Raw genomic sequence first — 56,832 nt, 5'->3', positions numbered from 1 at the left:
AACTGGCTGCCGTCCCGGGCAAAACCCGGCTCGGCATTGAACAGCGCGCCGAAGACTTTTTGCACCTGGGTGATGTGCGCACCGATGGCGGTGTGGCCGCCAAGTTTTTCCTTCAGGTAGGCGGCTGCCGAAAGGTGATCGGCGTGAACATGGGTTTCCAGAATCCACTGCACCTGGCCACCCAGCGCCTCAACCTGGGCGATCAAGCGGTCTGCCGATGCGGTGCAGGTACGCCCGGACTTGGGGTCGTAGTCCAGCACACTGTCGATCAACGCGCACTTGCGCGTCTCGCTGTCCATGAGCAGGTAGCTGATGGTCGAGGTCGCCTCGTCGAAGAAGGCTTCCACGTGAAGGTTGTTACCGATGATCATCACGTTCTCCAAAGTTTCCTGCACCCTTTGTAGAGGCGTAGGCAGTAACCGGAGGTTTATCAAGATACATGCCAGGGTTTTTCATGGGCATGGGCCAATGAATGCGGCCCTGCCTGGCACGAGCCAGGCAACATGGCAGCCACATTGACATGTCGACTGTCAGCCAATGGCAGTGTTTGGCAGTCCTTGCTACCCTCCGCCGGGTTATCACATCGGTGCCCCCATGCCTGAAGCCCATCACATCATCCTAGCGCTGGTTTCCTACCTCGAACACGATGCGCTGCCCACCATCGTGCTGGATACCGACTACAACATCCTCGCCGCCAACGCCGCCTACCGCCGCCAGTTCGGCCGAGACGAGCAGGCGCCGTTGGGTGAAAAGTGCCACAAGGTCTCGCACCACTACGCGGTACCTTGCGACCAGGCAGGTGAACATTGCCCGATGCGCAAGGCGTGGCACAGCAAGGTGCCGGAGCGCGTGCTGCACATTCATCACACCCCGCGAGGCCCTGAGCATGTGGATGTCGAACTGCGGCCGATCCTGGACGAGCAGGGCAGGGTGGTCGCCTTTGTCGAGCGGCTCACCACGATCACCCTAGCCTCGGCGCAGCCCCAGCAACAGGGCTTGGTCGGGCGGGCGCCAGCGTTCAAGGCGGCGCTGGCCAGCCTGCAGCGCGCCGCCCCCGCGCAAATTCCGGTGTTGCTGCAGGGTGAATCGGGTACCGGTAAAGAGCTGTTCGCCCGCGCCATCCACATGGGCAGCCCGCGCGCCAGTGGGCCGTTGGTGGTGGTCGACTGCACCGGTTTGACCGAATCACTGTTCGAGAGCGAATTGTTCGGCTACGAGAAGGGCGCGTTCACCGGCGCCAACCAGCGCAAGATCGGCCTGGCCGAAGCGGCCCATGGCGGCACGTTGTTCCTCGATGAAATTGGCGAGGTGCCGATGGCGATGCAGGTGAAGTTGCTGCGCCTGATCGAATCCGGAAGCTTCCGCCCGCTGGGCAGCCTGCGGACCGTGCACGCGGATTTCCGCCTGGTGTCGGCAACACACAAACCGCTCAAGAAGATGGTCGCTGAGGGTACTTTCCGTGAGGATCTGTATTACCGCATCAGTGGCTTTCCGATCCGGCTGCCCGCACTGCGCGAGCGTGTGGAAGACCTGCCATTGCTTGCCGAGAGCCTCCTTCAGCGTATGGCTGGCAAGCCGACGCCGAGCCTGACCGATGGCGCGCTGAAACAGCTAGGCCTGCATCCATTCCCAGGCAACATCCGCGAGCTGCGTAATATCCTGGAAAGGGCAAGGCTGTTTGCCGATGACGGGCTTATCCGCCCCGAGCATCTACCCGAAGATATCGGCCCGCAGAGCGCGCCAGGTTTCACCAAGGGCAGGGGGCATGGCGACTTGAGTGAGCTGGCGCAGGCGCTGGATCAGTTTCAGGGGCCACGCAGTGAACTGGCCCGGCATCTTGGCATGAGCGAGCGCACGCTCTATCGGCGGTTGAAGGCGCTGGGCCTGGGCACGATGTGATCGCCTGGTTCACCTTTACCCGACCTTTACCTCTGGCCAAGGATTAGGCTGGCAAAACCGCTGTCTGAACAGTTAACCGCACCAGGCGCTCAGTGAGTTGCGCCGGGCCTTAGGCTCTGTACGAAAAGTTTTGTGGGAGCGGCGGTGCGGCGATCCGACTTGTCCCGCGATGGAGTGCGAAGCGCTCCTGTACCCGATATCAAATGGTGTCAAAGAAGCCGCGAACTCAGGCTTTGCTGCCGCGTTGCGGCAGATCGCGGGGCAAGTCGGATCGCCGCACCGCCGCTCCCACAACGATGAATGACCATACTTTTCGTACAGAACCTAACATGCAGAGGATCAGCATCACATGAAGAAAACCCTGACCGTGCTTTGCGCCGCGCTGATGTTCAGCGTACCGCTGGCCAGTTTTGCTCAACCTGGCCCGCCCCCGGGGCATGACAACGGTCCCGCCCATCAGGGCAACCCTCAGCATGGCGGCCCCCAACATGGAAAGCAGCCGCAACAAGGGCGCCCGGGCAACGGCCACGCGCCGGCCTACAAAAATCCAAACTACCGCCCTCAAGCGGGGATGCCGGTACCGCATCAGCAATGGCAACGCGGTCATGCCGTTGCCCCCCGTTACCGCGGCGACCGCTATTGGGTGACTGACTGGCGCGCACGTCACCTCTATGCACCGCCGCGTGACCACCGTTGGTTGTCGGTGAACGGCGATTACGTGCTGGTGGCCATCGCCAGCGGGGTGATTGTAAATATTCTCAGTGGGTACTGAGGTCGCCAAAATCGAGGTAAAAAAAAGCCCGCTTGCGCGGGCTTTCTTATGGCGGTTGTCTGAACCTGATCAGAAGTCCAGGTTCGACACCGACAACGCATTGCTTTCGATGAACTCGCGGCGAGGCTCCACCGCGTCACCCATCAGGGTGTTGAAGATCTGATCGGCAGCGATCGCGTCTTCGATAGTGACCTTGAGCATGCGGCGCACGGTTGGGTCCATGGTGGTTTCCCACAGCTGGTCCGGGTTCATCTCACCCAGCCCTTTGTATCGCTGGATGGTGTGGCGCTTGGTGCTCTCGTTCATCAGCCAGTCCAGGCCTTCCTTGAACTCGACAATCGCCTTGCGACGCTCACCGCGCTTAACATAGGCACCTTCACCCAGAAGGCTGGACAGCTTGGCACCGATGTTGACCACGGTACGGTAGTCGTTGCTGCCGAAGAAATCGCGGTTGAACGTGATGTAGCTGGCCAGACCGTGCGAGGTGATTTCCACTTCCGGCAGCCAGACATTGCGCTCTTTGTCTTCGCGAAGGCTGGCATTGTAAGCCAGGCCCGACTTCTGGGTATTGCTCAGACGCTCCTGGAACTTGGCCAGCCAGGCCTGCATCACAGCGTGGTCGCCCAACTGCTCCAGGGTGACTTCCGGCAGGTAGATGAAGTGCTCGGTCAGCTCCTGTGGGTACAGGCGCGACAAACGCTTGAGGGTCTTCATCACACCACGGAACTCGTTCACCAGGCTTTCCAGTTGTACACCGGAAACCGCTGGCGCCGACTCGTCCAGGTGCAGGCTGGCATCTTCCAGGGCCGATTGGGTCATGTATTCTTCCATGGCCTCGTCGTCCTTGATGTACTGCTCCTGCTTGCCTTTCTTCACCTTGTACAACGGTGGCTGGGCAATATAGATATAGCCACGCTCGACCAGCTCAGGCAACTGACGGAAGAAGAAGGTCAGCAACAAGGTACGGATGTGCGAACCGTCAACGTCAGCATCGGTCATGATGATGATGTTGTGATAACGCAGCTTGTCGATGTTGTACTCTTCGCGACCGATACCACAGCCCAGCGCAGTGATCAGCGTGCCGACCTCCTGGGACGAGATCATCTTGTCGAAGCGAGCCTTCTCGACGTTGAGGATCTTGCCCTTCAGCGGCAGGATAGCCTGGGTGCGACGGTTGCGACCTTGCTTGGCCGAGCCACCTGCGGAGTCACCCTCCACCAGGTACAGTTCGGAAAGGGCAGGGTCCTTTTCCTGGCAGTCAGCCAACTTGCCAGGCAGGCCAGCGATGTCCAGTGCGCCTTTACGGCGAGTCATCTCACGCGCCTTGCGCGCCGCTTCACGCGCTCGGGCAGCGTCGATCATCTTGCCGACAACAGCTTTGGCTTCGTTCGGGTTTTCCAGCAGGAAGTCCGAGAAGTACTTGTTCATCTCCTGTTCCACGGCAGTCTTCACTTCCGAGGAGACCAGCTTGTCCTTGGTCTGGGAGCTGAACTTGGGGTCCGGGACTTTGACCGAGATGATCGCGGTCAAGCCTTCACGGGCGTCGTCGCCGGTGGTTGCGACCTTGTTCTTCTTGGCCAGGCCTTCCTGCTCGATGTAGCTGTTCAGGCTACGGGTCAGCGAAGAACGGAAGCCCACCAGGTGAGTTCCGCCATCACGCTGCGGAATGTTGTTGGTGAAGCACAACAGGTTCTCGTTGAAGCTGTCGTTCCACTGCAGGGCGACTTCAACGCCCACGCCATCTTCACGCTGAACACTGAAGTGGAACACCTGGGTGTTAACCGGCGTCTTGTTGGTGTTCAGGTACTCGACGAAAGCCCGCAGGCCACCTTCGTACTTGAAGAACTCTTCCTTACCGCTGCGTTCGTCCTTGAGCAGAATGCCGACGCCCGAGTTGAGGAACGACAGCTCACGGATCCGCTTGGCCAGGATATCCCAGCTGAAGTGGATGTTTTTGAACGTCTCAGCCGAAGGCTTGAAATGGATGTGGGTACCGGTCGTTTCGCTGTCACCGACAATCGCCATCGGCGCCTGGGGGACACCGTGAACGTAGGTCTGCTCCCAGATCTTGCCGCTGCGACGTACTGTCAGTACCAGCTTTTCGGACAGAGCGTTCACTACAGAAACACCCACGCCGTGCAGGCCGCCGGAAACTTTGTACGAGTTGTCGTCGAACTTACCGCCGGCGTGCAGCACGGTCATGATGACCTCCGCTGCGGAAACGCCTTCTTCTTTGTGCACATCAACCGGAATGCCGCGACCGTTGTCGCGCACGCTGATGGATTCATCCGTGTGGATGATGACGGTGATGTCATCGCAATGACCGGCGAGGGCTTCGTCGATCGAGTTGTCGACCACTTCGAAGACCATGTGGTGCAGGCCGCTACCATCATCGGTGTCGCCAATGTACATGCCGGGACGCTTGCGTACGGCATCCAAACCTTTCAGCACCTTGATGCTGGAGGAGTCGTACGTTTGATTTTCGCTCATGCCTTCACTCCCGATGGTCGTGGGTCTGGGTGATACAGCCTTGTTCCACGTGGAACAAAGCAACTGGCGTTTCCGTCTGCCAGCCTTCCCTCAGTAATTCGTGATCTACACAGGTGATGAACACCTGGCAGCGTAATTCTTCAAGCAAGCGGCACAATGCGCGGCGATGTTGCTCGTCCAGTTCTGACGGCAAATCATCCACGAGATAAATACAGTGACCACGGCGAGCCTGACTGACGAGGTGCCCTTGGGCAATGCGTAGCGCACACACCACAAGTTTCTGCTGCCCTCGCGACAGAATGTCGGCTGCGTTGTTGGCAGCCAATCGAAGTCGTAGATCAGCACGCTGCGGACCAGCCTGGGTATGGCCCATCTGCTGATCACGAAGGAGAGAGGAGGCGAGTACTTCGTTGAGTTCCCGGTCCTTGTCCCAGCCTCGGTAATAGCTCAGGGTCAACCCGTCAAGCTCGACCAGTTCGCTCAGGGTTCGCTCGAAGACGGGCTTCAAGGCCATGATGTAGTTGCGACGGTATTCATCTATTTCCGCGCTGGCCAGGCACAATTCCCGGTCCCAGGCGGCTTGCGAAGCTGGGTCAAGTGTACCATGCCGCAACCACGAGTTTCGCTGCCTGAGCGCCTTCTGCAGACGCTGCCAGGCAGGCAAAAACCGAGGTTCCACGTGGAACACTCCCCAATCCAGGAACTGGCGGCGAATTTTCGGGGCGCCCTCCAGCAACCTGAAACTGTCTGGGTTGATCAGCTGCAATGGCAACAGTTCGGCCAGCTGCGCAGCACTTTTGGCATTCTGCCCGTCGATGCGAATTGTGAACTCGCCTTGCCGTTCACGAGATACCCCCAGGTTGCTGGTGCCTCCCGACGTCAACTCGACCTCGCCAAACACGGTGCACGCTGGCTGCTCGTATTGGATGACGGGGTTAAGACGCGTACTGCGGAAGGACCGCGCCAGCCCAAGCAGGTGCACAGCTTCAAGCACACTGGTCTTGCCGCTGCCATTAGCACCGTAGAGGATGTTGATGCGGGGAGAAGGTGAGAGGGTCACCGGGTGCAGGTTGCGCACCGCGGTGACCATGATACGTCGAAGGGACATTCGCTCTGCTACAGGTTACAGACGCATTGGCATGACAACGTAGGACGAATCATCATTGCCAGCCTCCTGCAGCAGCGCACTGCTGTTGGAGTCGGACAGAATCAGACGCACCTGCTCGGTTGTCATGACGCCCAGCACGTCCAGCAGGTAGCTGACGTTGAAGCCGATTTCCAGCGCGCTGCCGTTATAGTCGACGCTGATTTCTTCTTCAGCTTCTTCCTGTTCCGGGTTATTGGCCTGAATCTTCAATTGGCCAGCGGCCAGTTGCAGGCGAATACCGCGGTACTTCTCGTTGGACAGGATGGCAGTACGGCTGAAGGCCTCACGCAGTGCCTGACGATCACCCACCACCAGTTTGTCGCCGCCCTTGGGCAATACGCGCTCGTAGTCAGGGAACTTGCCGTCCACCAGCTTGGAGGTGAAGGTGAATTCGCCGGTGGTCGCGCGGATATGGTGCTGCCCCAGGACGATACTGACCATGCCTTCAGGGTCGGTCAGCAGACGCGCCAGCTCAAGGATACCTTTGCGCGGCACGATGACCTGATGGCGATCATCCTGCTCGATGGGTGCACTCATCGAGCACAGTGCCAGGCGGTGACCATCGGTAGACACCGCACGCAGGGTGTTACGCGATACCTCCAGCAGCATGCCGTTGAGGTAGTAGCGAACATCTTGCTGGGCCATGGCGAAGCTGGTGCGCTCGATCAGGCGGCGCAGCTTGCTCTGCTCCAGGTTGCAGGTCAGCGAGCCCGGGCCTTCTTCCACAGTCGGGAAGTCATTGGCAGGCAGGGTCGACAGGGTAAAGCGGCTGCGGCCGGCCTTGACCAACAGTTTTTGCTCGTCGACCTTGATATCGATCAGGACGTCGTTCGGCAGGCTTTTGCAGATGTCCATCAGCTTGCGCGCCGGGACAGTGATTTCGCCAGGCTCGGCTGGCTCTTCGAGTTGCACGCGGCCTACCAGTTCGACTTCCAGGTCGGTACCGGTCAACGACAGCTGCTGGCCTTGCACAACCAGCAATACGTTAGACAGGACCGGCAAGGTCTGACGGCGCTCGACGACACCGGCGACCAGTTGCAGGGGTTTCAACAGGGCTTCGCGTTGAATGGTGAAATGCATGGTCTAGTCCCTTGCCTTCAATTAGCTGCGCAGACGGCCATCAGGTCGTCAGCGTCCGCAGCAGGTTCTTGTAGTCCTCGCGGATGTCCGCGTCGGATTCCTTCAGTTCGTTGATCTTGCGGCAGGCGTGCAGCACGGTCGTGTGGTCGCGACCACCAAACATGTCGCCGATCTCCGGCAGACTGTGGTTGGTCAGCTCCTTCGACAGGGCCATGGCCACCTGGCGCGGGCGCGCGACAGAGCGCGAGCGCCGTTTGGACAACAGATCGGAGATCTTGATCTTGTAGTACTCGGCCACGGTGCGCTGGATGTTATCCACACTGACCAATTTGTCCTGCAGTGCCAGCAGATCCTTCAGCGATTCGCGAATCAGTTCGATGGTGATGTCGCGGCCCATGAAGTGCGAGTGAGCAATTACCCGCTTCAGTGCACCTTCAAGTTCACGGACGTTGGACCGGATGCGCTGGGCAATGAAGAAGGCTGCGTCATGCGGCAGCTCGACTTTGGCCTGGTCGGCCTTCTTCATCAGGATCGCCACACGGGTTTCCAGCTCTGGCGGCTCGACTGCAACGGTCAGGCCCCAGCCGAAGCGGGACTTCAGGCGTTCTTCCAGGCCTTCGATTTCTTTCGGGTAGCGGTCGGAGGTGAGGATCACCTGCTGGCCGCCCTCGAGCAGGGCGTTGAAGGTGTGGAAAAACTCTTCCTGCGAGCGCTCCTTGCGGGCGAAGAACTGGATATCGTCGATCAGCAGCGCATCGACCGAGCGATAGAAGCGCTTGAATTCGTTGATGGCATTGAGCTGCAGCGCCTTGACCATGTCGGCGACGAAACGCTCCGAGTGCAGGTAGACCACCTTGGCATTCGGGTTTTTCTTCAGCAGGTGGTTACCCACAGCATGCATCAAGTGGGTTTTGCCCAGGCCGACGCCGCCATAAAGGAAGAGCGGGTTGTAGCCATGCTTGGGGTTGTCGGCGACCTGCCAGGCAGCCGCACGCGCCAGCTGGTTCGACTTACCTTCGACGAACGTGTCGAAGGTGAACGTACGGTTCAGGTAACTGGTGTGCTTGAGCGCGCCTTCAACCTGAACGGTGCGCTGTTCGGTACGGGTGCTGGTAGCCGGCACCGGCGCAGGCTCGGCCATGGCATCGAAGCTGTCGCGCGACGACGGCTCAGCCACCTCGTTGACCAGCACAGGCTCTACCGGTGCAGCGGCAGGTTCTGCCGACACAACAGCGGGCGCAGCCTTGTGTACCTGGGTCTGTGCCAGCGAAGCAGCCACAGCGGCACTGACAGGCGCATTGGGGGCGGCACGCGGCGCCGAACTGCGACGGCTGCCTATTAATAAGGAAAGGGCAGGTGCAATGCCGCTGCCGTTTTCACCCAACAGTTCGAGCAGACGACCCAGGTACTTTTCATTGACCCAATCGAGAACGAAACGGTTAGGCGCATAGACGCGCAACTCGTCGCCTTCGGCTTCGACCTGTAGCGGACGGATCCAGGTGTTGAATTGCTGGGCAGGCAGTTCATCGCGCAGAAGCTCCACGCACTGCTGCCAAAGTTCCACTGACACGGATATCCCCTGAGTTTGAAAGCCGGATGAGGCAAAAGCAAACCGCCATTGTACCGGTCGAGCGATCAGTTATCCACATGTGGATACGTTAGGAGTCATGGCAAAACAGCCATTTATCGACCAAAACGTCCTTATACAGCTGTGCATAAACCCTGTGGATAACAGTACCTGAGGGCTATGCACAACCCTGGGTCGAAATCTGTGGATAATTCGACTGTGGATAAAGCGCGTTTTTATACACAGATTCTACGCAGGCGCAGCACAAGCGCGGCACCGGATACCGACAGGGTTTCAAAACTCTGTACAGCCCGATTTTTCTGGGCTGTAGGATGTTATCCACAGAAAGTTATCCACTTAAGATTTATAAGTTCTTTAAGAAAGCTTTTTAAATGTCTCTTCTTTTTTATCATGTTATCCACGGTGGGGGGATCCCGAATGGCTCGTGTCTGGGCAACCGCTGGCCGAGCAAACGCATCACGCCGTCTATAAGGAATGACTGGTTGGAAATTGACCTATTGCCTTGCTTTCTCTAGAATCGCCGGTCTCTTAAAAAGGGGGCCATCCCGGCCGTCGTCGACAAACCCAGGTAACACGCCATGAAACGTACTTTCCAACCAAGCACCATCAAGCGCGCGCGCACTCACGGTTTCCGTGCTCGTATGGCTACCAAGAACGGCCGCGCTGTTCTGTCGCGTCGTCGTGCCAAAGGCCGTAAGCGTCTGGCCATTTGATTTTTCGGCACAGGTGGTGAGTCAGGACTTCAGTCGGGAAAAGCGACTGCTTACACCCCGACATTTCAAAGCGGTCTTCGACTCCCCAACCGGCAAGGTTCCAGGGAAAAACCTGCTGATCCTTGCTCGCGAGAACGGCCTCGATCATCCACGCCTTGGCCTGGTGATTGGCAAGAAGAGCGTCAAGCTCGCCGTTCAACGCAATCGCCTCAAGCGCTTGATGCGCGATTCCTTTCGTCTGAACCAGCAGATACTCGCTGGCCTGGACATCGTGATCGTCGCGCGCAAGGGATTGGGTGAGGTAGAAAACCCGGAATTGCATCAACACTTTGGCAAGCTCTGGAAACGCCTGGCGCGCAGCCGGCCATCTCCAGCGGTTAGCGCCGATTCCGCAGGGGTAGACAGCCAAGATGCGTAAACTGGCACTCGTTCCGATCCAGTTTTACCGTTATGCCATCAGTCCACTGATGGCCAATCACTGTCGTTTCTTCCCCAGCTGCTCCTGTTACGCTTACGAAGCCATCGAAAACCATGGCCTCTGGCGTGGTGGGTGGCTGGCCGTTCGTCGCCTGGGGCGTTGTCATCCGTGGAACGACGGCGGTTTCGACCCCGTTCCACCCGCTCCTTCCTCCCGAACTTCTTCGATAGCCGAGTAATCATGGATATTAAACGCACGATCCTGATCGCCGCGCTGGCAGTCGTGTCCTACGTCATGGTCCTGAAGTGGAACGATGACTACGGCCAAGCTGCCCTGCCGACTCAGAATACTGCTGCCAGCACTGTTGCTCCGGGCTTGCCCGATGGCGTGCCGGCCGGTAACAACGGTGCCAGCGCCGATGTACCGAGCGCCAACGCCGAATCGAGCCCTGCCGAACTGGCACCGGTCGCACTCAGCAAGGATCTGGTCCGGGTCAAGACCGATGTTCTGGAACTGGCTATCGACCCGGTCGGTGGTGACATCGTCCAGCTGAACCTGCCGAAGTACCCACGCCGTCAGGACCACCCGAACATTCCGTTCCAGCTGTTCGACAATGGCGGCGAGCGTGTGTACCTGGCCCAGAGCGGCCTGACCGGCGCCAACGGCCCGGACGCCCGTTCCACTGGTCGCCCGCTGTACGCGGCCGAGCAGCGCAGCTACCAGCTGGCCGATGGCCAGGAACAACTGGTGGTCGACCTGAAGTTCAGCGACAACGGTGTGAACTACATCAAGCGCTTCAGCTTCAAGCGCGGTGAGTACGACCTGACTGTCAGCTACCTGATCGACAACCAGAGCGCACAGCCCTGGAGCGGCAACATGTTTGCCCAGCTCAAGCGTGACGCCAGTGGCGATCCGTCTTCGAGCACGGCAACCGGCACCGCCACCTACCTGGGCGCCGCCCTGTGGACAGCTGCCGAGCCGTACAAGAAAGTGTCGATGAAAGACATCGACAAAGGTAGTTTGAAAGAAAATGTGTCCGGCGGCTGGGTCGCCTGGCTGCAGCACTACTTCGTAACCGCCTGGATCCCGGCCAAGTCTGACAACAACGTTGTCCAGACCCGCAAGGACAGCCAAGGCAACTACATCATCGGTTACACCGGCCCGGCCATCAGCGTCCCTGCTGGCGGCAAGGTCGAAACCAGCGCCATGCTGTACGCCGGCCCGAAGATCCAATCCAAGCTCAAGGAGTTGTCCCCAGGCCTGGAACTGACCGTCGACTACGGCTTCCTGTGGTTCATTGCCCAGCCGATCTTCTGGCTGCTGCAACATATCCACAGCCTGCTGGGTAACTGGGGCTGGTCGATCATCGTGCTGACCATGCTCATCAAAGGCCTGTTCTTCCCGCTGTCGGCTGCCAGCTACCGCTCGATGGCGCGCATGCGTGCCGTGGCGCCAAAGCTTGCCGCGCTGAAGGAACGCTTCGGCGATGATCGCCAGAAGATGTCCCAGGCGATGATGGAGCTGTACAAGAAAGAGAAGATCAACCCGCTGGGTGGCTGCTTGCCGATCCTGGTTCAGATGCCGGTATTCCTGGCCCTGTACTGGGTACTGCTGGAAAGCGTCGAGATGCGCCAGGCCCCATGGATGCTGTGGATCACTGACCTGTCGATCAAGGATCCGTTCTTCATCCTGCCTATCATCATGGGCGCCACCATGTTCATTCAGCAGCGTCTGAACCCGACGCCGCCGGACCCGATGCAGGCGAAGGTCATGAAAATGATGCCAATCATCTTCACCTTCTTCTTCCTGTGGTTCCCGGCTGGTCTGGTGCTGTACTGGGTTGTGAACAACTGCTTGTCGATTTCCCAGCAGTGGTACATCACCCGCCGTATCGAAGCAGCGAGCAAGAAAGCTGCTGCTTGACGGGCTGCTAGTCTGTGAATAAAAACGCCCCCTAGTGGGGCGTTTTTGCTATCTGTCGTTTTTTGTCGTAGAGGCTTTCGAGCATGAACACTGTGCGTGAGACCATCGCCGCCATCGCTACCGCCCAGGGCCGCGGAGGCGTGGGCATTGTCAGGTTGTCCGGCCCGTTGGCTGCCCAGGCAGGCCAGCTCATCACCGGCCGTACCCTGACGCCTCGCCACGCCCATTACGGGCCGTTTCGCGATGACCAGGGCCTGGTGCTGGACGAAGGCATCGCCTTGTACTTCCCAGGGCCCAACTCGTTCACCGGTGAAGATGTGCTCGAGCTCCAGGGGCATGGCGGGCCTGTGGTCCTGGACATGCTGCTGCAGCGCTGTGTACAACTCGGTTGCCGGCTGGCCCGCCCGGGTGAGTTCAGCGAGCGTGCGTTTCTCAACGACAAGCTCGACCTGGCACAAGCCGAGGCGATCGCCGACCTTATCGAGGCCAGCTCCAGCCAGGCGGCGCGCAATGCCTTGCGCTCGCTGCAGGGGGAGTTCTCCAAGCGTGTGCACAGCCTCACCGAGGCGCTGATCGCCTTGCGCATCTACGTGGAGGCGGCGATCGACTTCCCGGAGGAGGAGATCGACTTCCTCGCCGATGGCCACGTGCTGTCGATGCTGGATACCGTGCGCAGCGAGTTGTCCACAGTACAACGCGAAGCCGGGCAGGGCGCGCTGCTGCGCGATGGTATGACGGTGGTGATCGCCGGCCGCCCGAATGCGGGTAAATCCAGCCTGCTGAACCGCCTTGCCGGTCGCGAAGCGGCCATCGTCACCGACATCGCCGGCACCACCCGGGATATCCTGCGTGAACATATCCACATCGACGGCATGCCGTTGCACGTGGTGGACACCGCAGGCCTGCGTGATACCGATGACCATGTGGAAAAGATAGGTGTCGAGCGGGCGCTCAAGGCCATTGGCGAAGCTGATCGTGTATTGCTGGTGGTCGACTCCACGGCACCCGAAGCCAGCGATCCCTTCGCCCTCTGGCCGGAGTTCCTCGATCAGCGCCCGGACCCTGGCAACGTCACGTTGATCCGTAACAAGGCCGACCTCAGCGGTGAACCCGTGGGCCTGGAGCAGTGTGACGACGGCCATGTGACTATCACCCTCAGCGCCAAGGATGACGATAGCGGCTTGCAGCTGCTGCGTGACCACCTCAAGGCCTGCATGGGCTACGAACAGACTGCAGAGAGCGGTTTCAGTGCCCGCCGGCGCCACTTGGATGCCCTGCGCCAGGCCAGCGATCACCTGGAGCATGGCCGTGCGCAGCTGACCCTGGCTGGCGCCGGTGAACTGCTGGCAGAGGACCTGCGCCAGGCTCAGCACGCCCTGGGAGAGATCACAGGGGCGTTCAGCTCGGATGACCTGCTGGGGCGTATCTTCTCCAGTTTCTGCATCGGCAAGTAATCCACAGGCCTTCACAAGGCCATTGGCGACACCAGGCCGCTCCTTCGGGAGCGGTTTTTTTTTGCTCGTCAGTCACCTCACTGGCTGTGCGTTGGCCAAGAAGGCCGTCCAGATCCTGGTTTTTTTCATCCACAGGTGAAAATAGGTGCGCCTGTACCCTGGGGATAACCCAACTTCAGGTCTCTTGATAACCCACTCTTTTTCTTGAGGAAAAACCGGCCTGTGGGTAAATAGGCATTTAATCCACAGGTTAAATGACGTTGTCCATAGCCCTCATGGCACTTGAATAACAGGGTTTAATTTCTCTGTACACAGCGCCAGATAAGGCCTGTGTAACCTTATCCACAGAAAGGTGTGTGCATAAGAATAAACATAAAAACAAAGCTTTTTAAATTCTTATTCTTTGATTTCTGTTGTTTGCCACTCATCCACAGCCTGATCAAATTTTGCGCAAACGGTTCCTTTGCAAGGGGGTAAGTCCCTATACTTGTCGGCTTACCTTCTCTATTCGCAAAAACAGGCACGAGGTGCGTGGTGGATTTCCCTTCCCGTTTTGAAGTGATCGTCATCGGCGGCGGCCATGCCGGTACCGAGGCTGCGCTTGCGTCTGCACGCATGGGTGTCAAAACCCTGCTGCTGACCCACAACGTGGAAACCCTCGGTCACATGAGCTGCAACCCCGCGATTGGCGGTATTGGCAAAAGCCATCTGGTCAAAGAGATCGATGCGCTCGGCGGCGCCATGGCGCTGGCCACCGACAAGAGCGGCATTCAGTTCCGCGTGTTGAACAACCGCAAAGGCCCGGCCGTACGCGCCACCCGAGCGCAAGCTGACCGCGCCATCTACAAGGCAGTGGTTCGCGAAATCCTGGAAAACCAGCCAAACCTGTGGATATTCCAGCAGTCCTGCGACGACCTGATCGTCGAACAGGACCAGGTCAAAGGCGTGGTAACCCAGATGGGCCTGCGGTTCTTCGCCGAATCCGTGGTGCTGACTACCGGTACCTTCCTCGGTGGGCTTATCCACATCGGGTTGCAAAACCATTCCGGCGGCCGCGCCGGCGATCCGCCCTCGATCGCGCTGGCACACCGCATGCGTGAACTGCCGCTGCGCGTCGGCCGACTGAAAACCGGTACCCCGCCACGTATCGATGGGCGCTCGGTGGACTTCTCGGTGATGACCGAACAACCGGGCGACACACCGATCCCGGTCATGTCGTTCATGGGCAATGCCCAGATGCACCCGCGCCAGGTGAGCTGCTGGATCACCCACACCAACGCACGTACCCACGAGATCATCGCCTCGAACCTCGACCGTTCGCCGATGTACTCTGGTGTGATCGAAGGCGTCGGCCCGCGCTACTGCCCGTCGATCGAAGACAAGATCCATCGCTTCGCCGACAAGGAAAGCCACCAGGTGTTCATCGAGCCGGAAGGCCTGACCACCCATGAGCTGTACCCCAACGGTATTTCGACTTCGCTGCCGTTCGATGTGCAGCTGGAGCTGGTGCGTTCGATCCGCGGCATGGAAAACGCCCACATCGTGCGCCCGGGTTATGCCATCGAGTACGACTACTTCGACCCGCGTGACCTGAAGTACAGCCTCGAGACCAAAGTCATCGGCGGCCTGTTCTTCGCCGGCCAGATCAACGGCACCACCGGTTACGAAGAAGCCGGTGCGCAAGGCCTGCTGGCCGGTACCAACGCTGCGCTGCGCGCGCAAGGCCGCGAAAGCTGGTGCCCGCGCCGCGACGAGGCGTACATCGGCGTACTGGTCGACGACCTGATCACCCTGGGTACCCAGGAGCCGTACCGCATGTTCACCTCGCGCGCCGAATACCGGCTGATCCTGCGCGAGGACAACGCCGACCTGCGTCTGACCGAGAAAGGCCGAGAACTGGGCCTGATCGATGACCAGCGTTGGGCGGCGTTCTGCACCAAGCGTGATGGCATCGAGCGTGAGGAACAGCGCCTCAAGTCGACCTGGGTTCGCCCTAATACCCCGCAGGGGCAAGCGGTTGTGGATAAGTTCGGTACGCCGTTGAGCCACGAATACAGCCTGCTCAACCTGTTGGCACGGCCGGAAGTGGATTACGCCGGCCTGATCGAGGCTACCGGGGGTGATGCCATCGACCCACAGGTTGCCGAACAGGTCGAGATCAAGACCAAGTACGCGGGCTACATCGACCGACAGCAGGATGAGATCGCCCGTCTGCGCGCCAGTGAAGATACTCGCCTGCCTGTGGATATCGACTACACCACGATTTCCGGCCTGTCCAAGGAGATCCAGGGCAAGCTCGGCCAGACCCGTCCCGAGACGCTGGGCCAGGCTTCGCGTATTCCTGGTGTGACGCCAGCGGCCATTTCGCTGCTGCTGATTCATCTGAAAAAACGCGGCGCAGGCCGCGAATTGGAGCAAAGCGCTTGAGTTCCCTGGTCACCCCGCAACACGCCGAAGAATTGTCCACAGGCGCGCGCCAGCTCGGTATCGAGCTGAGCGCGCAGCAGCACACGATGCTACTGGGCTACCTGGCCCTGTTGATCAAATGGAACAAGGCCTACAACCTCACTGCCGTGCGCGATCCGGACGAGATGGTTTCCCGGCACCTGCTCGACAGCCTCAGCGTCATGTCGTTTATCCACAGCGAGCGCGATAACTGGCTGGATGTCGGCAGCGGGGGTGGCATGCCGGGCATTCCCTTGGCTATCCTGCACCCGCACAAGCGGGTGACGGTGCTGGACAGCAACGGCAAGAAGACCCGCTTCCTGACCCAGGTGAAAATGGAGCTCAAGCTGGACAACCTGCAGGTTATCCACAGCCGGGTTGAAGCCTTCAAACCGGCGCAACCGTTCAGCGGAATCATCTCGCGTGCCTTCAGCAGCATGGAGAACTTCACCAACTGGACCCGCCATCTGGGCGACACCGGGACGCAATGGCTTGCAATGAAGGGGCTGCATCCTGCCGATGAACTGGTAGCATTGCCCGCAGACTTCACAGTGGAAAGCGAGCAGGCCCTGACCGTTCCAGGTTGCCAGGGCCAGCGCCATCTGCTGATACTGCGCCGCAAGGCATGACTGGGAACACGCGCATCAATGGCTAAGGTATTCGCAATCGCGAACCAGAAAGGTGGTGTGGGCAAGACCACCACCTGTATCAATCTCGCGGCATCGCTGGCCGCGACCAAACGTCGTGTGCTGCTGATCGACCTCGATCCGCAAGGCAACGCCACCATGGGCAGCGGTGTCGACAAGCACGAGCTCGAGCACTCGGTATACGACTTGCTGATCGGGGAATGTGACCTGGCTCAGGCCATGCATTACTCCGAGCACGGTGGTTTCCAGCTGTTGCCGGCCAACCGTGACCTGACCGCCGCCGAAGTGGTGCTGCTGGAAATGCAGGTCAAGGAAAGCCGCCTGCGCAACGCCCTGGCGCCGATCCGCGAGAACTACGACTTCATTCTCATCGACTGCCCGCCGTCGTTGTCGATGCTGACCCTCAACGCGTTGGTGGCTTCCGATGGGGTGATCATCCCCATGCAGTGCGAGTACTACGCACTGGAAGGCCTCAGCGACCTTGTGGATAACATCAAGCGCATTGCCGCCCGGCTGAACCCGGAGCTGAAGATCGAAGGCCTGCTGCGGACCATGTTCGATCCGCGCCTGAGCCTGAACAACGATGTTTCGGCCCAGCTCAAGGAGCACTTCGGCGAGCAGCTGTACGACACGGTCATCCCGCGCAACATTCGCCTGGCCGAGGCCCCGAGCTTCGGCATGCCGGCCCTGGCCTACGACAAGCAGTCGCGTGGTGCGCTGGCTTATCTGGCCCTGGCCGGGGAACTGGTGCGCCGTCAGCGCCGTCCATCACGCACTGCACAAACAACTTAAGGAATCCGTATGGCCGTTAAGAAACGAGGTCTCGGACGTGGGTTGGATGCTCTGCTCAGTGGTCCTTCCGTCAGCGCGCTCGAAGAGCAGGCTGTCAAGATCGACCAGAAGGAACTGCAACACCTGCCGGTCGAGCTGATCCAGCGTGGCAAGTACCAGCCGCGTCGCGACATGGACCCGGTGGCGCTGGAAGAACTCGCGCACTCGATTCGCACCCATGGCGTGATGCAGCCGATCGTGGTTCGCCCGGTGGGCGACAACCGCTACGAGATCATCGCCGGTGAGCGCCGCTGGCGCGCTACCCAGCAGGCTGGCCTGGACACCGTGCCGGCCATGGTCCGCGAAGTGGCGGACGAGGCGGCCATCGCCATGGCGCTGATCGAGAACATCCAGCGCGAAGACCTCAACCCGCTGGAAGAGGCCCTCGCCCTGCAGCGCCTGCAGCAGGAGTTCGAACTGACCCAGCAGCAGGTGGCCGATGCCATTGGCAAGTCGCGGGTTACCGTGGCCAACCTGTTGCGCCTGATCACGCTGCCTGAAGCGATCAAGACCATGCTCGCCCATGGCGACCTGGAGATGGGTCATGCTCGCGCTTTGCTCGGCCTTGAAGAGAATCGTCAGGAGGAGGGGGCGCGTCATGTTGTCGCACGTGGCCTCACCGTGCGCCAAACCGAGGCACTGGTACGTCAGTGGCTCAGTGACAAGCCTGATCCGGTCGAACCGAGCAAACCTGATCCGGATATCGCACGCCTTGAACAGCGGCTCGCAGAGCGCCTGGGCTCGGCCGTGCAGATCCGTCATGGGAACAAGGGCAAAGGGCAGTTGGTTATTCGCTACAACTCGCTTGACGAGTTGCAAGGCGTCCTTGCTCACATCCGCTGAAACAATTCCTGTTGTAGCGCGCAGTCGGAAATCACTACCGAAGAGTTGAATAGGGGTTAATCCACCCCTATACTCTGCGCGCATTTTGTCGGCACAAATTATGCCAAGTCATAGCTGACTTGTTGGTCGACTTCCGAGGAGCAGTTGTGATGGAAATCCGCACGCCAAACCGCTTGCCTTTCCATCGCTGGGCGGTTTTTCCGGTACTGTTGACTCAATGTGTAGTACTTCTGCTGGCAACCTTGGTGGTGTGGCAGTGGAAAGGGGCGGTCAGTGGATATTCAGGTCTCTGCGGAGGTTTGATTGCCTGGCTACCCAATGTGTATTTCGCCTGGAAGGCGTTTCGCTTTAGCGGAGCCCGGGCAGCGCAGGCCATCGTCAAGTCGTTCTACGCTGGCGAGGCAGGCAAAATGATTTTGACGGCAGTGCTGTTTGCATTGACCTTCGCAGGAGTGAAGCCATTGGCGCCGTTAGCAGTATTCGGCGTCTTCCTGCTGACCCTAATGGTCAGCTGGTTCGCGCCACTGCTAATGAATAAAAGACTTTCGAGACCTTAGGGCGTTTGAGGCAACCATGGCAGCAGAAACCGCTTCGGGCTATATCCAGCACCACTTGCAGAACCTGACCTACGGTCAACTACCAGACGGCAGCTGGGGCTTTGCCCATTCGGCTGCAGAAGCCAAGGCAATGGGCTTCTGGGCGTTCCACCTGGACACCCTGGGTTGGTCCGTTGCGCTGGGTCTGATCTTCCTGTTCATCTTCCGCATGGCGGCGAAGAAGGCGACCTCCGGCCAACCCGGCGGCCTGCAGAACTTCGTCGAAGTGATGGTCGACTTCGTCAACGGCAGCGTGAAGGACTCCTTCCACGGCCGTAGCCCGGTGATCGCTCCGCTGGCACTGACCATCTTCGTCTGGGTATTCCTGATGAACGCCGTCGACCTGGTACCGGTCGACTGGATTCCTCAGCTGGCCATCCTGATCTCCGGTGATCCGCACATTCCGTTCCGCGCCGTGTCGACTACCGACCCGAACGCGACCCTGGCCATGGCCTTCAGCGTGTTTGCCCTGATCATCTTCTACAGCATCAAGGTCAAGGGCCTGGGCGGCTTCATCGGTGAGCTGACCCTGCACCCGTTCGGCAGCAAGAACATCTTCGTTCAAGCCCTGCTGATCCCGGTGAACTTCCTGCTGGAATTCGTCACCCTGATCGCCAAGCCGATCTCGCTGGCACTGCGTCTGTTCGGCAACATGTACGCCGGTGAGCTGGTGTTCATCCTGATCGCCGTCATGTTCGGCTCGGGCCTGCTGTGGCTGAGCGGCCTGGGTGTGGTGCTGCAATGGGCGTGGGCTGTGTTCCACATCCTGATCATCACCCTGCAAGCTTTCATCTTCATGATGCTGACCATCGTCTACCTGTCGATGGCGCACGAAGATAACCATTAAGACCGCCTGGCGTGTCTGATAGCCTTCCCCGCCGGTACGGGGGGAGGGCTTAAAAAGTCCGCAAGGGCAGCTGTACTCACGATTTGTTTTACCGCTTCAAACTAAAAACCTAACCAATACGACGTAAAAGTCGGGAGGAAAGATGGAAACTGTAGTTGGTCTGACCGCTATCGCTGTTGCTCTGCTGATCGGCCTGGGTGCTCTGGGTACCGCCATTGGTTTCGGCCTGCTGGGCGGCAAATTCCTGGAAGGCGCTGCTCGTCAACCAGAAATGGTTCCGATGCTGCAGGTCAAAATGTTCATCGTTGCCGGTCTGCTCGACGCCGTAACCATGATCGGTGTTGGTATTGCTCTGTTCTTCACCTTCGCGAACCCCTTCGTTGGTCAGATCGCCGGCTAATCACTCGTCACAACGAGTTGATGTGCTGTGATGAATTAAGACCGAGCGAGGTGTTGGCGTGAACATTAATGCAACCCTGATTGGCCAATCCGTTGCTTTCCTGATTTTTGTACTCTTCTGCATGAAGTACGTATGGCCTCCGGTCATCACTGCTCTGCAAGAGCGTCAAAAGAAGATTGCCGACGGCTTGGACGCTGCCAACCGCGCAGCTCGCGACCTGGAGCTGGCCCAAGAGAAAGCGGGTCAGCAACTGCGTGAAGCTAAAGCACAGGCAGCCGAAATCATTGAGCAAAGCAAGAAACGCGCTGCTCAGCTTGTCGAGGAAGCCCGTGATCAGGCCCGCGTCGAAGCTGACCGTGTGAAGGCTCAGGCTCTGGCCGAGATCGAACAGGAACTGAACAGCGCTAAAGACGCCCTGCGTGCCCAAGTGGGTGCCCTGGCCGTTGGCGGTGCTGAAAAGATCCTTGGCGCCACAATCGATCAAAACGCGCATGCGGAGCTGGTTAACAAACTGGCCGCTGAAATTTAAGCGAGGGCGATCATGGCAGAACTGACCACGTTGGCCCGACCTTACGCTAAGGCTGCCTTTGAGCATGCCCAGGCCCATCAGCAACTGGCCAATTGGTCAGCCATGCTCGGCCTGGCTGCTGCGGTGTCGCAAGACGACACCATGCAGCGCCTGCTCAAGGCCCCGCGACTGACGAGCGCAGAAAAGGCCGCCACGTTCATTGACGTGTGCGGTGACAAGTTCAATGCACAGGCACAGAATTTCATTCATGTTGCCGCGGAAAACGACCGTCTCCTGCTTCTGCCGGAGATTGCCGCTCTGTTCGACCTGTACAAGGCCGAGCAAGAGAAATCCGTGGACGTGGAAGTCACCAGTGCCTTCGCGTTGAACCAAGAACAGCAAGACAAACTCGCCAAGGTTCTCAGTGCACGGTTAGGCCAGGAAGTGCGCCTGCACGCGTCGGAGGATGCCAGCCTGATTGGCGGCGTCGTCATCCGCGCTGGTGACCTGGTAATCGATGGCTCTGTTCGCGGCAAAATCGCGAAACTGGCCGAAGCATTGAAATCTTGAGTTTGAAGGGGCAGCAGAGCAATGCAGCAACTCAATCCTTCCGAAATTAGTGAAATCATCAAGGGCCGCATCGACAACCTCGATGTGAGCTCCCAAGCCCGTAACGAAGGTACCGTCGTTTCGGTTTCCGACGGTATCGTGCGGATCCACGGTCTGGCCGACGTCATGTACGGCGAAATGATCGAGTTCCCTGGCGGCGTCTACGGCATGGCCCTGAACCTGGAGCAAGACTCCGTAGGTGCAGTGATCCTGGGTGCCTACGACACCCTCGCCGAAGGCATGAGCGCCAAGTGCACCGGCCGCATCCTGGAAGTTCCAGTTGGTAAGGAACTGCTGGGTCGCGTCGTCGACGCACTGGGCAACCCGATCGACGGCAAAGGTCCTCTGGGCAACACCCAGACCGACGCGGTCGAGAAAGTTGCTCCAGGCGTGATCTGGCGTAAGTCGGTAGACCAGCCTGTACAGACTGGCTACAAATCTGTCGACGCCATGATCCCTGTCGGCCGTGGCCAGCGTGAGCTGATCATCGGTGACCGTCAGATCGGCAAGACCGCCATGGCCATCGACGCCATCATCAACCAGAAAGACTCCGGTATTTTCTGTGTTTATGTTGCTGTCGGCCAGAAGCGTTCCACCGTCGCCAACATCGTTCGCAAGCTGGAAGAAAACGGCGCCCTGGCCAACACCATCGTGGTTGTTGCCAGTGCTTCGGAATCCGCCGCACTGCAATTCCTGGCGCCATACGCCGGTTGCACCATGGGCGAGTTCTTCCGTGACCGCGGTGAAGACGCACTGATCGTTTACGATGACCTGTCCAAGCAGGCTGTTGCCTACCGTCAGATCTCCCTGCTGCTGCGCCGTCCACCAGGACGCGAAGCATACCCAGGCGACGTGTTCTATCTCCACTCCCGTCTGCTGGAGCGTGCATCGCGCGTTTCGGAAGAGTACGTCGAGAAGTTCACCAACGGTGCTGTGACTGGTAAAACCGGTTCCCTGACCGCGCTGCCGATCATCGAAACCCAGGCTGGCGACGTTTCCGCGTTCGTTCCGACCAACGTGATCTCGATCACCGACGGTCAGATCTTCCTGGAATCGGCCATGTTCAACTCGGGCATCCGCCCTGCAGTGAACGCCGGTGTTTCGGTATCCCGCGTAGGTGGTGCCGCTCAGACCAAGATCATCAAGAAGCTGTCCGGTGGTATTCGTACCGCGCTGGCTCAGTACCGTGAACTGGCTGCATTCGCCCAGTTCGCGTCCGATCTGGACGAAGCGACCCGCAAGCAGCTGGAGCATGGTCAGCGCGTTACCGAGCTGATGAAGCAGAAGCAGTACGCGCCGATGTCCATCGCGGACATGGCCCTGTCGCTGTACGCCGCTGAGCGTGGCTTCCTGACCGACGTAGAAGTCTCCAAGATCGGCAGCTTCGAGCAAGCACTGATCGCCTTCTTCAACCGTGATCACGCTGAACTGATGGCGAAGATCAACGTGAAGGGTGACTTCAACGACGAAATCGACGCAGGCCTGAAAGCCGGTATCGAGAAGTTCAAGGCCACCCAGACCTGGTAAGCCGCAGCGGGGGCCCTGGCCCCCGCTTGCTAACCTGATAGGTGATACATGGCAGGCGCAAAAGAGATTCGCAGTAAGATTGCGAGCATCAAAAGCACGCAAAAAATTACCAGCGCCATGGAGAAAGTGGCGGTCAGCAAGATGCGCAGGGCACAAATGCGCATGGCTGCTAGCCGTCCTTACGCGGAGCGTATCCGCCAGGTGATCGGTCATCTGGCCAACGCCAACCCGGAATACCGCCACCCGTTCATGATCGAGCGCCCTGTAAAGCGCGCCGGTTATATCGTGGTGAGCAGTGACCGTGGTCTGTGCGGTGGCTTGAATACCAACCTGTTCAAGGCCCTGGTCAAGGACATGAGCGCAAACCGCGAACAGGGCGTGGAAATCGACCTGTGCGTGATTGGCAGCAAGGGTGCGACTTTCTTCCGCATCTTTGGCGGCAACGTCGTAGCAGCGATCAGCCACTTGGGCGAAGAGCCATCGATCAACGATCTGATCGGCTCCGTCAAAGTGATGCTGGACGCCTACATGGACGGCCGTATCGATCGCCTCTCGGTGGTTTCGAACAAGTTCATCAACACCATGACCCAGAAGCCAACGGTCGAGCAATTGGTACCGTTGGTGGCAACCCCGGATCAGGAACTCAAGCACCACTGGGACTACCTGTACGAACCCGACGCAAAAGAGCTGCTGGACGGCTTGATGGTGCGTTACGTGGAGTCGCAGGTATACCAGGCGGTGGTCGAGAACAACGCTGCTGAACAAGCGGCCCGGATGATCGCCATGAAAAACGCCACAGACAACGCCGGTGATTTGATCAAAGAGCTGCAATTGATCTACAACAAGGCGCGTCAGGCTGCGATCACCCAGGAGATCTCGGAAATCGTCGGCGGCGCTGCCGCGGTTTAACGGTTCACATATTCAGAGGATCCAGCTATGAGTAGCGGACGTATCGTTCAAATCATCGGCGCCGTCATCGACGTGGAATTCCCACGTGACGTCGTGCCGAGTGTATACAACGCGCTGAAAGTACAAGGCGCGGAAACCACCCTCGAAGTTCAGCAGCAGCTGGGCGACGGCGTGGTTCGTACCATTGCGATGGGCTCCACCGAAGGCTTGAAGCGCGGTCTGGATGTCGTCGACACCGGTGCTGCCATTTCCGTTCCTGTTGGTAAGGCCACTCTCGGCCGTATCATGGACGTACTGGGCAACCCGATCGACGAAGCCGGCCCGATCGGTGAAGAAGAGCGTCGCGGTATCCACCAGCCAGCGCCTTCGTTCGCTGACCAGGCAGGCGGCAACGACCTGCTGGAAACCGGCATCAAGGTTATCGACCTGGTTTGCCCGTTCGCCAAGGGTGGTAAGGTTGGTCTGTTCGGTGGTGCCGGTGTCGGCAAGACCGTAAACATGATGGAACTGATCCGTAACATCGCCATGGAACACAGCGGTTACTCCGTGTTCGCTGGTGTGGGTGAGCGTACTCGTGAGGGTAACGACTTCTACCACGAGATGAAGGACTCCAACGTTCTCGACAAAGTAGCGCTGGTCTACGGTCAGATGAACGAGCCACCAGGAAACCGTCTGCGCGTAGCGCTGACCGGCCTGACCATGGCTGAGAAGTTCCGTGACGAAGGTAACGACGTTCTGCTGTTCGTCGACAACATCTATCGTTACACCCTGGCCGGTACCGAAGTATCCGCACTGCTGGGCCGTATGCCTTCGGCAGTAGGTTACCAGCCGACCCTGGCTGAAGAGATGGGCGTTCTGCAAGAGCGCATCACCTCCACCAAGGAAGGTTCGATCACCTCCGTCCAGGCCGTATACGTACCTGCGGACGACTTGACCGACCCGTCGCCAGCGACCACCTTCGCCCACTTGGACGCCACCGTCGTTCTGTCCCGTGACATCGCCTCCCTGGGTATCTACCCAGCGGTCGATCCACTGGACTCGACTTCGCGCCAGCTGGACCCGAACGTGATCGGCAACGAGCACTACGACACCGCTCGTGGCGTTCAGTATGTTCTGCAGCGCTACAAAGAGCTGAAGGACATCATTGCGATCCTGGGTATGGACGAACTGTCCGAGACCGACAAGCAACTGGTAGCCCGCGCTCGTAAGATCCAGCGCTTCCTGTCGCAGCCGTTCTTCGTGGCCGAAGTCTTCACCGGTTCGCCAGGCAAGTACGTTTCCCTGAAAGACACCATCGCTGGCTTCAGCGGCATCCTCAAAGGTGACTACGACCACCTGCCAGAACAAGCGTTCTACATGGTCGGCAGCATCGACGAAGCGATCGAGAAAGCCAAGAAACTGTAATTCCTGCGCCCCGCAAGGGGCGCTATCAGGTTGAGGCAAGCAGATGGCTATGACAGTCCATTGCGATATCGTCAGCGCGGAAGGAGAAATTTTCTCCGGTCTGGTCGAGATGGTGGTTGCGCACGGTAACCTGGGTGATCTTGGTATCGCTCCAGGCCACGCGCCGCTGATCACCAATCTGAAGCCAGGTCCGATCACGCTGACCAAGCAGGGTGGCGCACAAGAGGTGTTCTACATCTCTGGTGGTTTCCTCGAGGTTCAGCCGAACATGGTCAAGGTGCTTGCCGATACCGTGCAACGTGCTGCAGACCTGGATGAAGCGCAGGCTCAGGAAGCCCTCAAGGCTGCCGAGAACGCCCTGAATACGAAAGGCGCGGACTTCGACTACGGCGCCGCCGCCGCACGTCTGGCCGAGGCCGCAGCTCAGCTGCGTACCGTCCAGCAAATGCGCAAAGGCAAGTAATCGGCCACGGCTGATGACTTCTGTTGCGATTGAGTAAAAGGGTAGCCTCGGCTACCCTTTTTCTTTTTTTGATTTCCCCCCCGGTCATTTCACTGACCGCCCAGGATTGGTAGCCAGTAATGTCACTCGATATCGTTATTCTCGCCGCCGGCCAAGGTACCCGCATGCGCTCGGCGCTGCCCAAGGTACTACACCCGGTTGCCGGCAACTCCATGCTCGGCCATGTTATCCACAGCGCGCGCCAGCTTCAGCCGCAAGGTATCCACGTGGTCATTGGCCACGGTGCCGAGCAGGTACGTGAGCGCCTGGCAGCTGACGACCTGAACTTCGTCATGCAGGACAAGCAGCTGGGTACAGGCCATGCCGTGGCTCAGGCGCTGCCGGCGTTGACCGCAGATACCGTGCTGGTGCTGTACGGCGATGTGCCGTTGATCGAAGTGGAGACCTTGCAGCGTCTGTTGGCCAAGGCCAACGACGAGCAACTGGGGCTGCTCACGGTCACCCTCGAAGACCCGACCGGCTATGGTCGTATCGTGCGTGACGAGCAGGGCAAGGTAACGGCGATCGTTGAGCACAAGGATGCCAACGACGCGCAGAAAGCGATCAAGGAAGGCAACACCGGTATTCTGGCCCTGCCTGCCGCGCGCCTGGCGGACTGGATGAGCCGTTTGTCGAACAACAATGCCCAGGGCGAGTACTACCTGACCGATGTCATCGCCATGGCGGTGTCCGACGGCCTGGTGGTGGCGACCGAGCAGCCCCATGACCCGATGGAAGTGCAGGGCGCCAACGATCGTCGCCAGCTGTCCGAGCTGGAGCGCCACTATCAGTTGCGCGCAGGCCGCCGCCTGATGGCCCAGGGTGTCACCCTGCGCGACCCGGCGCGGTTCGATGTGCGCGGTGAAGTGACCGTAGGCCGTGATGTGCTGATCGACATCAACGTGATCCTCGAAGGCCAGGTAGTGATCGAGGACGATGTAGAAATCGGCCCCAACTGCGTGATCAAGAACAGCACCCTGCGCAAGGGTGCGGTGGTCAAGGCCAACAGCCACATCGAAGGTGCGGTGATGGGCGAGGGTAGCGATGCTGGCCCGTTCGCGCGCCTGCGCCCGGGCAGCGTGCTGGATGCCAAGGCCCATGTGGGTAACTTTGTCGAACTGAAAAATGCTCACCTGGGTGAGGGCGCCAAGGCCGGCCACCTGAGCTACCTGGGCGATGCCGAAATCGGTGCGCGCACCAACATCGGCGCTGGCACCATCACCTGCAACTACGATGGCGCCAACAAGTTCAAGACGGTGATGGGCGAAGACGTGTTCATCGGCTCGAACAACTCGTTGGTGGCGCCTGTGGATATCCAGGCTGGTGCTACTACTGCGGCAGGCTCGACCATCACCCAGACTGTTGAAGCAGGGCAGCTTGCTGTGGGCCGTGCGCGCCAGCGCAACATCGACGGCTGGAAGCGGCCGGAGAAGATCAAGAAGAGCTGAGTTATACACAGTTGTTTCGATCGAAAGCCGACCTGTGTGAATGGGTCGGTTTTTTTTGGGCTGTTGGAAAGCTGGGAGTGCTTTGCCCTCCTTTCGCGACGCGAGGCCGCTCCTACAGGGATACGCGCCACCTGGAGGGTAGCGAAAGGGCCGCGTCAGCGGACGACAACAGACTTATCCACAGTTCATGGCGCTTGACGAAAAGAGCGTCTTAGGTTTTGATTGCAACCATTATCTTTCGAATCGAAACTTAAGCGCTCATGTCGAAACGTAACACCCCCCAACGCCGGCACAACATCCTGGCCATGCTCAGCGAGCAGGGCGAGGTGAGTGTGGACGCGTTGGCCAAGCGCTTCGAAACGTCAGAAGTCACCATTCGCAAGGACCTTGCAGCCCTGGAAACCAATGGCCTGCTATTGCGACGCTACGGCGGTGCGGTGCCGGTGCCGCAAGAGTTGCTCGGCGAACCTACCCAGCCCGTGTCCGCCTACAAGAAGGCCATTGCCCGCGCTGCTGTAGGGCGTATCCGCGAACATGCGCGGATCATCATCGACAGCGGCAGCACCACTGCTGCGATGATCCCTGAATTGGGCCGCCAACCGGGCCTGGTGGTAATGACCAACTCATTGAACGTGGCCCGCGCCATCAGCGACCTGGAGCATGAGCCGGTGTTGCTGATGACCGGCGGCACCTGGGACCCGCACTCCGAGTCGTTCCAGGGGCAGGTGGCCGAGCAGGTGTTGCGTTCCTACGATTTCGACCAGCTGTTCATCGGTGCCGATGGCATCGACCTCAACCGGGGTACCACCACCTTCAACGAGCTGCTTGGCCTGAGCCGAGTCATGGCCGAGGTGGCCCGGGAAGTGATCGTGATGGTCGAGTCCGACAAGGTGGGGCGCAAGATCCCTAACCTCGAGCTGCCCTGGGGCAGCGTGAATACCCTTATTACAGACGAACGCCTGCCCGCAGCGGCACGCGAACACATTCAAGCCCGCGGCATCAACCTGATTTGCGCCGCGATCAGCCAGGAGCAATAACCATGTGTGGAATCGTTGGTGCCGTAGCCGAGCGTAATATTACCGCCATTCTGATCGAAGGCCTCAAGCGCCTCGAATACCGCGGGTACGACAGTGCCGGCCTGGCTGTCTTCAGCCAGCAAGGTGAGCTGGAGCGTCGCCGCCGTATCGGTAAAGTCAGCGAGCTGGAAGCCGCCGTCGCCGCCGACCCTCTCACCGGCCAGCTGGGCATCGCCCACACCCGTTGGGCCACCCATGGTGCGCCCACCGAAGGCAACGCCCACCCACACTTTTCGGCCAGTGAAGTGGCGGTCGTGCACAACGGCATCATCGAAAACCACGAAGAGCTGCGTGAAGAGCTGAAAGAGCTCGGCTACGTATTCACTTCGCAGACCGATACCGAAGTCATCGTTCACCTGATCCACCACACGCTCAAGACTGTCCCGGACCTGACCGATGCGCTGAAGGCCGCTGTGAAGCGCCTGCACGGTGCCTATGGCCTGGCCGTGATCAGTGCCAAACAGCCAGACCGCCTGGTAGCCGCTCGCAGCGGTAGCCCGCTGGTGATCGGCCTCGGCCTTGGTGAGAACTTCCTGGCTTCGGACCAGTTGGCCCTGCGCCAGGTCACCGACCGTTTCATGTACCTGGAAGAAGGCGACATCGCCGAGATCCGCCGTGACCAAGTCAGCATCTGGGACCAGGCCGGCACCAAGGTCCAGCGTGAAACCGTGCAGTACCACGAAGGCGCTGAGGCGGCCGACAAAGGTACCTACCGTCACTTCATGCTCAAGGAAATCCACGAGCAGCCAAGCGTGGTCCAGCGCACGCTGGAAGGCCGCCTGGGCAAGGACAATGTGCTGGTCCAGGCCTTCGGCCCGAATGCCGCCGAACTGTTTGCCAAGGTTCGCAATGTGCAGATCGTCGCTTGCGGTACCAGCTACCACGCCGGCATGGTTGCCCGTTACTGGCTCGAAAGCCTGGCCGGCATCCCTTGCCAGGTCGAAGTGGCCAGCGAGTTCCGCTACCGCAAGGTCGTGGTCCAGCCAGACACCCTGTTCGTCTCGATCTCGCAATCCGGTGAGACCGCCGACACCCTGGCCGCCCTGCGCAATGCCAAGGAGCTGGGCTTCCTCGGCAGCCTGGCCATCTGCAACGTCGGCATCAGCTCGCTGGTGCGCGAATCCGACCTGACCCTGCTGACCCTGGCCGGCCCGGAGATCGGTGTTGCCTCGACCAAGGCATTCACCACCCAGCTGGTTTCGCTGATGCTGCTGACCCTGGCCCTGGGCCAGGTGCGCGGTACCCTCGAAGCCGGTGTGGAAGCCGAGCTGGTTGAAGAGTTGCGCCGCCTGCCGACCCGCCTGGGCGAGGCATTGGCCATGGACGCGACTGTCGAGAAGATCGCCGAACTGTTCGCCGACAAGCACCACACCCTGTTCCTGGGCCGTGGCGCCCAGTACCCGGTGGCGATGGAAGGTGCCCTCAAGCTCAAGGAGATCTCCTACATCCACGCCGAAGCCTACCCGGCGGGCGAGCTGAAGCACGGCCCGCTGGCGCTTGTGGATAACGACATGCCGGTGGTCACCGTGGCGCCGAACAACGAACTGCTGGAGAAGCTCAAGTCCAACCTGCAGGAAGTACGTGCCCGTGGCGGTGAGCTGGTGGTGTTCGCCGACGAGCACGCTGGCATGACCAACGGTGAAGGCACCCACGTGATCAAGGTGCCGCACATCGCGGACGCCCTGGCGCCGATCCTGTACACCATTCCGCTGCAGCTGCTGTCGTACTACGTCGCCGTGCTCAAGGGTACCGACGTTGACCAGCCGCGTAACCTGGCGAAATCGGTGACAGTCGAGTAAGCCGCAGCGTTTAATGGCGATGGTGGTTTCGTTGCATTAGAACTGTTGTCGAACAATTGAAACTGTTGCCGGTAGAGGGAAGCGCTCGCTTCCCTTCATCGGGCGCTTCACCCTCCTCCCCGCTTCACCCCTCCCTACCTAGATCTGGCGTTCTCTGATGCCCCTTGCCGTTCAGGGTCATGAATCTCTGGGCTCCGTCAGCTTCCGCTATTCGCTCAAGTGCTCTGAGCAGCAGGGTACCGATCCCTGACTTTCGCTGGGCCGGTCCGACAACCCGTGAGCGAATCAGACGAGTCCGACCACTTCCTTAGGGCCCAGAGCGCGGGCTATTTCCTGTTTTATGACGTCCCGTAAGGCGCGGCGATTGTGAATATCTAGTTTACCACATATTCGAATAGGCATATATTCGGATTTCCAGATATTAGTCGTACACGCATTCCCCAGGAGGTCACATGCGAGAAACACTGACTCCCCCCATCGTTTTCAAATGCCTGGCTGATGACACTCGGGCCCGGATGACCCTGCTGATCGCCCGCGAAGGCGAACTCTGTGTCTGCGAACTTACCCACGCGCTGGAGCTGAGCCAGCCGAAGATCTCGCGGCATTTGGCCCAGTTGCGCGAGGCTGGACTCCTGATGGATCGCCGCAAGGGTCAATGGGTGTACTACCGACTGCACCCCGAACTGCCGCAGTGGGTGGACGCGATGCTGAAGGGAGTGGTCGATGCGAACCAGCAATGGTTGAGCCCCGATGCGTTGCGCCTTGCCGAAATGGGCGAGCGGCCGCAGAGCCCTGTTGCTTGTGCTTGATACTTCCCTTCGCTGATTGAGTTGTCGTCATGCTGATCGCATTTCTGATTTTTCTGGTGACGATCGTTCTCGTCATCTGGCAGCCAAAGGGCTTAGGCGTGGGCTGGAGTGCAGCTCTAGGAGCTGTCGTGGCGCTGCTGGCTGGCGTCGTGAGCCTGTCCGATATTCCAGTGGTCTGGCAGATCGTGTGGAACGCCACCGCAACTTTTATCGCCGTCATCATCATCAGCCTGCTGCTGGATGAGGCGGGGTTCTTCGAGTGGGCGGCATTGCACGTGGCCCGCTGGGGCAACGGCAGCAGCCGCAAGCTGTTCGCCTTCATCATCCTGCTGGGCGCCGCCGTCTCGGCGCTGTTCGCTAACGACGGTGCGGCACTGATCCTGACCCCGATCGTCATCGCCATGCTGCTGGCCCTGCGCTTCTCCCCGGCGGCGACGCTGGCATTCGTCATGGCGGCGGGCTTCATCGCCGATACCGCGAGCCTTCCGCTGGTGGTTTCCAACCTGGTGAACATCGTCTCCGCCGACTACTTTGGCATTGGCTTCAGCGAATACGCCTCGGTCATGGTGCCGGTGAACCTGGTCAGCATCGCCGCCACCCTGGGAATGCTGCTGTGGTTCTTCCGCAAGGACCTGCCGCGTACCTATGAACTCGACCAACTCAAGGCTCCCGAAGCCGCTATCCGCGACAAGGCGACGTTCGTTGCCGGCTGGTGGGTGCTTGCGCTGTTGCTGGTCAGCTTTTTCGCCATCGAGCCGTTGGGCGTTCCGATCAGCGCCATCGCTGCTGCCTGTGCGCTGATCCTCTACCTGATCGCCGCCCGCGGGCACGTGATTTCTACCCGCAAGGTGCTCAAGGACGCGCCTTGGCAGGTCGTGGTGTTCTCGCTTGGCATGTACCTCGTGGTTTATGGCCTGCGTAACGCCGGCCTCACCGACTACCTGACGCAGATCCTCAATGTCTTCGCCGGCTACGGGATCTGGGGCGCATCCCTCGGCACGGGGCTGCTCGCCGCTGGCCTGTCGTCGGTCATGAATAACATGCCCACTGTGCTGGTAGGCGCTTTGTCGATCCATTCCGCTGAGGCCACCGGCATCGTGCGCGAGGCCATGATCTACGCCAACGTCATCGGCTGTGACCTCGGTCCGAAAATCACCCCCATCGGCAGCCTGGCCACCTTGCTGTGGCTGCACGTGCTGGCCCGCAAGAACATCGTCATCACCTGGGGTTACTACTTGCGCACCGGCATCGTCCTGACGCTGCCGATCCTGCTTGCCACCTTGGCCGCATTGGCCATCCGCTTGAGCTTTTGAACCGGAGATACCTGATGAAAGTCTTGTTCATGTGCACCCACAACAGCTGCCGCAGCATCCTGTCCGAGGCGCTGTTCAATCACCGGGCCCCCGAGGGTATGGAAGCTGTGAGCTCGGGCAGCTTCCCAAGCGGCAAGGTCAATGAGCGGGCACTGAAAACCTTGGAAGCCGCCGGTATCCCCACCGCTGGTCTTTCAAGCAAGGCCTCGGATGCCTTCGAGAGCTCTCCTCCCGACATCGTTGTCACCGTGTGCGACCGCGCTGCCGGCGAAGCCTGCCCGATCTTCTTCGGTCCATCGCTCAAAGCCCACTGGGGCCTGGCCGACCCTTCGGCGGTCATCGGGAGTGAGGCCGAAATCGAAGAAGCCTTCCAGGCCACACTTGCGAAGATCGATGAGCGCGTGCGCGCCTTCATTGCGCTGCCTCTCTCGCAACTGAGCGAGGACGAACTGAAAGCCGAACTTGCCCGTATTGGCGCCCTGTAGGCCCTGGATCAATGGAGACCGAAATGAACGACCACCTGCCAAATGTCCAACCAGAACTGATTGATTTGCCGTCGCTGGAGCGGCTGGCGCCGAAGGATCCTTCCACGCACAAACCGCGCATCCTGTTGCTGTACGGATCGACCCGCGAACGCTCATTCAGCCGCTTGATGGTTGAGGAAGCTGCGCGCCTGCTGGAAGAGTTCGGCGCCGAAACCCGTATCTTCGACCCTTCCGGCCTGCCGCTGCCGGATGACGCTCCGAACTCCCACGAGAAGGTGCTGGAACTCCGCGAGCTGATGCAATGGTCCGAAGGCCAGGTGTGGTGCTCGCCCGAGCGTCACGGCTCAATGAGTGCTGTCTTCAAGGCGCAGATCGATTGGGTACCGCTGGCCATGGGCGCCGTTCGCCCAACCCAGGGCAAGACCCTCGCGGTGATGCAGGTGTGTGGAGGCTCGCAGTCATTTAACGTGGTGAACCAACTGCGCGTGCTTGGCCGCTGGATGCGTATGTTTACCATCCCGAACCAGTCGTCGGTGCCGAAAGCCTTCCTGGAGTTCGATGAAGCCGGGCGCATGAAGCCGTCTTCTTTCTACGATCGACTGGTCGACGTAATGGAGGAACTGACCAAGTTCACGCTGCTGCTGCGTGATCGCCAGGATTATTTGGTAGACCGCTACTCCGAGCGCAAAGAGTCGGCGCAAGAACTATCCAAGAGAGTCAACATTAGGTCTATTTGAGGTCATGAGCATGTCGCACCCTTACTCATTGAAATCGTTGCCCCATGCTCCGGGTGTGCTGCTTTTGACGCCTTGTCCGGGCACCCCGCTCGACCCGTGAGCGTCACGGCTGTGGAGCGCACCGGGCATGCCCCTCTTGGCACCCTCCAACCCCGCCGCATGCCGGGCCACCCGCCAGCCGAACACAATCGCAGGCCCCAGGGTGGTACCTGGGCCAGGGTAGGTGCCGCGAAAGATCGAGGCCAGGTCATTACCGCAGGCGTATAGCCCCTCGATCACCTGGCCTTGGGTGTCCAGCACCTGGCCGTCGGCGTTGCCGCTCAAGCCTGCGCTGCAGGCGAGGTCGGCGGGTTGTACGGTGACGGCATAGTAAGGCCCCTCGCCCAGCGGGCGCACGCAGGGGTTGGGTGTTTGCTGTGGGTCGCCATTGTGACGGTTCATGGGGCTGCTGCCACGGTTGAATGCCGGGTCTTCACCGTGTGCGGCGGAGGCGTTGTAGGTGTTGACCGTGGTTGCGAGCCCCTCGGCATCGATCTTGAGCTTGCTGGCAAGCTCAGCCAGCGTGCTGGCTTTGACCAGATAGCCGGCCTTGACGAAGCTGGCGATGTTGGCGGCGGTGCGCAGCGGCATCACCAGGCCCAGGCCATAGCGGTGCAAGAAGGCTTCATCGCAGATCAGGTGGGCGGTGGGGCTGCCATCGGCGAGCATGCCCATGACGAAGTCGTGGTAGGAGTCCGACTCATTGACGAAGCGCAGGCCCCGGCGGTTGACTGCGATCAGCCCTGGCTTGGCACGGTCTAGCAGGATGTGTGGCCAGACGGCCTGGTAGCCGTCCTTGCTTGTGCGGATCGAGCAGGGCATCCATAGACCGGGGCTGTCATGGCCGTTGTCGAGCTGGGCGTTAGCCTTCAGCGCGCGATCGATGCCGTCGCCGGTATGGGTCAAGGGCGCCAGTGAAAGGGGTTGGGCCGCGGCCGGGAACAGTTGCTTGCGCAATGTCGGGTGGCGGGTCACGCCGCCGGTGGCCATCACCACGCCTCGGCGGGCGCGGATGCGCTGGGGCTGGCCATTGTGCAGCACCACAGCGCCCACCACCTTGCCGTTCTCCTGGATCAAGTCGTGCAAGGGCGTTTCAAAACGAATGGTAACGTTGCGCTGGCGCAGGCTGTAGAACAGGCGGGCAACCAAGGCGTTACCCATCACCAGGTTGGTGCCACGGGGGTGGCTCAGGCGGTCGATGCAATAGCGGCCGACAACGCTCAGGGTACGGCTCAGGTTTTTCAACGAGGCAAAGGGCGACAGCAGCGCGTCCAGGTCGGCGCGGGGCACCATCATGCCGCCCAGCCCCATGAACTCTGGGCGTGGAGGCCGTACGCGGGCGAAATCTTTCCCCAGTAGCCGGGCGTCGAACGCGAGCGGTGCCAGGGCGCGGCCACCGAACGCTGCTCCTGGGCCGCTGACATAGTCGGGGTGGGCGGCGGCGGCCACGAATTTGACTTCGCTGATGCGCTCCAACTCGTCAATTGCCTGCGGCCCGCTGGTCAGAAAGGCTTCGCGTAAGGCTTCACCACCGCGCTCACCGACCACCGCCTTAAGGAAGGTTGCAGCATCTGCCACGCTGTCCGGTACTCCGGCGCGCTGGCTCTGGGTGGTGCCGGGTACCCAGGTGGTACCGCCTGAGGTCGCACTGATGCCGCCCACGGCAGCGGTTTTTTCACACAGCAGCACGTCCAGCCCGTGGTGCTTGGCCATCAACGCGGTAGTCATGCCTGCGGTGCCTGCGCCGAACACCAACAGGTCGACTTCCTGGTCCCAGCGTGGGGGAAGGGGGGTGATGGTGCTCATCGTACGTTCTCCTGAGTGGTAAGGGCGAAGGGCTTGGAAGCAAACGACATGGGGGATCCCTCGAGGATCAAGGCCTGTAGGCCGGGCGTTATTCGTAGGCTGTGGCGCCAGCCAGGTGGCGCCCGGCGATATAGCCGAAGGTTGCGGCTGGCCCCAGGTTGATTCCGCCGGCCGGGTAGTGCCCGCCCATGATGCTGGCCATGTCGGACCCCGCTGAATAAAGGCCTGCGATCGGCTGCCCGTCAGTGTTGAGGACTTGCGCATGGGCATTGGTCTTGAGGCCTGCGAAGGTGCCGAAGCAGCCTGCCTCGACCTTCACCGCATAGAAAGGGCCCTGCTCGATTGGCGCGACGCAAGGATTTGGCGCGTGCTGCGCATCACCCTGCTTGCGGTTGTAGGGCGTAGTGCCGCGACCGAACTGGGGGTCTTCACCGTTGCGGGCGTGGCGGTTGTACTCGGTCACAGTCTGGCTCAGGCCCGCGGGGTCGATCCCGCACGCCAAGGCCAACGCCTCGATGGAGTGGCCAGTTTTCAGGTAACCCGAGCGGATGAATGGCTCAACGGGCAGTGGGAAAGGCCGGGAAACGCCCAGCCCATAACGCCGCTGAAACGCGCGGGTGCAGATCAACCAGGACGCGACCTCGGTGCCGGGTGCGGCCGCGACCATGGCGGCAACATAGTCATAGTAGCCATTGGCTTCGTTGACGAACCGTTGGCCGTTGGCGAGGACGCCGATGATGCCGGGCTTGCCGCGTTCGATGATATGCGGGAAGTGGCCGGCGCTACCGTCCTTGTAAGGTACTCGAGAAACGGGCGCCCAAGCGGCGGCACTGGCCAGGTCTTCAGCGACCTGGCCGCCGACGCTCTCGCCCAGGCGCAAACCATCGCCATTGACGCCCAGAGGCGGCAACGCCAGATGTTCATGGCCCGTTGGCGTGCGCGGGAACAGTGCCTTGCGTCGTTCGATGTCATTGGCAAAGCCACCTGCAGCCAGCACCACACCTTTGCGTGCCCGAATGGCGATACGGCCTTTTGCTGTTTCGACCACGGCGCCGACGACCCGGTCGTGTTCATGGATCAGATCAGTGGCCGGCGCTGACTCCCAGAGCTGTACGCCAAGGTCTTCGGCTGACTTGGCCAGGCGGGCGATCAAGGCGACGCCGTTGACGAGGTGCATGGCGCGCCCCTTGAGCGCAAGGTCGATCAAGTGTTTGCCGAAGCGTTGGGTCACGTGCAGCAGCGAACGCCAGGAGCGTGTCAGGGTGAGGAAGGCAGTCAGGTCACGGCCGGCCATGATCGGCATGCCCATGAACGAGGTTTCGCGCATCGTCTTGCGCAGCCGCTTTAGCAGTTTGCCTACCGCGTAGGCATTGTAAGGGGCGGCGATCACCGACCGACCGCCGGTGCCGGCGCCTGGCGTATCCCCGTGGATATCAGCAATTGCGTTACCGTCGGCGAATTGCAAAGCGGTATGGCGCTCAAAAAAGGAGACCATGTTGGGCGCTGCTTCGAGAAAGGCATCGATCATGGTCGGGTCGAAGTGGTCACCCAATTCATGTTCAAGGTAGGTGCGTGGCAGCGAGCGGTCCTCAATGATCCCGGCGCGCTGAGCCAACGGATTGCACGGCACCCACATCCAGCCACCCGACCAGGCGGTGGCACCGCCGAACACCTCATCCTTCTCGACCACGATCACCCGCTGACCATGCCACGCGGCGGTCACGGCTGCGCTAAGCCCGGCTGCACCAGAGCCGATGATCAGGACATCGCAGTCCACCGTGGTGTGCAGGGAAGTGTCGGTAAGCATCAAGAGGTCTCCTGGTGTAGTGGGCTTGGTCAGCGTCAATGATTTACAGCGGCTCAATGATTGCCTTGGCTGCCGCCAACGCCTCTCGGGCCCAAGCCTCTACCCCCACTTGCGCTACCCTGCGGTCATTCGGGATCTCGACACTGACCGGAACCGCGGCTGCCAGGCTGCGCCATATCCTGGCCAGATCGATGTCACCTTCCCCTGGTAGCAAACGCCCGCAGCGCGCCGCCTGGATCAGTCCCTCATGGGTGTCGGGGCGCATCGCAGGGCCGTCGCATATTTGTGCGTAGTGCAGCCACTGCGCTGGGATTCGCTGCAAATCCTCGAAGCGGCTGTCTGAACGATCAAAATGCAGGGCGTCTACCAGGATGCCGCCGTTGGCTCGATCGGCCTGTTCCACAATATGCAGAGCACTGGCCAGGTCATTGACGGCCGTCCACGGCATGAATTCGAGGTCTGCTGAGAGGCCGAAGGGTTGCATTGCGTCGCATAGCCGAGCGTAGTGCTCTACAAGTCGGCCTTGCTCCGGATCGTCGCCGGCTACCAGTACCGCCTTGGCCCCTAGCTGCGCACCAACCTCGAAAAACGGCAGGTAGCGTTGCAGATCGAATTGGGCATCGAGGCGTATCAATTCCAGATCGAAGACCTTCACGCCGGTGTCGTTCATCCGTGCGAGCGTTTCACGCAGCATGCGTGCGTCATCCATCAGTGGATAGGCGACGGCCCCTGGCGCGACGGGTAACAACCGCACGCCAGCCTGGTCATAGCCGGTGCGGGCAGCCAGTTCGATGATTTCGGGCGGGCTGAAATCGAGAGCGGTCAGTTGGGCGATGGAATAGCTAGCTTGCATGGCAGGTCTCCGGAGAGGGGGTTAAGCGCGCTGGAATTCAGTTGGCTGGGGTGGGAATCGCCGACGTTCTGTGCTGACGGCCTTTGACCCATAGCGCCGTGACCCCGAGCAAGGAAGGGATGGCGAGGAACAAGAAGACCTGGCTGAAATCCCATTGGGCAGCCAGCATGAGTGCGCCGATCCCGGCGCCGCTGATAGCGCCCAGGCGACCGATGCCGGTTGCCCAGCACACCCCGGTGGCACGGATCTGGGTTGGGTAGAAAGCGGCTGCCAACGCATAGCCACCGACGTTGACGCCATTGAGGAAGTAGCCCAGCAACAGGATCAGCGGGCAGAGAACCTGCATCGTCGGCTGCTGCAGCGCGATTAGCACCGCGCAGGCGCCACCGCAGAACACCGTAATGCCGACCACTTTATGGTGATCCCAGCGGTCCATCTTCATGCCGACGGTAAAGTTGCCCAGCATGCCGCCAATTTGCAGCAACGAGCCCAGCAGTGCCGCATCGCCCATGCTAAGACCGGCATCGCGGGTCAGCAGCGGCAGCCAGCTCGACAGCAAGTACATGGTCAGCAAGCCCATGAACAGCGTGATCCAGATCATGCAGGTACCGAGGCTATAACCGGACGCGAACAACGCGCTGACCTTGCCAGCCTGTTTGATCGACGCTTCGCTGATATGAAATCGGGTACGGGCGTTGGCCAAGCCAGGGGCAACTTTGTTGATCTCCTTGATCAGTCGTTCCTTCAACGCACTGTTCTGGGCCAAAAAGCGGATGGACTCCGGCAGGCTGAAAAGCAGCAGGAGCGCAAAGGCAATGGGCAGCACACCGCCGACCACCAATACCGATCGCCAGCCAAAATGGGCGATCAGCCACTCACTGCCCAGGCCACCCAGGGCCGCGCCAAAGGCGAAACCGCAGTAGATGAAAGAGACCATATGAGAGCGGTAACGCTTGGGTGCAAATTCGGAAATCAGTGTCGCGGTATTCGGCATTGATGCACCCAGACCGACCCCGGTCAGAAACCGCAGCACTGTCAGGCTGACGACCCCGGTGGCCCAGGCCGAAGCTAGGCTCCACAGGCCGAACAGCAGCACTGAACCGATGATGACAGGCCTGCGGCCAAAACGATCTGCCAACGATCCGGCAGTCAATGAGCCGAAGGCCAGCCCGAGCAGGCCGCTCATCATCACGGGCCCAAGGTCATGTCGCTGCAAGCCCCAGTCGTCGACCAGCGCGGGTGCTATGAAACCGATCGAGGTCGTATCGAACCCATCAAAGACAAGCACCATGAAGCCCAGAAACAGCACCAGCCATTGCCTGGCGCTCATTTTTCTAGCGTCCATGAAGGTGCTGACATCAAGGTTGGGAGAACTCGACATAGATGACTCCTGTTTTTGTTTTTATCAGAACGCCTTTCTGGCAGCGGCATCTTTTGCAGAACACCAGGCTTTCTCAGTGGGCGGTGATGACACTATCATAAATGGAAGGCCATTCCAAAAGTAAAAAGCATTCCATTTATGATTTTGATCGGCAGGAGTCAGCGCGCTTGGCTTGACGCATTCGACAGCAGGGCTTGAGGAGAGGAGGCGGCCACGTCGGACGACAGGCCGCGTTCGATCGGTGGTCCGATCAGCCGGTCTGATCGGTGATCCGGGAGGTCATCATCGACAGCTTGGGAAGACTGTCCAGACTGATTGCGGTGATTTCTTCGGCGGCCTCGAACAATGCCGCTTTGAGAGCCTGCATACGCTCTTGGGTCAAGCGAACGCTTGGGCCGGCTATGCTGATCACGCCGATGACGTGTCGCTGCGAATCGAGGATTGCGATAGCCATTGCCGCCGCGCCAATTTCAAAACTCTCGTCAACTGACGCATAGCCTTGATCACGTGCGAGCTGCAGGTGTTTAAGCAGCTGGTCGATCGTGGTCGCCGCGTTGGGCCCATATTCACCGGCTTTGGCCAGGCCTTGACGGTAAACCAGCTCCAGCGCGCGTTCGTCACTCAGACAGCTCAACCACGCAAGCCCCGACGCTGTACAGCAGAGTTTGGCTTCGGCACCGGCATCAGGGTCGTAGCGAAGCCCGGAGCGCGTGCCTTGCGCCTTGGAGATCCACACCAGGTTGTCGCCATCGACAATGCTCAAACGCACCAGTTCGCCAGACACACGGGCAAGGCGTTCAAGGATCGGTTTGGCGAGGTCGACGATGTCGCTCTGGGACAGGTGCTTCAGTGCAAGCGATACCACCTTGAGGGCGAGAACATAATTACCGTGCTGAGGGTCTTGGCGCACAAAACCTTGTTCAACCAAGCAATTAAGCATGCGGTGAGTGGCGCTCGGCGGAATGTCCAAGGCTTCGGCAACTTGCTGAAGAGGCAGCCCGGTGCGTTTCCCGGCCAATAGCTCAATAGCGTGCAGGCCGCGTTCCAGCGCATTGCTCATAGTTGTTCCTTGATGTGTGAGAGATGAGCTCCCGTAGAAAATGCATTGAAGGCTACCCATGACGCGTTGCAAAAGAAAGGGATGCCTATATTGACGCCAGCGTACAGGGGCCGCCAATCAGGGGTTATGTGCACGCTGTTAAGGCCTCAGATGCTGAAAAACTTCCTGTAGCAGCCCAATTGCTCACTCAGCATGTAGCTGCCTGGATGCACAGGGTGCCCCAGCGCTTGCGCCTCGCTTAGCAGGCGAGTCTCAACGGGTTGCATGATGATGTCTGCCACCAGCGTTCTGGGGGCCAGGGCAGCCAGATCAACAGGAAGCGGGTCTTCATCCGAGAGCCCTAACGGCGTTGCGTTGATAACGATATCGGCTAGCCCGAGGTGCTGGCGCTGAGCGACCTCACATCGCCCCGGCCAATGTTGGTCCAGCCTGGAGAGCAGTGCATCGGCTTTGACGGTATCCGGTTCTTGCAGAGATAACTGGCCGATTCCTGCTTGCAGTAATGCGACAGCAATCGAACTTCCCGCACCCCCACCTCCGGCCAGTACGACACGCTTGCCGGCCAGCGCGTACCCCTTGCGCTGCAGGCCCAGGACAAACCCTGTCCCGTCGAAGTTGTCAGCTTCCCATACGCCTTGTTCGTTGCGCCGCAATGCGTTGGTGCTGCCGGAGACCTGGACGGCAAGGCTGACCTCATCGGCAAATTCGCGAGCGGCAAACTTGTGAGGAATGGTGATCAGCATGCCCGAGAAATTTTCCATCGCTTGTAGGCCGCGTATTACCGTCGCGAGCTGTTCAGGCCGGGCATGCACTGCAATCATCACCGCGTCCACAGCTTGCTCAGCGAATACCTTGTTGAGCAGCTGCGGGGCCTTCACTTGCTTTACCGGGTCACCTACGACCGCAAAGATTCGGGTATTGCCTGTAGGGCTGGGTATCAACAATTGGGACATTGAGTTCTCCGTGGGTATGCGCGCCTGCGTTGCAGCACAAACCTATCACACGGATATCGGAATATCATTCCATTTAAGAAATAGATTCCTTTTGGGTGGGCAAATGTGGATAGCGAAGAGTGCCAGGCAATGCCGGGGTCGCATTGCCTGAGCGCGATCTGTCAGATCTGCATTGCCATCCCGTCCACATTCATCGCCGCCTGGCGCAAGGCCTCGGAGCGGGTCGGGTGTGGGTGGCAGGTGAGGGCGATGTCTTCTGCCGAAGCCGAAAACTCCATGGCTACGCAGAACTCGCCGATCATTTCGCTAACGCTCGGGCCCACCAGGTGCACGCCCAGTACTTCATCGGTGTTGGCATCGGCAATGACCTTGGCGAAGCCTTCGGTCTCGTGGTTGATCTTGGCGCGGCTGTTGGCGCTGAAGGGGAACTTGCCGACCTTGTAGGCGCGCCCTTCGGCCTTGAGCTGTTCTTCGGTCTTGCCCACACTGGCCAGTTCCGGGCGGGTATAGATGACGCCGGGGATGAGGTTGTAGTTGACCTCATGGGCCTTGCCGGCGATGCGCTCGATGCACGATACCGCTTCATCTTCGGCCTTGTGCGCGAGCATTGGGCCAGAGGTGACATCGCCGACCACCCAGATGCCGGGCACCGCACTGCGGTGGTGGTCATTGCTCAGCATGCCGCGCTTGTCGGTCGAAAGGCCCACGCTTTCCAGGTTCAGGCCCTGGGTGTACGGGCGGCGGCCGATGGCCACCAGCACATAGTCGGCTTGCAGGGTTTGTGCTTCGCCACCGGCGGCGGGCTCCAGGGTCAGGCTGACGCCATCGGCCGACGGCGTGGCTTGTGTCACCTTGCTGCCGAGCTTGAAGCTCATGCCTTGCTTGGCCAGGGCCTTTTGCAGGGTCTTGGCGGTTTCTTCATCGGTGCCCGGGCAGATGCGGTCGAGGTATTCGATGACGGTGACCTGGCTGCCCAGGCGGCGCCAGACCGAACCCAGCTCCAGGCCGATCACGCCGGCGCCGATGACGATCAGGTGCTTGGGAACCTGGGGCAGGGACAGTGCACCGGTCGAGTCGATGATGCGTTGGTTGTCGATGGTCACGCCTGGCAGGGGTGTGGGTTCTGAGCCGGTGGCAATGACAATGTCCTTGGCCTGCAGCGTGGTTTCGCTGCCGTCTTCGGCCTTGACCACGACCTTGCCAACGCCATCCAGCCGGCCCCAGCCCTTGACCCAGTCAACCTTGTTCTTACGGAACAGGTACTCGATGCCCTTGGTCAGGCCGGTCACGCTCTCGTCCTTCTGTTTCATCATCTGGGCGAGGTTCAAGGTCGGCTTCACTTCGATGCCGAGGTGGGCGAATTCATCGCCGCTGGCGGCCTCGTACAGCTCGGATGCATGCAGCAGCGCCTTGGATGGCATGCAGCCAACATTGAGGCAGGTGCCGCCCAGGGTCGAGCGGCCTTCTACACAGGCAACACTCAGGCCCAGTTGGCCTGCACGGATTGCCGCGTTATAGCCGCCAGGGCCACCGCCGATGATCACCACGTCATAGGATTTCATGGGTTCCACTCCAGGATGAAGAAGCGCGAGAGGGGCACAAGGTTAGTCTGTGTGCTTAGAATTGTATACAATCTGCGTGTTTTTCATGTCGGTTGGTTCTAGACCATCGTCGCGTTTAGCCCAAAATCTGCAGCTATGAACTACCCTGATTCCGTGGCGTCCGAATTTATGAGGCGTGGCGCCCCGTTACCTGAAGGGAGGGTCATTGATGCTTGCGCAACTTCCACCTGCGTTGCAGAGCCTGCATTTACCTTTGCGTCTGAAGTTGTGGGACGGCAACGAGTTCGATCTTGGGCCGAGCCCGCAAGTGACGATCCTGATCAAGGAGCCTCAGCTGATCAGCCAGTTCACCCACCCAAGCCTTAACGAGCTGGGTGAGGCCTTCGTTGAAGGCAAGCTGGAGCTCGAGGGCGATATCGGCGAGGTTATTCGCGTGTGCGACGTACTCAGCGAGGCCCTGCTGAGTGACGATGACGACACGACGCCACAGCGTATTGCCCATGACAAGGACACCGACGCCGAAGCCATTTCCTATCACTATGACCTGTCCAATGCGTTCTACCAGTTGTGGTTGGACCCGGACATGGTCTACTCCTGTGGTTACTTCCGTGAGCCGGACAACACGCTGGCCCAGGCCCAACAGGACAAGTTCGACCACCTGTGCCGCAAGCTGCGCCTGCAGGCGGGTGACTACCTGCTGGATGTGGGCTGTGGCTGGGGCGGCCTGTCACGCTTTGCCGCACGTGAGTATGGGGCCAAGGTATTCGGTATTACCTTGAGCAAGGAGCAGCTCAAGCTGGCCCGTGAGCGGGTGAAGGAAGAGGGACTGGCCGGGCAGGTCGACCTGCAGATTCTCGACTACCGAGACCTGCCTCAGGATGGCCGTTTCGACAAGGTGGTCAGTGTCGGCATGTTCGAACATGTCGGGCATGCCAACCTGCCTTTGTATTGCCAGAAGCTGTTCGGTGCGGTGCGTGAAGGTGGCCTGGTCATGAACCACGGCATCACCGCCAAGCATGTGGATGGGCGACCGGTAGGGCGGGGGGCGGGGGAGTTCATCGACCGTTATGTCTTCCCCCATGGCGAGCTGCCGCATCTGTCGATGATCAGCGCCAGCATTTGTGAGGCGGGGCTTGAGGTCGTCGATGTAGAAAGCCTGCGCCTGCATTACGCCAAGACCTTGCACCACTGGAGTGAGAACCTGGAAAACCAGCTGCATCGTGCGGCGGCCATGGTGCCGGAAAAGACCCTGCGCATCTGGCGGCTGTACCTGGCCGGTTGTGCCTACGCCTTCGAGAAGGGCTGGATCAACCTGCACCAGATATTGGCCGTGAAACCTTATGCCGATGGCCGCCATGACCTGCCATGGACCCGTGAGGATTTGTACCGCTAGGCTGAGTGTTTCACGTTCGACCACACATGCCAGGGGCCGCTATGCGGCCCCTGGTTATTAGTGCCTGTTAAAGAATCGGCGAGATCAACCGAGCAATCCGCATCCCAAGTTGTTGCAGGCGATGGGTATCCAGGCTGTCCTCCGCAGTGATCTCCCGAGCCTGCTCGAAGTCGTTGGCCAACATGGTTTGCACCTGATCGGCAAATGCACGGTCCACCGTCAGCAAGGTAATCTCGAAGTTCAGGCGGAACGAACGGTTGTCCAGGTTGGCACTGCCGATCGCGCTCACATCGTCATCCACCAGCACCACCTTCTGATGCAGAAAGCCTGGCTGGTAGCGGAACATGCGCACACCGGCACGTACCGCTTCGAAGGCAAACAGGCTGGAGGCGGCATAGACGATCCGGTGGTCGGGCCGTGACGGAATCAGGATGCGAACATCCACCCCCCGCAGCACCGCCAAGCGCAAGGCGGCGAACACTGCCTCATCGGGGATGAAGTAGGGGCTGGTGATCCACACCCGACGCGTAGCCGAATGGATCGCTTCAAGGAAGAACAGCGAGCAGGTTTCCTGCGGGTCCGCTGGCCCGCTGGCAAGCGCCTGGCACAGTACGCCGTTCTCCGGGTAGGTGTCGGGCAGGATCAACGGTGGCAGTTGGCGGGTTGCCCAGTACCAGTCCTCGGCGAACGACTCCTGCAAGCAGGCCAGCACGGGCCCACCGATTTGCACGTGGGTATCTCGCCAAGGCGACAGTTGCGGATGCGCACCCAGGTACTCATCACCCACATTGTGCCCGCCAATGAAACCGACCAGGCCATCCACCACCACGATCTTGCGGTGGTTACGGAAGTTCACCTGAAAGCGGTTGAACCATCCACGGCGCGTGGCAAAGGCATGAATCTCCACACCACCCGCTCGCAGCACCTGGCTATAGCTTGCCGGCAAAGCATGGCTGCCGACCCGGTCGAAGAGGACGAACACTTTCACCCCTTCGGCCGCTTTGCGCAGCAGCAACTGCTGTAGCGCTTTGCCCAGGTTGTCGTCGTGAATGATGAAAAACTGTACCAGCACCACTTCGCGGGCTTGATTGATTGCGGCGAAGATGGCATCGAACGTCGCTTTGCCATCGATCAACAGCTTTACCTGGTTGTTCGCCAGGCAGGGCATGCGACCGAGCTTTGGCATGGCACGCAGCGCAGCATAGCTTTCGGACTCGCGGGCGGTGAGCGCCTCTTCTACCCAGGGGCGCCAGTTGAGGTTGGCCATGGCCACGTGCATTTCCTGGTTGGCCTGGCGCCGTGCCTTGATGTAGGCATAGAAAGAGCGGGCGCCGAAGATCAGGTAGGGGATCAAGGTCAGGTAGGGAATGAAGACCAGTGGCATGGCCCAGGCAATCGCACCTTGGGCGGTACGCACGGTGAACACTGCATGCAGTGCGGCGATGATGCCCAACAGGTGAATCAGGCCGAGCACATAACCGAAGAAGTAGGGGCTGTGGTAATCCATATGCATCCTGCTTGCCGAGTACACTGTGGGTAACAGAACACGTTCCCGGTCCGGCTTGCAACCTGCAGGTGGATTTGGCGTCTAAGGCTCAGCCCGGCCCGTTGGCCGGTTTATTCCAGGAGCGTTTGCCCATGAAGATTCGTCTGCCACTGTTGGCGTTGGCCCTTGGCCTGAGCAGCCCGTTGGTGCATGCACAGATGTTGCAGCCCGGCTTGTGGGAGCTGACCACCAGCAACATGCAGGTCGATGGCAAGCCGTTACCCGACATGGCGTTCATGCTCGGCCAATTGAAGAACCTGCCGCCGGAGCAGCGCGCCATGATGGAGGGCGTGTTGGCCAAGCAAGGGGTGACAGTGGGGGGTAATGGGGTGCGCTCGTGCCTGACGCCAGAGCAGGTGGCAACCAATGATATTCCGCTGCAAGACCCTAAGTCGGGCTGCACGCAGCAGATTACCGACCGCACTGGCAACGTATGGAAGTTCCAGTTCAGTTGCCCCAAGGCCCAGGGCACTGGCCAGGCTACCTTTCTGAGTGACAGAGAGTTCACCACCCAGGTCAGCGGTACGTTCAATGCGTCGGGTGTGCAGCAGCAAGGCAGCATGAACACCCGTGCGGTCTGGCTCGGCAATGACTGCGGGGCGGTCAAACCGCGTAGCTGATTTGCCACTGCCATTGGCTGGTGGCGACTGCGTCGTGGGCATGCAGGCTCTCTGCATGTTCCACGCGCAGCTTGAAGGCAGTGGCCCATTTCAATTGTCGTAACGACTGGTGCAACCGTCGTGCGGCGTCTTCGCAGAACATCAAGTTCTGTCCGTTGGCCAACGCGAACGCTTGTTCATCTGCGCGCTTGACCGCAGTTTGCACGGCAGTTCCCAGGCTGGCCTCCACACGGTTGATCAACTCGGTCACCGGCAGCTCCAGCACGTTGCTTTTCAAGCGCACGTGAATTTGCGCGCTACTGCGCTGACTATGGGGCGTCGCCACGATGCCCTGGCTGCTACCAAGCCACGCCATCACCCTGTCCTTATCCACCTGCTGCTCGGCAAAATCCGCCTGGAATTGTTGTTGAATCAGCTGCCTTGCAAGCGCAGCCGAACAAGGGCATGTGGATGAGTAGGGCACGGAAACAAATAGTTCCACGTGGAACATCTCACTTTCGATGCGTGCATCGAGAGTTACTGGATAGCTTTTCCAGCCTGCCAACGGGCTGACCAAGGCCGGCCGTTTAAGCAGGTGGTCGAAGGACAGGCGTAGGTAGGCCGCAGAGGAGAGCCCTTCATGGCTGTTCAGAAAATCAGCCAATAGCTGACGAATAACCAGCGCGGTGAGTGGCTGACCTTCCAGTGATTCAAGTGCCAGGTAAAGGCGCGACATGTGGATGCCGCGTGAGCTGCCGTCCACCAGGCTGACACCTGCGTCGACCTTGGCTGCGGCGATACGGCCCTCGAATTGCACTGGCAAGTCAATGCCACACATGCCCACCCAGTCCAGCGGTAAGGCGTGCTGCTGGGCTTGGCTGGCGATATCGGGAAGCTTGAGCTGGGTCATGGGTAATTCCAAATGAAAAGGCGATCAGCGGCAACCGCCGAGCAAGCTGCAGTGCAGGTTGAAGCGCTGCCCGCTGGAGCTGGAAACACGGTTCAAGGTGGTCCATCCGATGCGGCGGCTATAGCCCACCCACGCTTCGCCATCGCTTGCCAGGCCGGTGTAGAAGGTCAACGTGCCGTAGCGGCTGTTGGTTTGTGCCCACAAACGGCGGCTTTCGTAGTCGTACCCACGTAGATAAAACGTGCTGCCTTCGGTGCGCACGCTGTAGTAACTGCCCTTGCCGTCCTGGCAGGCCAACAGGGTTGCGCTGCGGGTGCACAGCGCCAACGGGTTGCCCTGTGGCATAGCCGACAGTACCGATGGCACAACCAGCAATAGCAATAACACCGCACGCAACGGCTTCATATTTCATCTCCGGGGCGCATTCATCCGACGAGAACAGCTTGGCGAAATTGTATTGTTACTTTATAACATTATGCAATGCATCGTTTCGAATGCCTTCGCCTGAAGAGGTTTCGCCATGTCCAACCGTCTCCCCGTTACCGTTCTGTCCGGCTTCCTTGGTGCCGGCAAGAGCACCCTGCTGAACCATGTGCTGCGTAACCGCGACAACCTGCGAGTCGCGGTGATCGTCAACGACATGAGTGAAATCAACATTGATGCCAGCGAGGTTCAGCGCAACGTCAGCCTCAACCGTGCTGAAGAAAAGCTGGTGGAGATGAGCAATGGGTGCATCTGTTGCACGCTGCGTGAAGACCTGCTCGAGGAGGTTGCGCGGTTGGCTGAGGAGGGGCGCTTCGATTACCTGCTGATCGAGTCCACCGGGATCTCGGAACCGTTGCCGGTGGCCGAGACGTTTACCTTTCGCGACGAGCAAGGCCGTAGCCTCTCCGACATGGCGCGCCTCGATACGATGGTCACCGTGGTCGATGGCCTGAACTTTCTTCGCGACTATCAGGCGGCAGACAGCCTGGCCAGCCGTGGCGAAACCCTGGGTGAGGACGATGAGCGTTCGATCAGCGACCTGCTGATCGAACAGGTCGAGTTCGCCGATGTGCTGCTGTTGAGCAAGATCGACCTGATCGGCCAGCACGAACGGGAAGAGCTGATCGCTATTCTGCGCAGCCTCAACGCCAGGGCGCAGATCGTGCCCATGGTCATGGGCGAGGTACCGCTGGCGCGTATCCTCGATACCGGCCTGTTCGACTTCGACCAAGCCGCGCAGGCGCCCGGCTGGTTGCAGGAGTTGCGCGGCGAGCACGTACCGGAAACCGAAGAATACGGCATCGCCGCCAGCACATGGCAGGCTCGGCGTCCGCTTCATCCACAGCGCTTTTTCGACTTTATCCACACCCCTTGGACCAACGGTAGGCTGCTGCGCTCGAAAGGTTTTTTCTGGTTGGCCAGCAAGTATCAAGAGGCCGGCAGCTGGTCGCAGGCAGGTGGCATGATGCGCTATGGCATGGCTGGCCGCTGGTGGCGATTCGTGCCGCGTGAACAGTGGCCACAGGATGTGGATAACACGGCGGCAATACTGAAAAACTGGGCCGTCGAGAGCGGTGACTGCCGCCAGGAGCTGGTGTTCATCGGGCAGAATATTGACTTCGAAAAGTTATCCACAGAGCTGCAATCATGCCTGTTGACGGATGAAGAAATGGGCCTGGGGCCGATGGGCTGGCTGCGCTTGCCAGATCCGTTCGGTCCTTGGCACGAGGAGGCGGCAGCATGATCGTCGCACACAAGCCTGTGGATATCTTTCAGGTGTCGGGTGACTCGCCGCAAGTACTGACCGAAGTTCTGCAGGACAATGTGAACCTGGCGGTATGGCGTCGGCGCATGCCGGCTCAACTGGAGGATTTCGCCCAGCTGGTCGTCAGCCTTGATCAACCCCTGGCTGACCAGCGGGTAGTCGATGTGGACGAACAGCAGGCACCGGCGTTACCGGGCTTGTTGCATGAAACCGCAGACTTGCAGGGTTATGAGAGCTTTGTCGCCGACGTGGCCTGGCTGGTGGCCGCCTATACCTGCCTGCTCGGCGCACGACGGTTGGGCTTGCGCCTGCGCGTGCTGGATGCACCGATGTGCCCGCGCTTTCATGTGGACCACGTGCCGCTGCGCTTGCTCACAAGCTACGCGGGGCCGGGCAGTGAATGGCTGCAGGAAGGGGCGATAGGCCGGCGTGAACTGCACCAGACAATGCCTGCTGTGGATCACATTCAACGGCTGCAGGCGGGCGATGTGGCCGTTCTCAAAGGCGAAAAATGGCAAGGCAATGAGGGCGCCGGGCTGGTGCATCGCTCGCCATCCGGGCACCAACGGCGCTTGCTGCTGAGCCTTGACTGGTTGGCGTGACGGCGCATAGTGAGGCCTACCTCCAGCCCGAAGTCATGCCATGTTGCAGAACATTCCTACCCACGTGATTGCCGGCCCACTGGGCGCCGGCAAGACCACATTGATCCGCCATTTGCTGGCGCAGCGCCCGCCTGACGAACGTTGGGCCGTGTTGATCAACGAATTTGGCCTGGTGGGGCTCGACGCTGCGCTACTCAGCCGCGATGAAGACGGCATTGCCATCGGCGAGGTCGCAGGGGGCTGCCTGTGCTGTGTCAACGGCATGCCGTTTCAGGTTGGCTTGGGCCGGTTGCTGCGCAAGTCTCGGCCTGATCGGCTGTTCATCGAGCCCTCCGGCCTCGGCCATCCCTTGCAGCTACTCGCCCAACTCAAGCAGGCCCCTTGGGCAGGAGTGCTGACAATCCAGCCGCTTTTGATGGTTGTGGACGCACAGAAAATGGCACGGGGAGAGGCCCTGCCTGAGGCTCAACTGCAGGCTTTTGATGCTGCCAAGGCTGTGGTTTTCAACAAATCAGAGGCTGTGGATGAATATCATAGGTTGTTGATAAATAAGAAATTTAATGAAAAAGATATCCTTTGGGCCTGCCACGGAAACCTGCCACTTTCGGTGCTTCCCGTTTCATCCACAGGGGCTATTTCCACTGAATATGTGGATAACAGGATTGTCGACAATCTTGGAAATACCCCCGCAGCCCTATGGAATAGGCCCGATGAGCCTATCTGCCTGGTGCAACAAGGTGAGGGGGGCTGGAGTATTGGCTGGCGCTGGCATCCGAGTCGACAGTTTTATCCACAGCGGATTCGGGCGTTTTTACACGGCTGGCCATGGCTCCGCGCCAAGGGAGTTATCCACACTGCGCAAGGCTGGCAATCATTCAATGGGCTTGAGGGCGTGCTGCCGGACTGGCAGCCGAGCGACTGGCGCAGAGATACGCGCATCGAGCTGATTTTTGCTCAAGCTCAACCGCAACCGGCTCTGCAGGCCGGTTTGAGGGAATGCCTTGGCGTCTGATCAGTTGCGCCAGCGGTTATGCTCTTGGCGCCACTGCTGCATCTCGATGACATTGTCGGTGCGTGGCGGCGTCTTGATCTCGAACGGGTAGGGCGCCAGTTCGATCTGCACGCTGTGGGCACCGAACTGGGTCACCGTGCCTGGGTGGCGTTGCTCGCCGGTGACGGTGAACTCGAAGGCGTAGATCCGCGCCAGGCGCTTCTTGCCGTTGGCATCACGAACAAAGCCGAGGCGCTTGAGGGCGACGGCATCGTCCAGCAATTCGAGGTCGAGCTTGGCGCAATGCTGCTTGACCCGCTCCAAGGCTTTTTCGCGCAGCCCATGGTTATGCCACAACCAGGCGCCTGCCGTGGCTACCAGCATCAGGACGAAGACATTCTCCAGGGTCAACATTTGCATATGCTCCAAACAGGTCGAACCAGCTTAACTGCGTCCCTGGCCTGTCGTACAGGTGGCAATCGAGTTCATACTGCGCTGCGCACAATCCTTGAAACAGCTTTGGAAATCTCCCGCATGAAACGTACCCCGCACCTGCTCGCCATTCAGTCCCACGTGGTGTTCGGCCACGCCGGCAACAGCGCCGCGGTGTTTCCCATGCAGCGTATCGGGGTCAATGTCTGGCCGCTCAATACCGTGCAGTTCTCCAATCATACTCAGTATGGCCAGTGGGCTGGCGAAGTGCTTGCTCCCGCGCAAATTCCTGCGTTGGTGGAAGGTATTTCCAACATCGGCGAACTGGGCCACTGCGATGCGGTGCTGTCTGGCTACCTGGGCAGTGCTGAACAAGGGCGGGCGATCCTGGCTGGTGTCGAACGCATCAAGGCGGTGAACCCCAAGGCGTTGTACCTGTGCGACCCGGTCATGGGCCACGCTGAGAAAGGCTGCATCGTGCCGCAGGAGGTCAGCGAGTTTCTGCTGGAGGAGGCGGCCGCCAAGGCGGACATCCTTTGCCCTAACCAGTTGGAGCTGGACAGCTTCTGTGGCCGCCGCGCACAGTCGCTGGAAGATTGCGTGCAGATGGCGCGCAGCCTGCTCGCGCGTGGGCCGCAGGTCGTCGTGGTCAAGCACCTGGCCTACCCGGGGCGCGCCGAAGACCAGTTCGAGATGCTGCTGGTGACGGCCGAGCAAAGCTGGCACCTGCGTCGCCCGCTGCTGGCATTTCCGCGTCAACCGGTGGGGGTGGGCGACCTGACTTCGGGCCTGTTTCTGGCCCGTGTGTTGCTGGGGGACAACTGGCTGCAGGCGTTCGAGTACGCTGGCGCTGCGGTACATGAAGTACTGCTCGAAACCCAGGCCAGCGCCACCTACGAGTTGCAGCTGGTGCGGGCCCAGGATCGCATCGCCCACCCGCGCGTGCGCTTCGAGGCGCAGCGCCTGGCGTACTAGTTGGCGTCGGTTTTCAGGTCCTGGTAGCGCTTTTCCAGCTCTTGGCGGATCTGCCGGCGCTGCTGGCCCTGTAGGAACCGGCGCTTTTCCTCGCTGCTGTGGGGCTGGCGCGGCGGCACCGCTACCGGGCGGCGGCTGTCGTCGACTGCCACCATGGTGAAGAAGCAGCTGTTGGAGTGACGCACGGAGCGTTCGCGAATGTTCTCGGTCACCACCTTGATGCCCACCTCCATCGAGGTGTTGCCGGTGTAGTTGACCGACGCAAGGAATGTCACCAGTTCGCCGACGTGCACGGGTTCGCGGAAAATCACCTGGTCGACCGACAAGGTCACCACGTAGCTGCCGGCGTAACGGCTGGCGCAGGCATAGGCCACTTCATCCAGGTACTTGAGCAGGGTGCCGCCGTGCACGTTACCGGAGAAGTTGGCCATGTCCGGGGTCATCAGGACGGTCATGCTCAGCTGGGCGTTTCCAGGTTCCATAGTGTGCTCACGGTGTGGTTGCGCTGAATCGGGGCGGGTATCTGCTGACACTTCTGTTTCCCCTCTTTGAGTTTGCCTTCCTGGTACGGGACGTTGGCTGACGCTCCGTCGTCACGCTGATCACGCCATCGGCAGCGCTTAACCTGCCGATCTGTTTCTACATATTGCACCGACGTTAAGCGGCGGGGTGCGATGTTAACCTGAGTACGCCCATGCAACATGGGCTTTCCTGCATTCAATACAGTATGTACTTGCTGCTCGCTCGGTTTGCCTTGGCAGAGGAGCGGTCTGCCCGGGCATCGAGAAAAGGAGTATCGCGCCATGCATGCCATCAGCTTCATCCAGGACCTGGCAGTGATCATGCTGGTAGCCGGGGTGGTCACGATTATTTTCCACCGGCTCAAGCAGCCCGTGGTGCTGGGCTACATCGTCGCCGGCTTCATCATCGGCCCGCACACTCCGCCATTTGGCCTGATCCACGACGAAGACACCATCAAGACCCTGGCCGAGCTGGGGGTGATCTTCCTGATGTTCTGCCTGGGCCTTGAGTTCAGCCTGCGCAAGCTGTTCAAGGTCGGTGCCACGGCGTTTATCGCGGCGTTCCTGGAAATCGTGCTGATGATCTGGATCGGTTTCGAGATCGGTCGCTGGTTTGGCTGGAACACCATGGACGCGTTGTTCCTCGGCGCCATCCTGGCCATCTCCTCGACGACCATCATCGTCAAGGCACTCAACGACCTGAAGATGAAGAACGAGCGCTTCGCCCAGCTGATTTTCGGCGTGCTGATCGTCGAGGACATTCTGGGTATCGGCATCATCGCCTTGCTGTCGGGCATCGCCGTCAGCGGCACAGTCAGCTCTGGCGAGGTGTTTTCCACGGTCGGCAAACTGTCGCTGTTCATGATCGTCGCGCTGGTCATCGGCATTTTGCTGGTGCCGCGTTTGCTGGCATATGTGGCGAAATTCGAAAGCAACGAGATGTTGCTGATCACCGTGTTGGGCCTGTGTTTCGGTTTCTGCCTGCTGGTGGTGAAGCTGGAATACAGCATGGTCCTTGGTGCCTTCCTGATTGGCGCGATCATGGCCGAGTCGCGTCAACTGCTGAAGATCGAACGGCTGATCGAACCGGTACGCGATCTGTTCAGCGCCATCTTCTTTGTCGCCATCGGCCTGATGATCGACCCTCAAGTACTGATCGACTACGCCTGGCCGATCGTGGTCATCACCGTGGCGGTAGTGCTGGGCAAGATGTTGTCCTGTGGCATGGGAGCGTTTATCGCCGGTAATGACGGCCGCACTTCGCTGCGGGTAGGCATGGGGCTTTCCCAGATTGGCGAGTTCTCTTTCATCATCGCTGCGCTGGGCATGACGCTGCAGGTAACCAGCGATTTCCTCTACCCGGTGGCCGTGGCGGTTTCGGCAATCACCACGCTGCTGACGCCTTACCTGATCCGTGCGGCCGACCCGCTCTCGCTGAAACTTGGCAAGGTGGTGCCCAGCCGTCTGGCGCGTGTGCTGTCGCTGTATGGCGAGTGGTTGCGCAACATCCAGCCGCAGGGCGAGGGTGCCGTGCTTGCGGCGATGATCCGGCGCATCCTGTTGCAGGTTGGCGTCAACCTGGCGCTGGTGATCGCCATCTTCTTCAGCGGGGGCTACTTTGCCGGGCGCATTGGCAATTGGCTCAGCGAGTGGGTCGCCGATGTCAGCCAGCAAAAGGCGATGATCTGGGGCGCGGCGTTGCTGCTGTCGCTGCCCTTCCTGATTGCGGCGTATCGCAAGCTCAAGGCGCTGTCGATGCTGCTGGCGGAAATGGGCGTTAAGCCTGAAATGGCGGGGCGCCATACCCAGCGAGTGCGGCGGGTGATCGCCGAGGTGATCCCGCTGCTGTCGTTGCTGGTGATCTTCCTGCTGCTGTCGGCGCTATCGGCCAGCATCCTGCCCACCAGTGAACTGCTGCTGGTGATTGCGGTAGTGGCGGCGGTGGTGGTGGCGTTGCTGTGGCGTTGGTTCATCCGCGTGCATACCCGCATGCAGATTGCCTTGCTGGAGACGCTGGAGAACAGCCGCGAGAATACGCATTGAGGCAGCAAGGCTCACTGCGCAAGATTTCACCGTCGCCCGAGGGGATGGAGCGGTAGCGATGTCGCCAGGCGTAGAAAGCCTGGCGACTTGTAGGCGCGCGATCAGCTTTCCAGCCACACGTCCCGCGCCCAGTGCCACACCGATTCCCAGCTGTCTTCACCCACGATCTCGTCTTCGGCATCCCACAGCACAACCGTGCCGTCTTCCTCGACGCAGTAATAGTTATCACCGTCCTGGCAAATCGGGATCAGGTCGCGTGGCACGCCAGCATCCCAGGCATTGGATGCAACGTCCGGCAGGTAGGTATGCGATTGCGGGTCGGTGATCGTGACCGGTTCGAGCGAGCCGTAGACCACATCACTGACGGTCAGCAGGAACTCCTTGAACACAAAGGGAATGTTGATGAACAGCTGTTCTTCGACTTCCACCAGCTGATCTTCATCGGGAAGCTCCAAGGGCACCGGTACCGGCTCATTGGCTTCACGGAGTTGTTCGATCACTTCTTCCACGGTTCACTTCCTCTGACCTTGATGACAACGCTGCGCGTTATACCCTAGTAGGCCGCTGTGGCAAAAGCAAAAACCCCGGGACAGAGCCCGGGGTTTTTGTACAACGCGTGTCGGTTAACCGTTTTGACGGATACCGGCGACCAGCCAAGGCTGGTTCTCGCCCTGGGCGCGAACCATGTGCCAGCTTTCGCTGAACACTTCGCCCTGGTCGAAGCGCGAGGTCTTCGACACGCCACGGAAGGTCAGGGTGGCGTCGGTACGGTCGGCGCGATCATCGACACCATCCAGCTGTACTTCGAGGTTGTCGATGTAGGTAGCCTGGAAGCCATCACCCAACTCGGCGCGCTCGCGCTTGAGGAACTCGAGCATCTGCGGCGTGACGAACTCGGCGATCTTGTCCATCTCGTTGGCATCCCAGTGCTGCTGCAGCGACTGGAAGTGGCTTTGCGCGGCGGCCAGGAAGCTTTGCTCATTGAACCAGGCCGGCGCTTTGATCACCGGAGCGGCTGCGGCAGCAGGTGCGGCCGAACCACCGAAGACCGACGGCTGGGCAGGCTGGCCGTGAGCTTCACGCTGGAACGGCGCATGGCCAGGTGCGGCCATTTGCGGCTGCTGCTGGCGGCGACGCGCGGCAATGAAGCGGAACACCAGAAACGCGATCAGGCCCATGATCAGGAAGTCCATGATCTGCATGCCTTGGAAGCCGTCCCCCATGAACATGGAGGCCAGCAGGCCACCGGCGGCGAGGCCGGCCAGTGGGCCCAGCCAGCGCGAAGCACCGCTGGCGGCGGCCGGCGCACGGCCAGGTGCGGTCGGCGCGGCGGCAGGCGTGGTTGGCGTGGCCTGGCGGGTCTGGTGAATAGGCGCGGAGCCCGAGCTCTTGCCGCCGCCGAAACGCTTGGCGCTGGCGTCCAGGCTCAGCGTCAAGCCGACGCAGAGCGCCAGAGCGATGCTAAGAAAACGTTGCATAAGTGGGATATCCCCTGTTGTGGATTGCACGCGCGTCATGGTGCACAGGTTCCCGGGCACATGACCAGCGACATAATGTTTCGAGCTTTTGCCTGAATGTTACAAGCGTGCCTGTAACCGCCTGTACGCGGGGCTGCCCGCGTACAGCCTCAGATGGCCTCCAGCTTGGCATACCCCAGCATCAGCCACTTGCTGCCTTCGGCAAAGTTCACCTGTACCCGTGCCTGGGCGCCAGAGCCCTCGAAGTTGAGTATCACCCCCTCGCCAAACACCGCATGTTGCACGCGCTGGCCGAGGTTGAAGGCGGTCTGCGGAATATTGGCATTGGCGAACAGGTTGCTGGTGGCGACCTTCGCGCCGCCGAACGGGCGGCTGACACTGTTGGACAAGCGCACTTCCTGAACCAGACCTGGCGGAATCTCGCGTACGAAACGCGACACTTTATTGTAGGTCTCGCTGCCATACAGGCGACGTGTTTCGGCATAGGTCATGACCAGCTGGCGCATGGCACGGGTAATGCCCACATAGGCCAGGCGGCGTTCCTCTTCCAGGCGGCCAGGCTCTTCCAGGCTCATCTTGTGCGGGAACAGCCCTTCTTCCATGCCCACCAGGAACACATAGGGGAATTCCAGGCCTTTGGCGCTGTGCAAGGTCATCAGCTGGATGCTGTCTTCATGTTCATCGGCCTGGGCGTCGCCCGCTTCGAGCGAGGCGTGGCCGAGGAAGGCCGAGAGCGGCGAGAGGTCGGCGTCTTCGTCGCCGGCCTCGAAGTTGCGCGCTGCGCTGACCAGTTCCTCAAGGTTTTCCACCCGTGCCTGGCCCTTTTCACCCTTTTCTTCCTGGTGATAGTTGATCAGGCCGGACTGTTCGATGGTGGTCTGGGTCATGGTATGCAGCGGCATGTCCACGACC

The 56,832-nt window shown here is 60.1% G+C and carries 55 protein-coding genes (2 of these 55 running past the window's edge); 34 read left to right on the top strand and 21 right to left on the bottom strand.

Annotation, left to right across the window (positions count from 1 at the left end):
* Positions 1-371, bottom strand: partial view of an MBL fold metallo-hydrolase gene (locus PC358_RS21470; protein WP_033702447.1) — the start only. The gene continues 514 nt to the left of window position 1, outside the view; the window shows 371 of its 885 coding nt (coding positions 1-371); its start codon is at positions 369-371; its stop codon lies beyond the left edge, outside the window.
* 223 nt (positions 372-594) lie between these two features.
* Here PC358_RS21470 and PC358_RS21465 point away from each other — a divergent pair, with 223 nt between their 5' ends.
* Together PC358_RS21465 and PC358_RS21460 are read left to right on the top strand one after the other, a co-directional pair.
* The gene (locus tag PC358_RS21465; RefSeq protein WP_033702446.1) at positions 595-1,899 is read left to right on the top strand and encodes a sigma-54 interaction domain-containing protein; all 1,305 of its coding nucleotides are present in this window, start codon (positions 595-597) and stop codon (positions 1,897-1,899) included.
* Between the two features lie 349 nt (positions 1,900-2,248).
* Positions 2,249-2,671 (top strand): RcnB family protein, encoded by a 423-nt coding sequence (locus PC358_RS21460; protein ID WP_033702445.1) that lies wholly within the window; start codon positions 2,249-2,251, stop codon positions 2,669-2,671.
* A 69-nt stretch (positions 2,672-2,740) separates the two neighbouring features.
* Here the strand turns inward: PC358_RS21460 and gyrB are convergent, their stop codons facing one another.
* The 4 genes from gyrB to dnaA are packed head-to-tail and all read right to left on the bottom strand — an operon-like array spanning position 2,741 to position 8,958.
* Positions 2,741-5,161, bottom strand: a complete 2,421-nt coding sequence (gene gyrB, locus PC358_RS21455; RefSeq protein WP_033702444.1) for a DNA topoisomerase (ATP-hydrolyzing) subunit B — start codon at positions 5,159-5,161, stop codon at positions 2,741-2,743.
* Positions 5,162-5,165: 4 nt separating this feature from the next.
* On the bottom strand, positions 5,166-6,269 hold the full coding sequence (gene recF / locus PC358_RS21450; RefSeq protein ID WP_033702443.1) for a DNA replication/repair protein RecF: 1,104 nt from the start codon (positions 6,267-6,269) through the stop codon (positions 5,166-5,168).
* A gap of 15 nt (positions 6,270-6,284) precedes the next feature.
* The gene (gene dnaN, locus PC358_RS21445) at positions 6,285-7,388 is read right to left on the bottom strand and encodes a DNA polymerase III subunit beta (RefSeq protein WP_027592068.1); all 1,104 of its coding nucleotides are present in this window, start codon (positions 7,386-7,388) and stop codon (positions 6,285-6,287) included.
* 40 nt (positions 7,389-7,428) lie between these two features.
* On the bottom strand, positions 7,429-8,958 hold the full coding sequence (gene dnaA, locus PC358_RS21440; RefSeq protein WP_033702442.1) for a chromosomal replication initiator protein DnaA: 1,530 nt from the start codon (positions 8,956-8,958) through the stop codon (positions 7,429-7,431).
* Positions 8,959-9,554: 596 nt separating this feature from the next.
* Between dnaA and rpmH the strand changes: the two genes are divergently transcribed.
* The 21 genes from rpmH to glmS all read left to right on the top strand — a co-directional run bounded on the left by rpmH (position 9,555) and on the right by glmS (position 29,875).
* Positions 9,555-9,689, top strand: coding sequence for a 50S ribosomal protein L34 (gene rpmH, locus PC358_RS27380; protein WP_003253163.1), 135 nt, complete (start codon positions 9,555-9,557; stop codon positions 9,687-9,689).
* Positions 9,690-9,702: 13 nt separating this feature from the next.
* On the top strand, positions 9,703-10,107 hold the full coding sequence (gene rnpA, locus PC358_RS27375; protein WP_077068714.1) for a ribonuclease P protein component: 405 nt from the start codon (positions 9,703-9,705) through the stop codon (positions 10,105-10,107).
* A complete protein-coding gene (gene yidD / locus PC358_RS27370) occupies positions 10,100-10,345 on the top strand; it encodes a membrane protein insertion efficiency factor YidD (RefSeq protein ID WP_015268406.1) in 246 nt (81 codons plus the stop codon). The genes rnpA and yidD overlap by 8 nt, the downstream gene beginning before the upstream one ends.
* A 2-nt stretch (positions 10,346-10,347) precedes the next feature.
* Complete coding sequence (yidC, locus tag PC358_RS21430; RefSeq protein ID WP_033702440.1) at positions 10,348-12,030, top strand: membrane protein insertase YidC; 1,683 nt, start codon at positions 10,348-10,350, stop codon at positions 12,028-12,030.
* Between the two features lie 83 nt (positions 12,031-12,113).
* Positions 12,114-13,484, top strand: a complete 1,371-nt coding sequence (gene mnmE, locus PC358_RS21425) for a tRNA uridine-5-carboxymethylaminomethyl(34) synthesis GTPase MnmE (protein ID WP_033702439.1) — start codon at positions 12,114-12,116, stop codon at positions 13,482-13,484.
* A gap of 534 nt (positions 13,485-14,018) precedes the next feature.
* Positions 14,019-15,911 (top strand): tRNA uridine-5-carboxymethylaminomethyl(34) synthesis enzyme MnmG, encoded by a 1,893-nt coding sequence (mnmG, locus tag PC358_RS21420; RefSeq protein WP_033702599.1) that lies wholly within the window; start codon positions 14,019-14,021, stop codon positions 15,909-15,911.
* Positions 15,908-16,558: a 16S rRNA (guanine(527)-N(7))-methyltransferase RsmG gene (gene rsmG / locus PC358_RS21415; RefSeq protein ID WP_033702438.1), complete on the top strand. Its 651-nt coding sequence runs from the start codon at positions 15,908-15,910 to the stop codon at positions 16,556-16,558. The genes mnmG and rsmG overlap by 4 nt, the downstream gene beginning before the upstream one ends.
* A gap of 18 nt (positions 16,559-16,576) precedes the next feature.
* Positions 16,577-17,368 (top strand): ParA family protein, encoded by a 792-nt coding sequence (locus PC358_RS21410; RefSeq protein ID WP_027592075.1) that lies wholly within the window; start codon positions 16,577-16,579, stop codon positions 17,366-17,368.
* A 9-nt stretch (positions 17,369-17,377) separates the two neighbouring features.
* Positions 17,378-18,250 carry a ParB/RepB/Spo0J family partition protein gene (locus PC358_RS21405; RefSeq protein WP_033702437.1) on the top strand — a complete coding sequence of 291 codons (873 nt, stop codon included), beginning with the start codon at positions 17,378-17,380 and terminating at the stop codon, positions 18,248-18,250.
* A gap of 149 nt (positions 18,251-18,399) precedes the next feature.
* A complete protein-coding gene (locus PC358_RS21400; protein WP_033702436.1) occupies positions 18,400-18,807 on the top strand; it encodes a F0F1 ATP synthase subunit I in 408 nt (135 codons plus the stop codon).
* A gap of 16 nt (positions 18,808-18,823) precedes the next feature.
* On the top strand, positions 18,824-19,693 hold the full coding sequence (atpB, locus tag PC358_RS21395) for a F0F1 ATP synthase subunit A (RefSeq protein ID WP_033702435.1): 870 nt from the start codon (positions 18,824-18,826) through the stop codon (positions 19,691-19,693).
* Positions 19,694-19,835: 142 nt separating this feature from the next.
* Positions 19,836-20,093: a F0F1 ATP synthase subunit C gene (gene atpE / locus PC358_RS21390; protein ID WP_003097235.1), complete on the top strand. Its 258-nt coding sequence runs from the start codon at positions 19,836-19,838 to the stop codon at positions 20,091-20,093.
* 58 nt (positions 20,094-20,151) lie between these two features.
* Positions 20,152-20,622, top strand: coding sequence for a F0F1 ATP synthase subunit B (locus PC358_RS21385; RefSeq protein ID WP_003260032.1), 471 nt, complete (start codon positions 20,152-20,154; stop codon positions 20,620-20,622).
* A gap of 12 nt (positions 20,623-20,634) precedes the next feature.
* Positions 20,635-21,171, top strand: a complete 537-nt coding sequence (locus PC358_RS21380; protein ID WP_003253191.1) for a F0F1 ATP synthase subunit delta — start codon at positions 20,635-20,637, stop codon at positions 21,169-21,171.
* Between the two features lie 21 nt (positions 21,172-21,192).
* Positions 21,193-22,737, top strand: a complete 1,545-nt coding sequence (gene atpA / locus PC358_RS21375; RefSeq protein WP_012274911.1) for a F0F1 ATP synthase subunit alpha — start codon at positions 21,193-21,195, stop codon at positions 22,735-22,737.
* Between the two features lie 48 nt (positions 22,738-22,785).
* A complete protein-coding gene (atpG, locus tag PC358_RS21370) occupies positions 22,786-23,646 on the top strand; it encodes a F0F1 ATP synthase subunit gamma (protein ID WP_033702434.1) in 861 nt (286 codons plus the stop codon).
* A 27-nt stretch (positions 23,647-23,673) separates the two neighbouring features.
* A complete protein-coding gene (gene atpD, locus PC358_RS21365; protein WP_016489910.1) occupies positions 23,674-25,050 on the top strand; it encodes a F0F1 ATP synthase subunit beta in 1,377 nt (458 codons plus the stop codon).
* Between the two features lie 43 nt (positions 25,051-25,093).
* Positions 25,094-25,513, top strand: coding sequence for a F0F1 ATP synthase subunit epsilon (locus PC358_RS21360; protein WP_033702433.1), 420 nt, complete (start codon positions 25,094-25,096; stop codon positions 25,511-25,513).
* A 119-nt stretch (positions 25,514-25,632) separates the two neighbouring features.
* Positions 25,633-27,000: a bifunctional UDP-N-acetylglucosamine diphosphorylase/glucosamine-1-phosphate N-acetyltransferase GlmU gene (glmU, locus tag PC358_RS21355; RefSeq protein ID WP_033702432.1), complete on the top strand. Its 1,368-nt coding sequence runs from the start codon at positions 25,633-25,635 to the stop codon at positions 26,998-27,000.
* A gap of 260 nt (positions 27,001-27,260) precedes the next feature.
* Positions 27,261-28,037: a DeoR/GlpR family DNA-binding transcription regulator gene (locus tag PC358_RS21350; RefSeq protein WP_033702431.1), complete on the top strand. Its 777-nt coding sequence runs from the start codon at positions 27,261-27,263 to the stop codon at positions 28,035-28,037.
* A gap of 2 nt (positions 28,038-28,039) precedes the next feature.
* Entirely contained in the window at positions 28,040-29,875 is a 1,836-nt protein-coding gene (gene glmS, locus PC358_RS21345) for a glutamine--fructose-6-phosphate transaminase (isomerizing) (RefSeq protein WP_033702430.1), read from the top strand.
* A gap of 124 nt (positions 29,876-29,999) precedes the next feature.
* Here glmS and PC358_RS28490 read toward each other — a convergent pair whose 3' ends face one another.
* Positions 30,000-30,161 (bottom strand): GNAT family N-acetyltransferase, encoded by a 162-nt coding sequence (locus PC358_RS28490; protein ID WP_227697322.1) that lies wholly within the window; start codon positions 30,159-30,161, stop codon positions 30,000-30,002.
* Between the two features lie 166 nt (positions 30,162-30,327).
* Between PC358_RS28490 and PC358_RS21340 the strand changes: the two genes are divergently transcribed.
* Genes PC358_RS21340 through arsH form a run of 4 tightly spaced genes read left to right on the top strand, consistent with a single transcriptional unit; the run spans position 30,328 to position 33,219 of the window.
* Entirely contained in the window at positions 30,328-30,684 is a 357-nt protein-coding gene (locus PC358_RS21340) for a metalloregulator ArsR/SmtB family transcription factor (protein WP_033702429.1), read from the top strand.
* Positions 30,685-30,713: 29 nt separating this feature from the next.
* Positions 30,714-31,997, top strand: coding sequence for an arsenic transporter (locus PC358_RS21335; RefSeq protein ID WP_033702428.1), 1,284 nt, complete (start codon positions 30,714-30,716; stop codon positions 31,995-31,997).
* A 14-nt stretch (positions 31,998-32,011) separates the two neighbouring features.
* Positions 32,012-32,482, top strand: coding sequence for an arsenate reductase ArsC (locus PC358_RS21330; RefSeq protein WP_033702427.1), 471 nt, complete (start codon positions 32,012-32,014; stop codon positions 32,480-32,482).
* A gap of 23 nt (positions 32,483-32,505) precedes the next feature.
* Complete coding sequence (gene arsH, locus PC358_RS21325) at positions 32,506-33,219, top strand: arsenical resistance protein ArsH (RefSeq protein WP_033702426.1); 714 nt, start codon at positions 32,506-32,508, stop codon at positions 33,217-33,219.
* 21 nt (positions 33,220-33,240) lie between these two features.
* Here arsH and PC358_RS21320 read toward each other — a convergent pair whose 3' ends face one another.
* The 7 genes from PC358_RS21320 to lpdA form a co-directional block, all read right to left on the bottom strand.
* The gene (locus PC358_RS21320) at positions 33,241-35,064 is read right to left on the bottom strand and encodes an FAD-dependent oxidoreductase (RefSeq protein ID WP_241380711.1); all 1,824 of its coding nucleotides are present in this window, start codon (positions 35,062-35,064) and stop codon (positions 33,241-33,243) included.
* 88 nt (positions 35,065-35,152) lie between these two features.
* Positions 35,153-36,871 carry an FAD-dependent oxidoreductase gene (locus PC358_RS21315; protein WP_033702425.1) on the bottom strand — a complete coding sequence of 573 codons (1,719 nt, stop codon included), beginning with the start codon at positions 36,869-36,871 and terminating at the stop codon, positions 35,153-35,155.
* Positions 36,872-36,914: 43 nt separating this feature from the next.
* Positions 36,915-37,724 carry a sugar phosphate isomerase/epimerase family protein gene (locus PC358_RS21310; protein ID WP_033702424.1) on the bottom strand — a complete coding sequence of 270 codons (810 nt, stop codon included), beginning with the start codon at positions 37,722-37,724 and terminating at the stop codon, positions 36,915-36,917.
* Positions 37,725-37,761: 37 nt separating this feature from the next.
* Positions 37,762-39,105 (bottom strand): MFS transporter, encoded by a 1,344-nt coding sequence (locus PC358_RS21305; RefSeq protein WP_033702423.1) that lies wholly within the window; start codon positions 39,103-39,105, stop codon positions 37,762-37,764.
* Between the two features lie 250 nt (positions 39,106-39,355).
* Complete coding sequence (locus PC358_RS21300; protein WP_033702422.1) at positions 39,356-40,165, bottom strand: IclR family transcriptional regulator; 810 nt, start codon at positions 40,163-40,165, stop codon at positions 39,356-39,358.
* A gap of 146 nt (positions 40,166-40,311) precedes the next feature.
* Positions 40,312-41,118, bottom strand: coding sequence for a shikimate dehydrogenase family protein (locus PC358_RS21295; protein ID WP_156309985.1), 807 nt, complete (start codon positions 41,116-41,118; stop codon positions 40,312-40,314).
* A 161-nt stretch (positions 41,119-41,279) separates the two neighbouring features.
* Positions 41,280-42,680 (bottom strand): dihydrolipoyl dehydrogenase, encoded by a 1,401-nt coding sequence (lpdA, locus tag PC358_RS21290; RefSeq protein WP_033702421.1) that lies wholly within the window; start codon positions 42,678-42,680, stop codon positions 41,280-41,282.
* A 208-nt stretch (positions 42,681-42,888) separates the two neighbouring features.
* Here lpdA and cfaB point away from each other — a divergent pair, with 208 nt between their 5' ends.
* Entirely contained in the window at positions 42,889-44,073 is a 1,185-nt protein-coding gene (cfaB, locus tag PC358_RS21285; protein WP_033702420.1) for a C17 cyclopropane fatty acid synthase CfaB, read from the top strand.
* A 67-nt stretch (positions 44,074-44,140) separates the two neighbouring features.
* Here cfaB and cls read toward each other — a convergent pair whose 3' ends face one another.
* Positions 44,141-45,580 carry a cardiolipin synthase gene (gene cls, locus PC358_RS21280; RefSeq protein WP_033702419.1) on the bottom strand — a complete coding sequence of 480 codons (1,440 nt, stop codon included), beginning with the start codon at positions 45,578-45,580 and terminating at the stop codon, positions 44,141-44,143.
* Between the two features lie 131 nt (positions 45,581-45,711).
* On the opposite strand from cls, the gene PC358_RS21275 reads away from it, so the two are divergent.
* Positions 45,712-46,239, top strand: coding sequence for a DUF3617 domain-containing protein (locus PC358_RS21275; RefSeq protein WP_033702418.1), 528 nt, complete (start codon positions 45,712-45,714; stop codon positions 46,237-46,239).
* Here the strand turns inward: PC358_RS21275 and folE2 are convergent.
* Both folE2 and PC358_RS21265 read right to left on the bottom strand, forming a co-directional pair.
* Positions 46,223-47,128 carry a GTP cyclohydrolase FolE2 gene (gene folE2, locus PC358_RS21270; RefSeq protein WP_033702417.1) on the bottom strand — a complete coding sequence of 302 codons (906 nt, stop codon included), beginning with the start codon at positions 47,126-47,128 and terminating at the stop codon, positions 46,223-46,225. The genes PC358_RS21275 and folE2 overlap by 17 nt on opposite strands.
* A gap of 24 nt (positions 47,129-47,152) precedes the next feature.
* Positions 47,153-47,533, bottom strand: coding sequence for a hypothetical protein (locus PC358_RS21265; RefSeq protein ID WP_033702416.1), 381 nt, complete (start codon positions 47,531-47,533; stop codon positions 47,153-47,155).
* A 115-nt stretch (positions 47,534-47,648) separates the two neighbouring features.
* Here PC358_RS21265 and zigA point away from each other — a divergent pair, with 115 nt between their 5' ends.
* The 3 genes from zigA to PC358_RS21250 are packed head-to-tail and all read left to right on the top strand — an operon-like array spanning position 47,649 to position 50,492.
* Positions 47,649-48,857: a zinc metallochaperone GTPase ZigA gene (zigA, locus tag PC358_RS21260; protein ID WP_033702415.1), complete on the top strand. Its 1,209-nt coding sequence runs from the start codon at positions 47,649-47,651 to the stop codon at positions 48,855-48,857.
* Positions 48,854-49,480 carry a DUF1826 domain-containing protein gene (locus PC358_RS21255; RefSeq protein ID WP_033702414.1) on the top strand — a complete coding sequence of 209 codons (627 nt, stop codon included), beginning with the start codon at positions 48,854-48,856 and terminating at the stop codon, positions 49,478-49,480. The genes zigA and PC358_RS21255 overlap by 4 nt, the downstream gene beginning before the upstream one ends.
* Before the next feature lie 40 nt (positions 49,481-49,520).
* Entirely contained in the window at positions 49,521-50,492 is a 972-nt protein-coding gene (locus PC358_RS21250; RefSeq protein ID WP_033702413.1) for a CobW family GTP-binding protein, read from the top strand.
* On the opposite strand, the gene PC358_RS21245 is transcribed toward PC358_RS21250, so the two are convergent.
* The gene (locus tag PC358_RS21245) at positions 50,493-50,885 is read right to left on the bottom strand and encodes a DUF3301 domain-containing protein (protein WP_033702412.1); all 393 of its coding nucleotides are present in this window, start codon (positions 50,883-50,885) and stop codon (positions 50,493-50,495) included.
* A 120-nt stretch (positions 50,886-51,005) separates the two neighbouring features.
* Between PC358_RS21245 and pdxY the strand changes: the two genes are divergently transcribed.
* Positions 51,006-51,878: a pyridoxal kinase PdxY gene (pdxY, locus tag PC358_RS21240; protein WP_033702411.1), complete on the top strand. Its 873-nt coding sequence runs from the start codon at positions 51,006-51,008 to the stop codon at positions 51,876-51,878.
* Here the strand turns inward: pdxY and PC358_RS21235 are convergent.
* Positions 51,875-52,360, bottom strand: a complete 486-nt coding sequence (locus PC358_RS21235) for an acyl-CoA thioesterase (protein ID WP_033702410.1) — start codon at positions 52,358-52,360, stop codon at positions 51,875-51,877. The genes pdxY and PC358_RS21235 overlap by 4 nt on opposite strands.
* Before the next feature lie 321 nt (positions 52,361-52,681).
* Between PC358_RS21235 and PC358_RS21230 the strand changes: the two genes are divergently transcribed.
* Positions 52,682-54,442 (top strand): cation:proton antiporter, encoded by a 1,761-nt coding sequence (locus PC358_RS21230; RefSeq protein ID WP_033702409.1) that lies wholly within the window; start codon positions 52,682-52,684, stop codon positions 54,440-54,442.
* Between the two features lie 101 nt (positions 54,443-54,543).
* On the opposite strand, the gene PC358_RS21225 is transcribed toward PC358_RS21230, so the two are convergent.
* The 3 genes from PC358_RS21225 to uvrD all read right to left on the bottom strand — a co-directional run.
* Complete coding sequence (locus PC358_RS21225) at positions 54,544-54,951, bottom strand: SMI1/KNR4 family protein (RefSeq protein WP_033702408.1); 408 nt, start codon at positions 54,949-54,951, stop codon at positions 54,544-54,546.
* 114 nt (positions 54,952-55,065) lie between these two features.
* On the bottom strand, positions 55,066-55,920 hold the full coding sequence (locus tag PC358_RS21220) for a Tim44 domain-containing protein (RefSeq protein WP_033702407.1): 855 nt from the start codon (positions 55,918-55,920) through the stop codon (positions 55,066-55,068).
* 149 nt (positions 55,921-56,069) lie between these two features.
* A protein-coding gene (uvrD, locus tag PC358_RS21215; RefSeq protein WP_033702406.1) for a DNA helicase II crosses the window boundary here: on the bottom strand, positions 56,070-56,832 show its end. It continues 1,421 nt past the right edge of the window; the window shows 763 of its 2,184 coding nt (coding positions 1,422-2,184); the start codon falls outside the window, past its right edge — the gene reads right to left on this strand; it ends in the stop codon at positions 56,070-56,072.

Origin of the sequence: Pseudomonas capeferrum (assembly GCF_000731675.1) — a bacterium.
Lineage (GTDB): Bacteria > Pseudomonadota > Gammaproteobacteria > Pseudomonadales > Pseudomonadaceae > Aquipseudomonas > Aquipseudomonas capeferrum.
The sequence above is the reverse complement of the archived record's forward strand: the minus strand, read 5'-3'. Positions and strand labels throughout refer to the sequence as shown.

Excerpts from the sequence above, each read along its gene's own strand:
- PC358_RS21330 (WP_033702427.1), top strand. The coding sequence starts at position 32,012 with ATGAAAGTCTTGTTCATGTGCACCCACAACAGCTGCCGCAGCATCCTG.
- atpD (WP_016489910.1), top strand. The coding sequence starts at position 23,674 with ATGAGTAGCGGACGTATCGTTCAAATCATCGGCGCCGTCATCGACGTG.
- PC358_RS21255 (WP_033702414.1), top strand. The coding sequence starts at position 48,854 with ATGATCGTCGCACACAAGCCTGTGGATATCTTTCAGGTGTCGGGTGAC.
- PC358_RS21340 (WP_033702429.1), top strand. The coding sequence starts at position 30,328 with ATGCGAGAAACACTGACTCCCCCCATCGTTTTCAAATGCCTGGCTGAT.
- PC358_RS21305 (WP_033702423.1), bottom strand. The coding sequence starts at position 39,105 with ATGTCGAGTTCTCCCAACCTTGATGTCAGCACCTTCATGGACGCTAGA.
- rpmH (WP_003253163.1), top strand. The coding sequence starts at position 9,555 with ATGAAACGTACTTTCCAACCAAGCACCATCAAGCGCGCGCGCACTCAC.
- PC358_RS21235 (WP_033702410.1), bottom strand. The coding sequence starts at position 52,360 with ATGGAACCTGGAAACGCCCAGCTGAGCATGACCGTCCTGATGACCCCG.
- PC358_RS21300 (WP_033702422.1), bottom strand. The coding sequence starts at position 40,165 with ATGAGCAATGCGCTGGAACGCGGCCTGCACGCTATTGAGCTATTGGCC.
- PC358_RS21335 (WP_033702428.1), top strand. The coding sequence starts at position 30,714 with ATGCTGATCGCATTTCTGATTTTTCTGGTGACGATCGTTCTCGTCATC.
- yidD (WP_015268406.1), top strand. The coding sequence starts at position 10,100 with ATGCGTAAACTGGCACTCGTTCCGATCCAGTTTTACCGTTATGCCATC.
- glmS (WP_033702430.1), top strand. The coding sequence starts at position 28,040 with ATGTGTGGAATCGTTGGTGCCGTAGCCGAGCGTAATATTACCGCCATT.
- zigA (WP_033702415.1), top strand. The coding sequence starts at position 47,649 with ATGTCCAACCGTCTCCCCGTTACCGTTCTGTCCGGCTTCCTTGGTGCC.
- mnmE (WP_033702439.1), top strand. The coding sequence starts at position 12,114 with ATGAACACTGTGCGTGAGACCATCGCCGCCATCGCTACCGCCCAGGGC.
- yidC (WP_033702440.1), top strand. The coding sequence starts at position 10,348 with ATGGATATTAAACGCACGATCCTGATCGCCGCGCTGGCAGTCGTGTCC.
- PC358_RS21250 (WP_033702413.1), top strand. The coding sequence starts at position 49,521 with ATGTTGCAGAACATTCCTACCCACGTGATTGCCGGCCCACTGGGCGCC.
- glmU (WP_033702432.1), top strand. The coding sequence starts at position 25,633 with ATGTCACTCGATATCGTTATTCTCGCCGCCGGCCAAGGTACCCGCATG.
- PC358_RS21320 (WP_241380711.1), bottom strand. The coding sequence starts at position 35,064 with ATGAGCACCATCACCCCCCTTCCCCCACGCTGGGACCAGGAAGTCGAC.
- recF (WP_033702443.1), bottom strand. The coding sequence starts at position 6,269 with ATGTCCCTTCGACGTATCATGGTCACCGCGGTGCGCAACCTGCACCCG.
- folE2 (WP_033702417.1), bottom strand. The coding sequence starts at position 47,128 with ATGACCCAGCTCAAGCTTCCCGATATCGCCAGCCAAGCCCAGCAGCAC.
- PC358_RS21350 (WP_033702431.1), top strand. The coding sequence starts at position 27,261 with ATGTCGAAACGTAACACCCCCCAACGCCGGCACAACATCCTGGCCATG.
- cls (WP_033702419.1), bottom strand. The coding sequence starts at position 45,580 with ATGGATTACCACAGCCCCTACTTCTTCGGTTATGTGCTCGGCCTGATT.
- PC358_RS21400 (WP_033702436.1), top strand. The coding sequence starts at position 18,400 with ATGGAAATCCGCACGCCAAACCGCTTGCCTTTCCATCGCTGGGCGGTT.
- PC358_RS21265 (WP_033702416.1), bottom strand. The coding sequence starts at position 47,533 with ATGAAGCCGTTGCGTGCGGTGTTATTGCTATTGCTGGTTGTGCCATCG.
- pdxY (WP_033702411.1), top strand. The coding sequence starts at position 51,006 with ATGAAACGTACCCCGCACCTGCTCGCCATTCAGTCCCACGTGGTGTTC.
- PC358_RS21275 (WP_033702418.1), top strand. The coding sequence starts at position 45,712 with ATGAAGATTCGTCTGCCACTGTTGGCGTTGGCCCTTGGCCTGAGCAGC.
- PC358_RS21405 (WP_033702437.1), top strand. The coding sequence starts at position 17,378 with ATGGCCGTTAAGAAACGAGGTCTCGGACGTGGGTTGGATGCTCTGCTC.
- lpdA (WP_033702421.1), bottom strand. The coding sequence starts at position 42,680 with ATGAAATCCTATGACGTGGTGATCATCGGCGGTGGCCCTGGCGGCTAT.
- PC358_RS21360 (WP_033702433.1), top strand. The coding sequence starts at position 25,094 with ATGGCTATGACAGTCCATTGCGATATCGTCAGCGCGGAAGGAGAAATT.
- PC358_RS21380 (WP_003253191.1), top strand. The coding sequence starts at position 20,635 with ATGGCAGAACTGACCACGTTGGCCCGACCTTACGCTAAGGCTGCCTTT.
- arsH (WP_033702426.1), top strand. The coding sequence starts at position 32,506 with ATGAACGACCACCTGCCAAATGTCCAACCAGAACTGATTGATTTGCCG.
- atpB (WP_033702435.1), top strand. The coding sequence starts at position 18,824 with ATGGCAGCAGAAACCGCTTCGGGCTATATCCAGCACCACTTGCAGAAC.
- PC358_RS21245 (WP_033702412.1), bottom strand. The coding sequence starts at position 50,885 with ATGTTGACCCTGGAGAATGTCTTCGTCCTGATGCTGGTAGCCACGGCA.
- gyrB (WP_033702444.1), bottom strand. The coding sequence starts at position 5,161 with ATGAGCGAAAATCAAACGTACGACTCCTCCAGCATCAAGGTGCTGAAA.
- PC358_RS21460 (WP_033702445.1), top strand. The coding sequence starts at position 2,249 with ATGAAGAAAACCCTGACCGTGCTTTGCGCCGCGCTGATGTTCAGCGTA.
- atpG (WP_033702434.1), top strand. The coding sequence starts at position 22,786 with ATGGCAGGCGCAAAAGAGATTCGCAGTAAGATTGCGAGCATCAAAAGC.
- PC358_RS21465 (WP_033702446.1), top strand. The coding sequence starts at position 595 with ATGCCTGAAGCCCATCACATCATCCTAGCGCTGGTTTCCTACCTCGAA.
- PC358_RS21410 (WP_027592075.1), top strand. The coding sequence starts at position 16,577 with ATGGCTAAGGTATTCGCAATCGCGAACCAGAAAGGTGGTGTGGGCAAG.
- PC358_RS21230 (WP_033702409.1), top strand. The coding sequence starts at position 52,682 with ATGCATGCCATCAGCTTCATCCAGGACCTGGCAGTGATCATGCTGGTA.
- PC358_RS21220 (WP_033702407.1), bottom strand. The coding sequence starts at position 55,920 with ATGCAACGTTTTCTTAGCATCGCTCTGGCGCTCTGCGTCGGCTTGACG.
- cfaB (WP_033702420.1), top strand. The coding sequence starts at position 42,889 with ATGCTTGCGCAACTTCCACCTGCGTTGCAGAGCCTGCATTTACCTTTG.
- PC358_RS21310 (WP_033702424.1), bottom strand. The coding sequence starts at position 37,724 with ATGCAAGCTAGCTATTCCATCGCCCAACTGACCGCTCTCGATTTCAGC.
- atpA (WP_012274911.1), top strand. The coding sequence starts at position 21,193 with ATGCAGCAACTCAATCCTTCCGAAATTAGTGAAATCATCAAGGGCCGC.
- dnaN (WP_027592068.1), bottom strand. The coding sequence starts at position 7,388 with ATGCATTTCACCATTCAACGCGAAGCCCTGTTGAAACCCCTGCAACTG.
- PC358_RS21315 (WP_033702425.1), bottom strand. The coding sequence starts at position 36,871 with ATGCTTACCGACACTTCCCTGCACACCACGGTGGACTGCGATGTCCTG.
- PC358_RS21295 (WP_156309985.1), bottom strand. The coding sequence starts at position 41,118 with ATGTCCCAATTGTTGATACCCAGCCCTACAGGCAATACCCGAATCTTT.
- atpE (WP_003097235.1), top strand. The coding sequence starts at position 19,836 with ATGGAAACTGTAGTTGGTCTGACCGCTATCGCTGTTGCTCTGCTGATC.